This window comes from Actinacidiphila glaucinigra (assembly GCF_035918135.1).
GTDB classification, from domain to species: domain Bacteria; phylum Actinomycetota; class Actinomycetes; order Streptomycetales; family Streptomycetaceae; genus Actinacidiphila; species Actinacidiphila glaucinigra.
In genome coordinates this window covers 3,568,464-3,625,284 of sequence record NZ_CP109144.1, presented here as the reverse complement: position 1 = coordinate 3,625,284, position 56,821 = coordinate 3,568,464, and the positions used below count along the sequence as shown (strand labels likewise).

Annotated in this window: 52 protein-coding genes (2 of these 52 only partly in view); 32 read left to right on the top strand and 20 right to left on the bottom strand. The window is 73.6% G+C overall.

The genetic code is table 11. The features are described 5' to 3' along the window. From OIE69_RS15850 to OIE69_RS15840, 3 genes are all read left to right on the top strand, one after another. Positions 1 to 283, top strand: partial view of a DUF6758 family protein gene (locus tag OIE69_RS15850; RefSeq protein WP_026251441.1) — the final stretch only. Its footprint begins 356 nt before the window's first position; 283 of the gene's 639 nt are visible here — the last part of the coding sequence; the start codon falls outside the window, past its left edge; it ends in the stop codon at positions 281 to 283. An 82-nt stretch (positions 284 to 365) separates the two neighbouring features. After that, entirely contained in the window at positions 366 to 1,232 is an 867-nt protein-coding gene (locus OIE69_RS15845; RefSeq protein ID WP_326572577.1) for a PHP domain-containing protein, read from the top strand. A gap of 60 nt (positions 1,233 to 1,292) precedes the next feature. Continuing rightward, complete coding sequence (locus OIE69_RS15840; RefSeq protein WP_326572576.1) at positions 1,293 to 1,907, top strand: MarC family protein; 615 nt, start codon at positions 1,293 to 1,295, stop codon at positions 1,905 to 1,907. A 107-nt stretch (positions 1,908 to 2,014) separates the two neighbouring features. Here OIE69_RS15840 and OIE69_RS15835 read toward each other — a convergent pair whose 3' ends face one another. After that, positions 2,015 to 2,164 carry a hypothetical protein gene (locus OIE69_RS15835; RefSeq protein WP_158689826.1) on the bottom strand — a complete coding sequence of 50 codons (150 nt, stop codon included), beginning with the start codon at positions 2,162 to 2,164 and terminating at the stop codon, positions 2,015 to 2,017. Between the two features lie 224 nt (positions 2,165 to 2,388). Between OIE69_RS15835 and OIE69_RS15830 the strand changes: the two genes are divergently transcribed. Further along, positions 2,389 to 3,297, top strand: a complete 909-nt coding sequence (locus OIE69_RS15830; RefSeq protein ID WP_089224105.1) for an NYN domain-containing protein — start codon at positions 2,389 to 2,391, stop codon at positions 3,295 to 3,297. Positions 3,298 to 3,323: 26 nt separating this feature from the next. Here OIE69_RS15830 and OIE69_RS15825 read toward each other — a convergent pair whose 3' ends face one another. Continuing rightward, entirely contained in the window at positions 3,324 to 4,223 is a 900-nt protein-coding gene (locus OIE69_RS15825; RefSeq protein ID WP_326572575.1) for an alpha/beta fold hydrolase, read from the bottom strand. 131 nt (positions 4,224 to 4,354) lie between these two features. Next, positions 4,355 to 6,229, bottom strand: coding sequence for a DEAD/DEAH box helicase (locus OIE69_RS15820; RefSeq protein ID WP_392567516.1), 1,875 nt, complete (start codon positions 6,227 to 6,229; stop codon positions 4,355 to 4,357). A gap of 258 nt (positions 6,230 to 6,487) precedes the next feature. Here OIE69_RS15820 and OIE69_RS15815 point away from each other — a divergent pair, with 258 nt between their 5' ends. Next, a complete protein-coding gene (locus OIE69_RS15815) occupies positions 6,488 to 7,222 on the top strand; it encodes a ferritin-like fold-containing protein (RefSeq protein WP_326572574.1) in 735 nt (244 codons plus the stop codon). Positions 7,223 to 7,236: 14 nt separating this feature from the next. On the opposite strand, the gene OIE69_RS15810 is transcribed toward OIE69_RS15815, so the two are convergent. The 4 genes from OIE69_RS15810 to OIE69_RS15795 all read right to left on the bottom strand — a co-directional run bounded on the left by OIE69_RS15810 (position 7,237) and on the right by OIE69_RS15795 (position 8,976). Then, entirely contained in the window at positions 7,237 to 7,512 is a 276-nt protein-coding gene (locus OIE69_RS15810) for a hypothetical protein (RefSeq protein WP_089224100.1), read from the bottom strand. A gap of 144 nt (positions 7,513 to 7,656) precedes the next feature. After that, positions 7,657 to 7,887 (bottom strand): DUF3107 domain-containing protein, encoded by a 231-nt coding sequence (locus OIE69_RS15805; RefSeq protein ID WP_089224099.1) that lies wholly within the window; start codon positions 7,885 to 7,887, stop codon positions 7,657 to 7,659. Between the two features lie 133 nt (positions 7,888 to 8,020). Further along, positions 8,021 to 8,656, bottom strand: a complete 636-nt coding sequence (locus OIE69_RS15800; RefSeq protein ID WP_326572573.1) for a TetR/AcrR family transcriptional regulator — start codon at positions 8,654 to 8,656, stop codon at positions 8,021 to 8,023. A 101-nt stretch (positions 8,657 to 8,757) separates the two neighbouring features. Next, positions 8,758 to 8,976, bottom strand: a complete 219-nt coding sequence (locus tag OIE69_RS15795) for a hypothetical protein (protein WP_326572572.1) — start codon at positions 8,974 to 8,976, stop codon at positions 8,758 to 8,760. A gap of 191 nt (positions 8,977 to 9,167) precedes the next feature. On the opposite strand from OIE69_RS15795, the gene OIE69_RS15790 reads away from it, so the two are divergent. From OIE69_RS15790 to moeZ, 12 genes are all read left to right on the top strand, one after another. Beyond that, a complete protein-coding gene (locus OIE69_RS15790; RefSeq protein ID WP_326572571.1) occupies positions 9,168 to 10,136 on the top strand; it encodes an alpha/beta fold hydrolase in 969 nt (322 codons plus the stop codon). Positions 10,137 to 10,140: 4 nt separating this feature from the next. Continuing rightward, positions 10,141 to 11,547: a DUF3152 domain-containing protein gene (locus OIE69_RS15785; protein WP_326572570.1), complete on the top strand. Its 1,407-nt coding sequence runs from the start codon at positions 10,141 to 10,143 to the stop codon at positions 11,545 to 11,547. A gap of 40 nt (positions 11,548 to 11,587) precedes the next feature. Next, the gene (locus tag OIE69_RS15780; protein WP_018561500.1) at positions 11,588 to 11,704 is read left to right on the top strand and encodes an Ms4533A family Cys-rich leader peptide; all 117 of its coding nucleotides are present in this window, start codon (positions 11,588 to 11,590) and stop codon (positions 11,702 to 11,704) included. A 163-nt stretch (positions 11,705 to 11,867) separates the two neighbouring features. Beyond that, positions 11,868 to 13,580: an ABC transporter substrate-binding protein gene (locus OIE69_RS15775; RefSeq protein WP_326572569.1), complete on the top strand. Its 1,713-nt coding sequence runs from the start codon at positions 11,868 to 11,870 to the stop codon at positions 13,578 to 13,580. A gap of 79 nt (positions 13,581 to 13,659) precedes the next feature. Next, complete coding sequence (locus tag OIE69_RS15770) at positions 13,660 to 14,529, top strand: ABC transporter permease (protein WP_392567515.1); 870 nt, start codon at positions 13,660 to 13,662, stop codon at positions 14,527 to 14,529. Continuing rightward, positions 14,526 to 15,524 (top strand): ABC transporter permease, encoded by a 999-nt coding sequence (locus OIE69_RS15765; RefSeq protein WP_326572568.1) that lies wholly within the window; start codon positions 14,526 to 14,528, stop codon positions 15,522 to 15,524. Before OIE69_RS15770 ends, OIE69_RS15765 begins: the two co-directional genes overlap by 4 nt. Beyond that, the gene (locus OIE69_RS15760) at positions 15,521 to 17,140 is read left to right on the top strand and encodes an ABC transporter ATP-binding protein (protein ID WP_326572567.1); all 1,620 of its coding nucleotides are present in this window, start codon (positions 15,521 to 15,523) and stop codon (positions 17,138 to 17,140) included. The genes OIE69_RS15765 and OIE69_RS15760 overlap by 4 nt, the downstream gene beginning before the upstream one ends. Before the next feature lie 407 nt (positions 17,141 to 17,547). Then, positions 17,548 to 19,212, top strand: a complete 1,665-nt coding sequence (locus OIE69_RS15755; RefSeq protein ID WP_326572566.1) for a DUF3492 domain-containing protein — start codon at positions 17,548 to 17,550, stop codon at positions 19,210 to 19,212. Then, positions 19,209 to 20,252 carry a hypothetical protein gene (locus OIE69_RS15750; RefSeq protein WP_326572565.1) on the top strand — a complete coding sequence of 348 codons (1,044 nt, stop codon included), beginning with the start codon at positions 19,209 to 19,211 and terminating at the stop codon, positions 20,250 to 20,252. Before OIE69_RS15755 ends, OIE69_RS15750 begins: the two co-directional genes overlap by 4 nt. Before the next feature lie 118 nt (positions 20,253 to 20,370). Further along, positions 20,371 to 21,291, top strand: coding sequence for an NAD-dependent epimerase/dehydratase family protein (locus OIE69_RS15745; RefSeq protein WP_326572564.1), 921 nt, complete (start codon positions 20,371 to 20,373; stop codon positions 21,289 to 21,291). Beyond that, positions 21,279 to 22,040 (top strand): spherulation-specific family 4 protein, encoded by a 762-nt coding sequence (locus tag OIE69_RS15740; RefSeq protein WP_326572563.1) that lies wholly within the window; start codon positions 21,279 to 21,281, stop codon positions 22,038 to 22,040. The genes OIE69_RS15745 and OIE69_RS15740 overlap by 13 nt, the downstream gene beginning before the upstream one ends. Positions 22,041 to 22,145: 105 nt before the next feature. Further along, a complete protein-coding gene (moeZ, locus tag OIE69_RS15735) occupies positions 22,146 to 23,324 on the top strand; it encodes an adenylyltransferase/sulfurtransferase MoeZ (protein WP_326572562.1) in 1,179 nt (392 codons plus the stop codon). A 76-nt stretch (positions 23,325 to 23,400) separates the two neighbouring features. On the opposite strand, the gene OIE69_RS15730 is transcribed toward moeZ, so the two are convergent. The 5 genes from OIE69_RS15730 to ligD all read right to left on the bottom strand — a co-directional run bounded on the left by OIE69_RS15730 (position 23,401) and on the right by ligD (position 29,089). Continuing rightward, positions 23,401 to 24,588 carry an acyltransferase family protein gene (locus OIE69_RS15730; RefSeq protein WP_326572561.1) on the bottom strand — a complete coding sequence of 396 codons (1,188 nt, stop codon included), beginning with the start codon at positions 24,586 to 24,588 and terminating at the stop codon, positions 23,401 to 23,403. Positions 24,589 to 24,698: 110 nt separating this feature from the next. Then, a complete protein-coding gene (locus tag OIE69_RS15725; protein ID WP_326572560.1) occupies positions 24,699 to 25,568 on the bottom strand; it encodes a glycerophosphodiester phosphodiesterase in 870 nt (289 codons plus the stop codon). A gap of 268 nt (positions 25,569 to 25,836) precedes the next feature. Beyond that, on the bottom strand, positions 25,837 to 26,904 hold the full coding sequence (locus OIE69_RS15720; RefSeq protein ID WP_326572559.1) for a phosphotransferase family protein: 1,068 nt from the start codon (positions 26,902 to 26,904) through the stop codon (positions 25,837 to 25,839). Then, positions 26,901 to 27,992: a hypothetical protein gene (locus tag OIE69_RS15715; RefSeq protein ID WP_326572558.1), complete on the bottom strand. Its 1,092-nt coding sequence runs from the start codon at positions 27,990 to 27,992 to the stop codon at positions 26,901 to 26,903. Before OIE69_RS15715 ends, OIE69_RS15720 begins: the two co-directional genes overlap by 4 nt. Positions 27,993 to 28,057: 65 nt before the next feature. Continuing rightward, complete coding sequence (gene ligD, locus OIE69_RS15710; RefSeq protein WP_326572557.1) at positions 28,058 to 29,089, bottom strand: non-homologous end-joining DNA ligase; 1,032 nt, start codon at positions 29,087 to 29,089, stop codon at positions 28,058 to 28,060. Between the two features lie 76 nt (positions 29,090 to 29,165). Between ligD and OIE69_RS15705 the strand changes: the two genes are divergently transcribed. Beyond that, on the top strand, positions 29,166 to 30,218 hold the full coding sequence (locus OIE69_RS15705) for an ATP-dependent DNA ligase (protein WP_326572556.1): 1,053 nt from the start codon (positions 29,166 to 29,168) through the stop codon (positions 30,216 to 30,218). On the opposite strand, the gene OIE69_RS15700 is transcribed toward OIE69_RS15705, so the two are convergent. Next, positions 30,191 to 30,856, bottom strand: coding sequence for an NIPSNAP family protein (locus OIE69_RS15700; protein ID WP_326572555.1), 666 nt, complete (start codon positions 30,854 to 30,856; stop codon positions 30,191 to 30,193). The genes OIE69_RS15705 and OIE69_RS15700 overlap by 28 nt on opposite strands. 49 nt (positions 30,857 to 30,905) lie before the next feature. Then, positions 30,906 to 33,800: a lysylphosphatidylglycerol synthase domain-containing protein gene (locus OIE69_RS15695; RefSeq protein WP_392567514.1), complete on the bottom strand. Its 2,895-nt coding sequence runs from the start codon at positions 33,798 to 33,800 to the stop codon at positions 30,906 to 30,908. Between the two features lie 173 nt (positions 33,801 to 33,973). Between OIE69_RS15695 and OIE69_RS15690 the strand changes: the two genes are divergently transcribed. Both OIE69_RS15690 and OIE69_RS15685 read left to right on the top strand, forming a co-directional pair. Then, a complete protein-coding gene (locus OIE69_RS15690; RefSeq protein ID WP_326572554.1) occupies positions 33,974 to 34,372 on the top strand; it encodes an MGMT family protein in 399 nt (132 codons plus the stop codon). Positions 34,373 to 34,606: 234 nt separating this feature from the next. Then, complete coding sequence (locus OIE69_RS15685; protein ID WP_326572553.1) at positions 34,607 to 37,894, top strand: ATP-dependent helicase; 3,288 nt, start codon at positions 34,607 to 34,609, stop codon at positions 37,892 to 37,894. Positions 37,895 to 38,310: 416 nt separating this feature from the next. Here OIE69_RS15685 and OIE69_RS15680 read toward each other — a convergent pair whose 3' ends face one another. Continuing rightward, positions 38,311 to 38,502: a hypothetical protein gene (locus OIE69_RS15680; protein WP_326572552.1), complete on the bottom strand. Its 192-nt coding sequence runs from the start codon at positions 38,500 to 38,502 to the stop codon at positions 38,311 to 38,313. Between the two features lie 99 nt (positions 38,503 to 38,601). Between OIE69_RS15680 and OIE69_RS15675 the strand changes: the two genes are divergently transcribed. The 3 genes from OIE69_RS15675 (at position 38,602) to nudC (ending at position 44,447) form a co-directional block, all read left to right on the top strand. Further along, positions 38,602 to 42,051, top strand: coding sequence for an ATP-dependent helicase (locus OIE69_RS15675; RefSeq protein WP_326572551.1), 3,450 nt, complete (start codon positions 38,602 to 38,604; stop codon positions 42,049 to 42,051). Between the two features lie 10 nt (positions 42,052 to 42,061). Then, on the top strand, positions 42,062 to 43,450 hold the full coding sequence (locus OIE69_RS15670) for a dipeptidase (RefSeq protein ID WP_326572550.1): 1,389 nt from the start codon (positions 42,062 to 42,064) through the stop codon (positions 43,448 to 43,450). Between the two features lie 118 nt (positions 43,451 to 43,568). Next, entirely contained in the window at positions 43,569 to 44,447 is an 879-nt protein-coding gene (gene nudC / locus OIE69_RS15665) for an NAD(+) diphosphatase (protein WP_326581179.1), read from the top strand. Between the two features lie 61 nt (positions 44,448 to 44,508). On the opposite strand, the gene OIE69_RS15660 is transcribed toward nudC, so the two are convergent. Beyond that, entirely contained in the window at positions 44,509 to 44,766 is a 258-nt protein-coding gene (locus OIE69_RS15660) for a mycoredoxin (protein WP_326572549.1), read from the bottom strand. A 154-nt stretch (positions 44,767 to 44,920) separates the two neighbouring features. Here OIE69_RS15660 and OIE69_RS15655 point away from each other — a divergent pair, with 154 nt between their 5' ends. The 5 genes from OIE69_RS15655 (at position 44,921) to OIE69_RS15635 (ending at position 48,660) form a co-directional block, all read left to right on the top strand. Further along, positions 44,921 to 47,155, top strand: a complete 2,235-nt coding sequence (locus OIE69_RS15655; RefSeq protein ID WP_326572548.1) for an ATP-dependent DNA helicase UvrD2 — start codon at positions 44,921 to 44,923, stop codon at positions 47,153 to 47,155. Between the two features lie 164 nt (positions 47,156 to 47,319). Next, positions 47,320 to 47,598 carry a hypothetical protein gene (locus tag OIE69_RS15650; RefSeq protein WP_089224436.1) on the top strand — a complete coding sequence of 93 codons (279 nt, stop codon included), beginning with the start codon at positions 47,320 to 47,322 and terminating at the stop codon, positions 47,596 to 47,598. 105 nt (positions 47,599 to 47,703) lie between these two features. Next, complete coding sequence (locus OIE69_RS15645) at positions 47,704 to 48,078, top strand: WhiB family transcriptional regulator (protein WP_326572547.1); 375 nt, start codon at positions 47,704 to 47,706, stop codon at positions 48,076 to 48,078. Beyond that, entirely contained in the window at positions 48,075 to 48,386 is a 312-nt protein-coding gene (locus tag OIE69_RS15640; RefSeq protein ID WP_089224072.1) for a hypothetical protein, read from the top strand. Before OIE69_RS15645 ends, OIE69_RS15640 begins: the two co-directional genes overlap by 4 nt. Before the next feature lie 73 nt (positions 48,387 to 48,459). Next, positions 48,460 to 48,660: a hypothetical protein gene (locus tag OIE69_RS15635; protein WP_326572546.1), complete on the top strand. Its 201-nt coding sequence runs from the start codon at positions 48,460 to 48,462 to the stop codon at positions 48,658 to 48,660. Positions 48,661 to 48,681: 21 nt separating this feature from the next. On the opposite strand, the gene OIE69_RS15630 is transcribed toward OIE69_RS15635, so the two are convergent. Together OIE69_RS15630 and OIE69_RS15625 are read right to left on the bottom strand one after the other, a co-directional pair. Then, entirely contained in the window at positions 48,682 to 50,052 is a 1,371-nt protein-coding gene (locus OIE69_RS15630; RefSeq protein WP_326572545.1) for an ABC1 kinase family protein, read from the bottom strand. Positions 50,053 to 50,122: 70 nt separating this feature from the next. After that, the gene (locus tag OIE69_RS15625) at positions 50,123 to 51,244 is read right to left on the bottom strand and encodes a TOMM precursor leader peptide-binding protein (RefSeq protein WP_326572544.1); all 1,122 of its coding nucleotides are present in this window, start codon (positions 51,242 to 51,244) and stop codon (positions 50,123 to 50,125) included. Between the two features lie 216 nt (positions 51,245 to 51,460). On the opposite strand from OIE69_RS15625, the gene OIE69_RS15620 reads away from it, so the two are divergent. The 4 genes from OIE69_RS15620 (at position 51,461) to OIE69_RS15605 (ending at position 55,260) form a co-directional block, all read left to right on the top strand. After that, positions 51,461 to 52,036 (top strand): M48 metallopeptidase family protein, encoded by a 576-nt coding sequence (locus tag OIE69_RS15620; protein WP_326572543.1) that lies wholly within the window; start codon positions 51,461 to 51,463, stop codon positions 52,034 to 52,036. 87 nt (positions 52,037 to 52,123) lie between these two features. Next, positions 52,124 to 53,785 carry a TerD family protein gene (locus OIE69_RS15615; RefSeq protein ID WP_326572542.1) on the top strand — a complete coding sequence of 554 codons (1,662 nt, stop codon included), beginning with the start codon at positions 52,124 to 52,126 and terminating at the stop codon, positions 53,783 to 53,785. Positions 53,786 to 53,798: 13 nt separating this feature from the next. Beyond that, positions 53,799 to 54,482: an AIM24 family protein gene (locus OIE69_RS15610; protein WP_326572541.1), complete on the top strand. Its 684-nt coding sequence runs from the start codon at positions 53,799 to 53,801 to the stop codon at positions 54,480 to 54,482. Positions 54,483 to 54,498: 16 nt separating this feature from the next. Further along, positions 54,499 to 55,260, top strand: coding sequence for an AIM24 family protein (locus OIE69_RS15605; RefSeq protein ID WP_326572540.1), 762 nt, complete (start codon positions 54,499 to 54,501; stop codon positions 55,258 to 55,260). A 33-nt stretch (positions 55,261 to 55,293) separates the two neighbouring features. Here the strand turns inward: OIE69_RS15605 and OIE69_RS15600 are convergent, their stop codons facing one another. Beyond that, on the bottom strand, positions 55,294 to 55,821 hold the full coding sequence (locus tag OIE69_RS15600) for an NUDIX hydrolase (RefSeq protein WP_326572539.1): 528 nt from the start codon (positions 55,819 to 55,821) through the stop codon (positions 55,294 to 55,296). Next, positions 55,818 to 56,821, bottom strand: partial view of a zinc-dependent metalloprotease gene (locus tag OIE69_RS15595; protein ID WP_326572538.1) — the 3' portion only. 445 nt of this gene lie beyond the right edge of the window; the window shows 1,004 of its 1,449 coding nt (coding positions 446-1,449); the start codon falls outside the window, past its right edge; it ends in the stop codon at positions 55,818 to 55,820. Before OIE69_RS15595 ends, OIE69_RS15600 begins: the two co-directional genes overlap by 4 nt.

Genomic DNA, 56,821 nt, shown 5'->3' with positions numbered 1-56,821 from the left:
CCCGGGGCCGGACCCCGGACCGGCGATGTGCCTCGGCAAGCCGCCGGCCGCCAAGGTGATCGCGGCCGGGAGGCCGACCGGCCTGTGGCACGTGAACGGGACACCACCGGACCGCGCGGTCTTCGCGGGGGAGTCGTTCGGGCTCTGGCTGTGGGCGATCGTGTGGCCGGAGGAGTCGGGCCTGCTCATGTACGACGAGCTGATACTGACCGATCTCCGCGAGGCCGGCGCCGAAGTCGATCTCGTACCGTGCGGGGCGCTCTCCCCTCGCTTGCTCTCCTGAGATTCAGAGGTTGGCCGGGCAGTTATCCTGGTAATCGCAACCCCTGAATCCGTCCGAGCACCGAGCGCCTGGAGTGACCTGAGTGCGAATCGACCTGCACGCCCACTCCACCGCCTCCGACGGCACGGACACCCCCGCGGAGCTGGTGCGCGCCGCGGGCGCGGCCGGGCTGGACGTCGTCGCCCTCACCGACCACGACACGGTCGGCGGCTACGCCGAGGCCGAGAAGGCGCTGGCCGAACTGCGTGCCGCGGGCGCCGCGGCCCCCGTCCTGGTCACCGGCGCCGAACTCTCCTGCCGCATCGACGGGGTGAGCCTGCACATGCTCGCCTACCTCTTCGACCCGCAGGAACCGGAGCTCCACCGGGAGCGCGAGCTCGTACGCGACGACCGGCTGCCCCGCGCGCGGGCCATGGTCGCCCGGCTCCGCGAGAGCGGTGTGCCGGTGACCTGGGACCGCGTGGCCGAGATCGCCGGCGACGGTGCCGTGGGCCGGCCGCACATCGCCCAGGCGCTGATCGAGGCGGGGCTGGTGGACAGCATCGCCGAGGCGTTCACACCCGAGTGGATCGGGCCGGGCGGCCGCGCCTACGTCGGGAAGCACGAACTCGACCCCTTCGAGGCGGTCCGGCTCGTGAGGAACGCGGGCGGGGTGACGGTCTTCGCCCATCCCGCCGCCGTCAAGCGCGGCACCTGCGTGCCCGAGAGCGTCATCCACGACCTGGCCGCGGCCGGGCTGGACGGCATCGAGGTGGACCACATGGACCACGACGAGCCCACCCGCGCCCATCTGCGCGCCCTCGCCGCGGAGCTGGGACTGCTCACCACCGGGTCCAGCGACTACCACGGCACCCGCAAGACCGTCCGGCTCGGCGAGTACACCACCGACCCCGAGGTCTACCGGGAGATCGTCCGCCGGGCCACCGGCGCGGCGCCCATCACCCCGTGATCCCCTGACGTTACGACCTTCTGCCCCCCTGCCCCTGTCACCCGCACCACCGCTAGGCCCATGGATCTCTTCTCCCTCACCCTGTTCGGCTCGGTCTTCGTCACACTCTTCGTGATCATGGACCCGCCCGGGATCACCCCGATCTTCCTCGCCCTCACCTCCGGCCGCGCGGCCAAGGTCCAGCGCCGCATGGCCTGGCAGGCCGCCACCGTCGCGCTGGGCGTCATCACCGTCTTCGGCATCTGCGGCCAGCAGATCCTCGACTACCTGCACGTCTCGGTGCCGGCCCTGATGATCGCCGGAGGTCTGCTGCTGCTGCTCATCGCCCTCGACCTGCTCACCGGCAAGGCGGACGAGCCCACCCAGACCAAGGACGTCAACGTCGCGCTGGTGCCGCTGGGCATGCCCCTGCTCGCCGGACCGGGCGCGATCGTCACGGTGATCCTCGCGGTGCAGCGCGCGCACGGGCTCGGGCAGCAGCTGTCGGTGTGGATCGCCATCGCCGCGATGCACGTGGTGCTCTGGCTGACGATGCGTTACTCGCTGGTGATCATCCGTCTGATCAAGGACGGCGGTGTGGTGCTGGTCACCCGGCTCTCCGGCATGCTGCTCTCGGCGATCGCGGTGCAGCAGGTCGCCAACGGGGTCTTCGGCTTCATCCGCGGCGAGGGCTGACGGACCGTCGGCGGAATCCGGACGCGACAAGGGCCCCGTACCGTGGTGTACGGGGCCCTTCGCGTTCATGGCGTACGGCCGTGCGGCCGCGCCGGGGTGACGGAGCCTTACTGAGCGGGGCGGATGTAGATGCGCTGGCCGATCGCGGCGGCCTGCTGGACGATCTGGTCGACGGAGGCGGCGTCCACGACCGTGCAGTCGACGGCGCGGCCGTCCTGGTCGTTGAGGCGCATGATCTCGAAGCGCATGGTGTTCACGGCTTCTCCCTTCGCGTCCGGGCACTCCTCCATTGGAGTACGGGGCTGCTTCGCAGCCGTTACCTGCCGGGGTCATTCATGTATCAACAACAGTTGCCCCTGCGAAAACCTTCCCTGTCCTAAAGAAAATTTTTCCCACGCATCTACCGGCGGGTAGCCACCGGTACCGGCGGTCCTGGTTCCGGTTGTGTGTGCGGACGGAAGCGCCGGACAATGTGATCTCTATGAACGACGACGCCCTTTCCGCCATCGCCGCCGGCATCGAGCGCACGAACGAGCTCCTGCAGCGGGTGCTCGCCGAGGTCGCCACGACCCCGGCGACCCACGCCGTGTTCGTGGACGCCGGATACGTGTACGCCGCGGCCGGTCGGCTCGTCGCGGGCACCGAGGACCGAAGGGCCTTCGAACTCGACGCCGAGGGCATCATCGAGGCCTTCATCGACCGGGCCCGCACCCTCTTCGCCGACAGCCGCCTGCTGCGGGTCTACTGGTACGACGGGGCCCGCCGCCGCATCCACACCGCAGAACAGGAACGCATCGCCGAGCTCCCCGACGTCAAGGTCCGGCTCGGCAACCTCAACGCCAGCCGCCAGCAGAAGGGCGTCGACTCCCTGATCCGCAGCGACCTGGAGTCACTGGCCCGGCACCGCGCCATCAGCGACGCCGTCCTCATCGGCGGCGACGAGGACCTGGTGTCCGCGGTCGAGGCCGCCCAGGGCTACGGCGCCCGCGTCCACCTGTGGGGCATCGAGGCCGCCGACGGCCGCAACCAGGCCGACCCACTGCTGTGGGAGGTCGACAGCCTGCGCACCCTCGACCTGGACTTCTGCAAGTCGTACATCACCCGGCGCACCACCCCCGTCTACGGCGACGCACCGATCCCCACCGGGCCCATCCCGAGCCGCGAGGACGTGCACTTCGTCGGGGCCCGGGTCGCCTCGCAGTGGCTGGCGACCCGAGGCCGCGACTCCCTGGCCGAGCTGCTGCCCGGCCACCCGTACCTGCCGCCCGCCTTCGACCAGGAGCTCCTCGTCGAGGCCGAGGGCATGCTCAACATCTCGCTGCGCGGCCACGCCGATCTGCGGCGCGTGCTGCGCGACGGCTTCTGGGAGCACCTGCAGGCGCGCCTGTAGGTCCCGCAGGGCCCCTTCGGGCGCTCTCAGGCCCCGGGACCGGCACCGCCCCAGAAGCCGGCGAGGGCCCGCGCGGTGGGGGCCGGCCGCTCGGCGTTGGGGGAGTGCTCGGCCCCCTCGACGACCACCCGGCGCGCCCCGAGGCGCTCGGCCATCGCGTCCAGCCACGGGACGGGCCACGCGTAGTCCACCGCGCCCGAGAGCACCAGCTTCGGCAGCGGCACCGGCGCCAGCTCCGCCACCCGGTCCGGCTCGTCGATCAGCTGCCGGCCGGTGACGATCAGCTGCTCGGGCACCGTCGCCAGCCAGCGGCGGTGCAGGAACTCCTCGACCGCGCCCGCGGCGTTCGCCGTGCCCTCGAGGTCCTCGGCGTCCAGCTCGCGCATCGCGTGCCACACGCTCTCCATGTCCATCGCCGACAGGGCCTCCACCAGCAGCTTCGTACGGGCCTGCTGCGCGGCTTCGATGGCGGCCGGGCCGGAGCTCATGAGGGTGAGGGACGCCCAGGGCAGGGCGGCGCCCTCGTCGTGCGCGGCCAGGACGGCGGCGCGGACGACCAGGCCGCCCATCGAGTGCCCCAGCAGGTGCACCGGCTCGCCGGCCGCGGTGGCCAGCGCGGCGGTCTGAGCGACCACGTCGGCGGCCAGCTCGGCCTGTGCGTACGCCGCCTCGTCCCGCGGGCCGGGCGACTGGTGCTGGCCCCGGCCGTCCACGGCGACCGTGCGGTAGCCGGCGGCGGCGAGCGGTTCCAGCAGCGCGAGGAAGTCCTCCTTGCTACCGGTGAACCCGGGCACCAGCAGCGCGGTGCCGCGCCGCGGCGTGCCGGCCGGCGGGACGGCGTCCAGCACGGCGAAGACGCCGCGGGCCGTCTCCAGGGGGTACGCGGTGGCGTTCTCGGGCAGCGTCAGGAAGGGCGGTCGGCTCATGGGGCGAGGCTAGCCGGGCCGGGTTGCCCCCACACGACGCGATCCCCAACCCCGGGCGCCGCGCGGACGGAACGCCGACGGCCGGGCACCCCCGTCAGGGGCGCCCGGCCGTCGGCGGTACGGCTACGGCGTCAGCCGGTGGCCTCGTCGGCGGGCTTGGCCGCCCGCGTGCGGCGACGGCGGCGGACGGTCTTGGCCGCGCCCTCGCCCTCCGCGGGTGCGGCTTCCGGGGCCGCGGCCTCGGCAGCGGCCGGAGCCTCGGCGCCGGTGCCGGCGGACCGGGTGCGGCGACGGCGCGGGGCCGGGACCTCCTCGGTCACCGGGGCGTCCGCCACGGTCTCGGTGCCGGCGGCGCCCGTGGTGCCCGCGGCCGCCGCACGGGTGCGACGCCGACGGCGCGGGGCCGGAGCCTCCGTGGCCGGAGCCTCGGCGGTCTCCACGGCCGCCTCCGCCCCGGCGGGTGCCTCGCCGACCGACTGCCCGCCGCGGGTGCGGCGGCGCTGGCGCGGCGTACGGGTACGCGCCGGACGCTCCTCCGTCTCGGTGGAGGCGGCGGGGCCGGACTTGCGGCCGCCACGGCCACGGCCACGGCCGCCGGTCTCGCCGAGGTCCTCGATCTCCTCCGCGTCGAGCCCGGCACGGGTGCGCTCCGCACGCGGCAGCACGCCCTTGGTGCCCTCGGGGATGCCGAGCAGCTCGTAGAGGTGGGCCGAGGTGGAGTAGGTCTCCTCCGGCTCGTTGAACGGCAGGTCCAGCGCCTTGTTGATCAGCTGCCAGCGCGGGATGTCGTCCCAGTCGACCAGCGTGATCGCCGTGCCGGACGCACCCGCGCGGCCGGTGCGGCCGATGCGGTGGAGGTAGGTCTTCTCGTCCTCCGGCGTCTGGTAGTTGATCACGTGCGTGACGCCCTCGACATCGATGCCGCGGGCGGCGACGTCGGTGCAGACCAGGACGTCGACCTTGCCGTTGCGGAAGGCGCGCAGCGCCTGCTCGCGGGCACCCTGGCCGAGGTCGCCGTGGACGGCGCCGGAGGCGAAGCCGCGCTGCTCCAGTTGCTCCGCGAGGTCGGCGGCCGTGCGCTTGGTACGGCAGAAGATCATCGCCAGGCCGCGGCCGTCGGCCTGCAGCACCCGGGAGACGAGCTCCGGCTTGTCCAGCGAGTGGGCGCGGAAGATGTGCTGGGTGATGTTGGCGACGGTCGCGCCCTCGTCGTCCGGCGAGGTGGCCCGGATGTGCGTGGGCTGCGACATGTAGCGGCGGGCGAGGCCGATGACGGCGCCCGGCATCGTCGCGGAGAACAGCATCGTCTGCCGCTTGGCCGGCAGCATCTCGATGATCTTCTCGACGTCGGGCAGGAAGCCCAGGTCGAGCATCTCGTCGGCCTCGTCGAGGACGAGCGCGCGGACGTTGCGGAGGTTGAGCTTCTTCTGGCCCGCGAGGTCGAGCAGCCGGCCCGGGGTGCCGACGACCACGTCGACGCCCTTCTTCAGGGCCTCGACCTGCGGCTCGTACGCGCGGCCGCCGTAGATCGCCAGAACGCGGACGTTGCGCACCTTGCCCGCGGTCAGCAGGTCGTTGCTGACCTGCGTGCACAGCTCACGGGTGGGGACGATGATCAGGGCCTGCGGCCCGTCGACGAGGTCCTCGGGCCTGGCACGCCCGGCCTCGACGTCGACCGGGACGACGACCCGCTCCAGGAGCGGGAGGCCGAAGCCCAGGGTCTTGCCGGTACCGGTCTTGGCCTGGCCGATGACGTCGTTGCCCGCGAGGGCGACGGGAAGCGTCATCTCCTGGATCGGGAAGGGAGTGATGATGCCGACGGCCTCGAGGGCCTCGGCGGTCTCGGGGAGGATCCCCAGATCGCGGAAAGTCGTGGTGGTGGTCAGGATGCTGCCTCTTCTATTGGGACGCGGCGCCGAGCGGTTTCCGGGGAGGGTCGGGCGCAAGGAACTGCGCTGACCGCGGAGTGTCGTCCGGCCGTAGTTGGCCGAGGTGCGCGGGACCACTGCCCTCGTGCGCGCCGCGAAGCTGTCCCCTCCCCACGTGAGGAGGGCGGTCGGTAGGAGCCGATCGGGCCACCGACCGGGCATCCATTCATGCGCGACCCGCCGGGTCACCTGGCGGGTCCATATCACTGTACCCCGGAATCACGCACCCGCGGAGGATGGATTTTCCGGTACGTGGGACAGGTCACCCCGCGGCTCCCGCGCGGCGGGCCGCACGGGATGGTTGCCGCACCGGTGGGGTTGGCTATTGTGCGCAGCATGGAGACGCCTGACACCCCCGCCGACACCCCCGCCGAGACGACCATCGCCGCCAAGGACTGGGCCGCGGCCTCCGCGGAGCCGCAGTACCGCGCGGCGGTCGTGGACCTGCTCGGGGCCCTCGCGTACGGCGAACTGGCCGCCTTCGAGCGGCTCGCGGAGGACGCGAAGCTCGCGCCGTCCCTGGAGGACAAGGCGGAGCTCGCGGCGATGGCGTCCGCCGAGTTCCACCACTTCGAGCAGCTCCGCGCGCGGCTCACCACCATCGAGGCGGACCCGACCGCGGCGATGGAGCCCTTCGCCGCCGCACTCGACGAGTTCCACCGCCAGACCGCCCCGTCGGACTGGCTGGAGGGCCTGGTCAAGGCGTACGTCGGCGACTCCATCGCGTCGGACTTCTACCGCGAGGTCGCCGCCCGGCTCGACACCGACACCCGCGAACTGGTGCTGGGGGTGCTGGACGACACCGGCCACGCCTCCTTCGCGGTGGAGAAGGTGCGCTCCGCCATCGAGGCCGAGCCCCGGGTCGGCGGGCGGCTCGCGCTGTGGGCGCGGCGGCTGATGGGCGAGGCGCTGTCGCAGGCGCAGCGGGTCGTGGCGGACCGGGACGCGCTCAGCACGATGCTCGTCGGCGGGGTCGCCGACGGCTTCGACCTCGCGGAGGTCGGCCGGATGTTCACCCGGATCACCGAGGCCCACACCAAGCGGATGGCGGCGCTGGGCCTGTCCGCCTGAGCGGACCGCGCGGCTCAGGCCGTGCGCGGCGAGGACCGGCGGGTGCTCCGCGGCGGGCGCACCAGCAGCGAGAGCAGGACGGCGGCCACCCCCACCGACACGGCGAGGTTGATCAGGAACCGGTCGGAACCGAGGACGGTACGGGTGATGAGGCCGCCGAGCACGGCGGCGACGGCTCCCGTGGCGAGCACGAGCGTCGCCGCGGGAAGGCGCCGGCGGGGGAGCAACCGTGTGGCGGCATACGCGACGGACAGTCCGACGGCGGCGAACGCGAGCGCTTCCCACATCATCGTGCGGCCCCTCCCGGAGACTTCGGTCGCACGGGTCCTACCCCGCGGGTCCGGCCGGCGAAACGGCGGGTCACCCCATTCGGGGGTGACCCGCCGTACGCCCTCCCGACACGGGAGCAGCCAGGCTGTGTCTGTGGCTGTGGCCTAGAGCTGGGCGCCGAAGCCGACCCGGCGCGTCGCCGGCTCGCCGATCTCCACGTAGGCCAGCCGGTCGGCCGGCACGAGCACGCGCTTGCCGTGCTCGTCGGTGAGGCTGAGCAGCTTGCCGGTGCCCGTCAGCGCCTCGGAGACGGCCTTCTCGACCTCCTCGGCCGTCTGCGCGCTCTCGATGATGATCTCGCGCGGCGCGTGCTGCACGCCGATCTTGACCTCCACGGCTTTTGTCCCTCCGAACGGTCTGCGGTGTGCGCGGTTGAAAATCGCGCCGTACGCAGGACACATTAGCCGCGCCCGGCACCGGGACACCGGCGGACGGGCACGCCCAGAGCGAACACCCGACGGGACGTCGTCAGTGCTCGGAGCCGTGCAGCGGGAAGCCCGCGATGCCGCGCCAGGCCAGGGAGGTCAGCAACTGCACCGCGGTGTCGCGGGGCATGGAGCTGCCGCTGGAGAGCCAGTAGCGGGCCACGACCTGCGAGACGCCGCCGAGGCCGACGGCGAGCAGCATGGACTGCTCGGTGGTCAGCCCCGTGTCCTCGGCGATGACCTCGCTGATCGCCTCGGCGCACTGCAGCGCGACCTTGTCGACGCGCTCGCGGACCGCCGGCTCGTTGGTGAGGTCGGACTCGAAGACCAGGCGGAAGGCGCCGCCCTCGTCCTCCACGTACGCGAAGTACGCGTCCATGGTCGCCGCCACCCGCTGCTTGTTGTCGGTGGTGGAGGCCAGCGCGGTGCGCACCGCGTCCAGCAGTGCCTCGCAGTGCTGGTCCAGCAGGGCCAGGTAGAGCTCGAGCTTGCCGGGGAAGTGCTGGTAGAGCACGGGCTTGCTGACGCCCGCACGCTCCGCGATGTCGTCCATCGCGGCGGCGTGGTAACCCTGGGCGACGAACACCTCCTGAGCCGCGCCCAGCAGCTGGTTCCTCCGGGCCCGGCGCGGCAGGCGTGTGCCGCGAGGGCGCGCCTCAGTGTGCTCGATGGCTGTCACGCCGCCTCCCAAGTGATGTTCGTTCTGCGCTGCGGGTGCCATCGTACTTTTCGGTAGCGGGGGCATGCGCTGTGCGAACGCACATTCTCACCAAGTGGAACTCAGCGATAGTCGTCCTCGTCGAGTTCCACCACCCTGTGCTGCTCGGCCACGTCCGCCGGATCGGCGTCGTCAGGGCGTTCGGTGATCGGGACATCGCGGTGCTGCAGCAGTTCGAGGTGCTGTTCGGCGATGTCCGCCTCGGGGGCCTCGATATCGGCCTCGGCGTCCTCCAGGTCGTCGATGACGTCGTCGTCGAAGGCATCGATGTCGTCGGACACGGGCACCTCCCGATTCCTCTGGTCGTGCGCTGCCGTCCCCCGCTGCTACCCACTGTCCCCCTCTTTCCCCTTTTGCGAGCGTAGGAGACAGGGACGGGGTGTGCAGAGTGACGGGAGAGGCGGAAAATCCCCACGACGCGTGTGAGTGCGAACACACGAGCCCACGCGTGATCACCTCGTAACATTGCCCCATGTCCTCGACGGAGTCTTCCGAAGCCGCACTCGCCGCCGTGCCCGTACCGCCTTCGGGAGCCGGGGCCGGGGACGGGGAGACGGTGCGGACCGTGGCCCTGCCAGGGCGGACGCTGACCGTACGATCGCGGGCGGAGCAGGCCGGAGGGCTGCCGCCCGCGCTCTTCGTTCACGGCCTGGGCGGGTCCTCCTCCAACTGGTCGGCGCTGATGCGGCTGCTGGCGGACCGGGTGACCTGCGAGGCCCTGGACCTGCCCGGTTTCGGGTATTCGCCGCCGCCGGACGACGGCAACTACTCGATCGGGGGGCACGCGCGCGCCGTCGTGCGCCTGCTGGAGGCTTCCGGGCGCGGGCCCGTGCACCTCTTCGGCAACTCGCTGGGTGGAGCCGTCGTCACCAAGGTCGCCGCGGCCCGGCCCGACCTGGTCCGCACCCTGACGCTGATCTCGCCGGCGCTGCCGGAGGTGCCGCCCCGGCGCGGCGCGTGGCCGACCGCACTCCTCGGGGTGCCGGGCGCCACCGCGGTGGTGACCCGTGCGACCCGCGACTGGTCCGCGGAGCGGCGCACCAAGCAGTTGCTGGACCTCTGCTACGGCGACCCGTCGCTGGTCAGCGAGGCGTCCTTCGCCGAGCACGCCACGGAGTACGAGCGCCGGCTGAAACTGCCGTACTTCTGGGACGCGCTGACCCGCTCGGCGCGCGGCATCGTCGACGCCTACACGCTCGGCGGCCAGCACAACCTGTGGCGGCAGGCCGAGCGGGTGCTCGCGCCGACGCTGCTGGTGTACGGCGGCCGGGACAAGCTGATCTCCCCCCGGATGGCGTACCGTGCCGCCCGGACGTTCCGTGACGCGCGGCTGCTGACGCTCCCCGACAGCGGGCACGTCGCGATGATGGAGCACCCCGATGCGGTGGAGCGGGCCTTCCGCGAACTGCTGGACGCCACGGACGCGCGGACGGATCACTGACTTCATGGGCAGGCACAGCGCACCGGGCGGCCGTGACGGCCGCCGCGACGACGTACCGGGCATATCCGGCGGCACCTCGGGCAGCGGCCGCCGCCGGCGTTCCGGCCCGGCGCCGACCCCGCCCCGTACGGGCGGTCCGGGCCCGGCGCCCGGTGGTTCCGCGCCGGGCGGCCGGGACGGCTTCCGGCCCGGCGACCCCGGGCACGGCCACCAGGACGCCCCGGGCCGCGCACACCCCGAGCACCAGGAGCACTCCGCCTGGGGCCGGGCCGGTTCCTGGGCCCCGCCGCGCACGCCGCGCGGCACCCGGCCCGCGGAGCTGGCGGACACCGCGCTCGGCACCGAGTACCCGGAGGACGACGACCCCCTCGACGGGCGCGTCCGCACCGCGCCCCGAATATCCGGCTTCCCGCGCCAGCGCCGGGCGCCCGGCGCGGGGGCCCGGAACATCCCCGGCCCGCGGCAGGACTTCGTCGAGGCCTTCGACGCTCCCTCCGCCTCCGCCCCTTCCGCCGCCACCGGACCCGGGGCACACGTCGAGGGCGCCGGGGAGGGCGGGGAGGGCGGGGAACAACCCGAACAGCCCAAGAAGACCGTCAGGACTCGCGCCCTCAGCGGCGCCGCGGCCGCGGCGGTCGTGACCGTGCTGGCCGTCGTCGTGGCGGGCCAGATGGCCGCCGGGGGTGAGAAGCGTCACTCGTCCGCCGCCGCCGCGGCGCCGGGCGGCAGCCGGGGTGCCGACGACGCCGCGTCCCGCTCCAAGGGCCGGGCGACCCCCTCGCCCTCACCCTCCGCGGTCGCCGCTCCGCTCACCTACGGCCAGGCGATGACCAAGGCCTACCCGCTCGACCAGGACCTGAGCCTGGCCGGGAAGTTCCAGACCGTGGGCGGCGGCGAGAAGGCCCCCGGCAGGGGCACGCTGCTGCGGGTCCGGGTGGACGTCGAGAAGGGCCTGCCGCTGAATGCCCGGCTCTTCGCGGACGCGGTCTACAAGACGCTGAACGACAAGCGGAGTTGGGCCCACGCCGGAGCCCGCACCTTCGAGCGGGTCTCAACGGGCCCGGCCGACATCGTGATCACCCTGGCCAGTCCGGGAACCACGGCCACCTGGTGCGCAAAGTCCGGTCTGGACACGACGGTTGACAACGTGTCATGCGACGCGGCGTCGACTCCGCGGACGATGATCAACGCGTACCGCTGGGCCCAGGGATCGGAGACCTACGGCCAGGACCGGATGCTCGCCTACCGCGAGATGCTGATCAACCACGAGGTCGGGCACCGGCTCGGCTACGGGCATGTGCTCTGTCCCAAGCAGGGCGCCCTCGCCCCGGTCATGATGCAGCAGACCAAGTTCCTCAACTACGGAGGCCTGACCTGCAAGCCCAACGCCTGGCCCTACCCCCGGGGCTAGCTTTTTGACATCGGGCGATTAATCGTTCAATGTTTTCGGCATGCCGCACAGCCCTGCCACAGACGCCGACGCCAGCATCGAGCTGGCGCTCATCGGCGTGGCCGGGCACTGCGTCGCCGACATCCTGTGTCGCCGTTCCACGGTGCCGGGCGCGTAGAGGGCGCATCTCCCCTCGCCCCGGTCCTCTCCGACCCGTGGGCGCGCGTCTCGACGTTTGATCGATCCTTCACGGTCCCCTTCGCGGGGTCCGTCGCCGCTGCCTGCGGGTCTTCATCAGCCCCGCCTTCTTCTCCATCTCGCAGCCGCGAAAGGGATCTTCGATGTCTCACCTGTCCGTCACACCCCGCCGCCTCGCAGCGGCCGCCGTCGTCCTGGCGATCACCGGCGGCGCCGCCGCGTGCGGCCCGGAGGACAGCGGGGCCAAGGCGGCCGGCGGCAAGCCCGCCAAGGGCGGCACGCTCTACGTCCTCAACCAGGCCCCGCAGGAGGACTTCGACCCGGCGCGGCTCTACACCTCCGGCGGCGGCAACGTCCCCGGCCTGGTCTTCCGCACGCTGACGACCCGCAACCGCGAGAACGGCGCGGACGGCGCGAAGGTCGTCCCCGACCTGGCCACCGACACCGGTACGCCCAACAAGGACGCCACCGTCTGGACGTACCACCTCAAGGACGGCCTGAAGTACGAGGACGGCAGCGCGATCACCACGGCCGACATCAAGTACGGCATCGAGCGCTCCTTCGCCGCCGAACTGTCCGGCGGCGCCCCCTACCTGCGCGACTGGCTGGTCGGCGGCAAGGAGTACCAGGGCCCGTACAAGGACAAGGGCGGCCTGGCCTCCATCGAGACCCCGGACGCGAAGACCATCGTCTTCCACCTGAACAAGCCCGAGGGCGACTTCCCGTTCCTGGCCACCCAGACCTCCTTCGCCCCCGTGCCGAAGGCGAAGGACACCGGCACCAAGTACGAGAACCACCCGGTCTCCTCCGGCCCCTACAAGGTCGTCGCCAACGAGAACGACGGCGAGCACCTCGTCCTGGAGCGCAACACCCACTGGGACGCGAAGACCGACGAGGAGCGCAAGGCCTACCCGGACCGCATCGACGTCCGCTCCGGCCTCGACGCCGCCGTGATCAACCAGCGCCTGTCCTCCGGCTCCGGCAAGGACGCGGCCGCCGTCACCACCGACACCAACCTCACCGCCGCCGAACTCGCCAAGATCACCGGCGACAAGGAGCTCGCGGGCCGCGTCGGCACCGGCCACTTCGGCTACACCGACTACATCTCCTTCAACCCCAAGGTGAAGCCCTTCGACGACCCCAAGGTGCGCCAGGCCATCTCCTACGCGGTCGACCGCAGCACCGTCGTCAACGCCCTCGGCGGCTCCTCCCTCGCCGAGCCCGCCACCACCTTCCTGCCCGCGCAGGAGTCCTTCGGCTACACCCCGTACGACGCGTTCCCGGCCGGCAAGAGCGGCGACGCCGCCAAGGCGAAGGAGCTGCTGAAGGAGGCCGGTCACCCGAAGGGTCTGACCGTCACGCTGACCCACGACAGCAGCGGCGGCGACGAGCAGGGCCCCGAGGTCGCCACCGCCCTGCAGGACGCCCTGAAGAAGGCCGGCATCACCGTCAAGCTGCAGGGCCTTGAGTCCAGCGCTTACAGCGAGAAGATCCACGGCGTCAAGACCGAGCCGGGCTTCTTCCTCGCCGGCTGGGGCGCCGACTGGCCGTCCGGCGGGCCCTTCCTGGCACCGATCTTCGACGGCCGGCAGATCGTCGAGGACGGCTACAACTTCAACAACGCGCAGCTCGACGACCCGGCGGTGAACCAGGAGATCGACGAGATCAACAAGCTCACCGACCTCAAGGCCGCCGCCGTCCGCTGGGGCGCCCTCGACAAGAAGATCGGCGAGCAGGCGCTGACCGTGCCGCTGGTCCACCCCGTCTACAAGCGCCTGTACGGCAAGGACGTCAAGAACGTCGTCATCAGCGACTGGACCGGCGTCCTCGACGTCTCGCAGGTCTCGGTCAAGTGACCACGACCGACGTGCTCGCCGCGCCCGGCAGCTCTGGCGGCGGCTGCGCGCCCAGCGCGCCGCCCTCGCCGGCGTCGCCGTGATCGTCCTGCTCGTCCTGGTGGCCCTCGCCGCCCCGCTGCTCGCGGCCCTGGAGGGCCAGGACCCGGACGCGTACCACGCCTCCGCCGTCGACTCCGCCCTCGGCGGCGTCCCGACCGGCTCCTTCGGCGGTGTGAGCGCCGACCACTGGCTCGGCGTCGAACCCGGCACCGGGCGCGACCTGTTCGCCCGCCTCGTGTACGGCGCGCGGATCTCGCTCGGCATCGGCCTCGCCGCCACCGTCGTGCAGGTCGTCCTCGGGGTCGCCGTCGGCCTGGCCGCCGGACTCGGCAACCGCTTCCTGGACAACCTGCTCAGCCGGACCACCGACGTCATGCTGGCGCTGCCCTCCCTGGTCTTCGCCATCGCGCTGCTGGCGATCGTCCCCGCCGGCTTCCCGCGGCCGGTGCTGCTGGTCCTCGTCCTCGGCCTGCTCGGCTGGGGCGGCACCTCGCGCATCGTCCGGGCCCAGACCCTGAGCCTGAAGTCCCTCGACTACGTGGCCGCCGCCCGGCTCGGCGGCGCCGGACGGTGGCGGATCGCCCGCCGCGAACTGCTGCCGTCGCTGGCCGCGCCCGTGGTGACCTACAGTGCGCTGCTGGTGCCCTCCAACATCGCCTCCGAGGCGGGACTGTCCTTCCTCGGCATCGGCGTCAAGCCGCCCACGCCCTCCTGGGGACAGATGCTCTCCTCCGCGACCACCTGGTACCAGGCCGATCCGACGTACGTGCTGCTGCCCGCCGGCCTGATCTTCGTCACCGTCCTCGCCTTCACCGCGCTCGGCGACGGTGTGCGCACCGCCCTCGACCCGCGGGCGGGCAGCCGCCTGCGGGCCGTGTCCCGCAGGCGGAAGGAGGCGCGGCCATGACGCTCCTCACCCGCTTCGCACTCCGCCGCCTGCTGGCCGCCCTGCTGGTGCTCCTCGTGCTGAGCATCGCGGTCTACGCGCTCTTCTACGTCCTTCCCGGCGACCCGGCCCGGCTGGCCTGCGGGCCCAAGTGCACCGCCGACCAGGTCGCCCAGGTCCGCACCCAGCTCGGCCTCGACGACCCGGCCCTCGCGCAGTACGCCCACTTCCTGCACGGCCTGTTCGCCGGTACCGACATCAGCACCGGCGTCGGCACCGAGCACTGCGGCGCCCCGTGCCTGGGCTTCTCGTACCAGAACGGCGAGCAGGTCACCTCCCTGCTCGCGCAGCGGCTGCCGGCCACCGCCTCGCTCTCGCTGGGCGCGATGGTGCTGTGGCTGGTCATCGGGGTCGGCACCGGTGTGCTCTCGGCGCTGCGCCACGGCGGGCTCACCGAGCGGCTGCTGACCGCGGTCACCCTCGCGGGCAACGCCGTGCCCGTCTTCATCATCGGCATCCTGCTGATGCTGCTGTTCGTCTCGGTGCTGGGCTGGCTGCCCTTCCCCTCCTACGTCCCGCTGACCGAGGACCCCGAGCAGTGGGCCTGGAACCTGGTGCTGCCCTGGCTCTCCCTGGCCATCCTGGAGAGCGCCAAGTACGCCCGGCTGACCCGCAGTTCGATGCTCGACACGCTCTCCGAGGACCATGTGCGCACCTTCCGCGCCTACGGCGTCCGCGAGCGCTCCGTCATCGGACGGCACGCCCTGCGCGGCGCCCTGCCGCCGGTCATCGCGCTGACGGCACTGGACCTCGGGACGATGTTCGGCGGCGCGGTGCTCACCGAGTCGCTCTTCGGCATCCCCGGGCTCGGCAAGAGCCTGGTGGACTCGGTGAAGACCGAGGACCTGCCGGTCGTCGTCGGGCTCGTGCTGGTCACCGGGTTCTTCGTGGTCCTCGCCAACGCCGTCGCGGACGTCCTGTACGCGGTGGCCGACCGACGGGTGGTGCTGGCATGACGTCACCGCTGATCGAGGTCGAGGACCTCACGATCGACTTCCCCACCGGCACGGGCACCGTCCGCGCCGTGGACGGGCTCTCCTTCTCCGTGGAGCAGGGCGGCGCCCTGGGCGTCGTCGGCGAGTCCGGCAGCGGCAAGAGCGCCACCGCCTTCACCCTGCTGGGACTGCACCGCGGCAGCGGCGCGCGGATCGGCGGATCGGTGCGGGTGGCCGGCGTCGACGTCCTCAGCGCGGGGGAGAGGGAACTGCGCGGGCTGCGCGGCGGACTGGCGGCGATGGTCTTCCAGGACCCGCTGTCCTCGCTCGACCCGTACTTCGCGATCGGCGACCAGATCGCCGAGGTCTACCGGGTCCACCACCCGAAGGCCTCCCGGCGGGCGGCCCGTGAGCGGGCGGTCGAGGTGCTCGACCGGGTCGGCATCGCCGACGCACCGAGGCGGGCCCGCTTCCGGCCGCACGAGTTCAGCGGCGGCATGCGCCAGCGGGCGCTCATCGCCATGGCGCTCGCCTGCGAGCCGCGGCTGCTCGTCGCCGACGAACCGACGACGGCCCTCGACGTCACCGTGCAGGCGCAGATCCTCGACCTGCTCGGCGAACTGCGGCAGGAGACCGGGATGGGGCTGCTGCTGGTCACCCACGACCTGGGCGTGGTGGCCGGGAGCGTCGACGAGGTGCTGGTGATGAAGGACGGCCGCGCCGTGGAGCGCGGACCGGTCGGCACCGTGCTGGGCGCGCCGCGACAGCCGTACACCCGTGACCTGGTGGCCGCGGTCCCGCGGGTGGGGACGGCGAAGCCGCGCGGCGCCGCCGTGGGCGAGGTCCTCCTCGAAGCCGTCGGCGTACGGCGGGAGTTCGGCCGGCGCGGCTCCCGGGTCGCGGCGGTCGACGGCGTCTCGCTGACCGTGCGCGCGGGCGAGACGCTCGGCGTCGTCGGGGAGAGCGGCAGCGGCAAGACCACGCTGGGGCGGATGCTCGTCGGGCTCCTGGAGCCCACCGGAGGCGAACTGCGGCGCCCGGGCGCGCGCCCCGTCGCGGGCACGCCGGGACTGCAGATGGTCTTCCAGGACCCGGTGTCCTCGCTCAACCCGCGACGCAGCATCGGGGAGTCCATCGCGGACCCGCTGCGCACGGCGGGCGTGCTCGGTGACGCCGCGATCACCGCCCGCGTGCGGGAGCTGCTGGAGCGGGTCGGGCTCGACCCCGACTGGTACCACCGCTATCCGCACGAGTTCAGCGGCGGGCAGCGGCAGCGGGTCGGCATCGCCCGGGCGCTGGCGCCCGAGCCGCGGCTGATCGTCTGCGACGAGCCGGTCTCGGCGCTCGACGTCACGACGCAGGCCCAGGTCATCCGGCTGCTGGGCGAACTGCAGCGCGAGCTGGGACTCGCGCTGGTCTTCATCGCCCACGACCTGGCCGTGGTGCGCCAGGTCAGCGACAACGTCGCGGTGATGCGGGCGGGGCGGATCGTGGAGTACGGGCCCGCCGGCCGGGTCTACGAGGCGCCGGAGCACGAGTACACCAAGGGGCTGCTGGCGGCGGTCCCGGTGCTCGACCCGGACGAGTCCGCCGCCCGCCGCGCCGCCCGCCGGCGCGCCCTGGCGACCACCGGCTGACCCGCCGGGCGCGCCCGGGCCGGTCGGCCGGGCGCGCCCCGGCGTGTCGCTCCGCGCCGCGGCCGCCGCGGAGCCGGATCCCGCGGCGCGTGCCGGACGGCGGGCGATCGGCCGCAAGCCGAAGCCCCGGGGCACTCGCCCCGGGGCTTCCTCGTGACACGGGCCCGCGCGCTTCATGCCGGTCACGGTGACGGGCACCCGCGGTGTCCCCGCGCGAGTGGAACGCGCTCCGCCCGGCCCAGGGCACTGCCCCGGCGAACGTCTACCCGGTCACAACGCACAACGGTGGGGAAAGTTACGTCTCTTCACCCCTTTCGGTGGCACGGCGGACAACCGTCCGCCGTGCCCCCACTTCACCGGAATACGGTCATCGCGCCCGAACAGACCGGTGCCGAGAGGGGGCAGACGTGCGTATCGCATTACTCGCGGAGGGTGGTTATCCGTACGCCCGGGGTGAGGGGGGTGCCTGGGTCGACCGGCTCGTACGCGGGCTCACCGGGCACGAGTTCGCGGTGTACGCGCTCGGCAGGAGCGAACGGGCCGAGGCCGCGGGGATGGTGGCGCTGCCGCCGCAGGTGCGGGACGTGCGCGCGCTGCCGCTGTGGGGGCCCGCGCCGGGGCCCGGGGCCGTGTCCGGCAAGGCGCGCCGCAGGCGGGCGCAGGCGCTGGAGCAGTACCGCGACCTGGTCGGGGTGCTGGCCGGGGACGCCGGGGCCAATGGTGTGGCGGACCGTTTCGCCTCCGCGCTCTACGGCCTCGCCGAACTCGCCCGCGAGGACGGCGGCATCCCGGCGCTGCTCCGCTCCGAGCACGCGGTGCGCGTACTGGAGGAGGTGTGCCGGGCGCCCGGCGCGCGACCCCTCGTCGCGCAGGCCGGGGTGGGGGACCTCCTGCTCGCCGCCGACCAGGTGGAGCGCGTGCTGCGGCCGCTCTCCGCGCCCTGGTACGACGAGTTCGGCGACGCCCTCGCCACCGCCGACCTCTGCCACGCCGTGACGGGCGGCACCGCGCTGCTGCCCGCGCTGCTGGCCAAACGGTTCTTCGGCACGCCGCTGCTGGTGACCGAGTACGGCGTGCGGCTGCGCGAGACCCTGCTGCTGCACCGCGCCGCGGGCCTGTCCGCCCCCGTACGCGCCCTGCTCGCCGCCTTCCACCGCCACCTGGCGGGCGAGGCCTACCGCGGGGCCGCCCTGGTCACCCCCGGCAACGCCCACGCGCGCCGCTGGCAGGAGCACTGCGGCGCCGACCGGGAACGCGTCCGCACGGTCTACCCCGGCTACCAGGGGCCCCTGCCCGAGCCGGCCGCCGAGGCCGAGGGCGGCGACCCCACGCTGGTGTGGGTCGGCCGGGCCGACCCCGGCAAGGACCTGATCGGGCTGCTGCACGCCTTCGGGGAGGTGCGCAAGGAGGAGCCCGGGGCGCGGCTGCGCGTCGTCCGCGCCGGCGAGGGCGACCCCGCGTACCTGGAGCAGTGCCGCTCCCTGGCGGCGCAGCTCTTCCCGGACGAGGCGGCCGACGCCGTCACCGCGGGGGAGAACCCGGTCACCTTCGAGGAGCTCGGCTCGCCGGGCGCCCCGGCGCTGCCCGACGCGTACGCGGCAGGCGACGTGGTCGTCCTCTCCAGCGTCGTCGAGGGATTCCCGGTCACCCTGGTCGAGGCCATGCTCTGCGGCCGGGCCACCGTGTCGACGGAGGCCGGTGCCGTACGGGAGGTCATCGGCGGGACCGGCCTGGTCGTGCCGCCGCGCAACCCGAAGGCGCTCGCCGAGGCCTGCGTCGCCCTGCTGCGCGACCCCGAGCGCCGGCAGCGGCTCGGCGCCGCCGCCCGCGAACGCGCCCTGGAGCTCTTCACCGTCGAGCGGAACCTGGCGGCGTTCCGCGAGATCTACCTCGACCTGGTCGCCCACGCGCCCGGGCGCCACGCCCCGCTGCGCGACCCGGACGGCACCCCCGTCCCCTTCGGCAGGCCCGCCGAGTCCCGTGTCCCCGGCCGCTGGACGGCCGCGCCCGCCTGGGCGCTCGCCGCCCGCGAGCCCGCGTACGCCGGAGCCGAGAGGCGGGAGCGCGCATGAGCCACGTACAGGAGAGCGGCACCGGCGCCCGCAGGGGCGCCCCCCGCAAACGCGGCCCCGCCGACCCCGTCCGCGCCCTGATGCACCGTCACCAGCGGTTGTGCGCCGAGGCCGTGGACCCGCTGGAGATCGTGGCGGGGCTGGAGGCGCAGGGCGTCACCGACCGTGTCGCGGCGGGCTTCCGGCACCGCGACGTCTTCACCCTCGCCGAGGAGCTGTACGCCCGGGTGCCCCGCGCCGGCGCCCCGCCCGCCGCGGGCCGGACCGCGGACCGCCCCGCCCTGCTGCTCACCCTCGCCCCGGGCGCCGTCTGCGCCGCCGCGAGCGGGGCGCTGCGCGTGCTGCCGCCGGTCACGGTGGTCGCCGTGGCCGTGCCGCTGCTGCTGCTCTCGCTCCTCGCCGCCCTGCGCCGCGGACCGCTGAGGGCGCCCTACGGCACGGGCCCGGGCGGCGCGGTGTGGAGCTGCTGGCTGGTGGTCTTCGGGCTGTACGGGCCGCGCGCCGTCGACGGCCTCGCCGGGGGTGCGCTGCCCGCCGCGGACGCCGCCGAGCTCACCGCGCTCGCGCTCTCCCTCGCACCGGCCGCCTGGTGCGCCCACCGCTTCGATGTGCGCTCCAGGGGCCATCTGCTGCGCAGCCGCACCCTGGAGGAGTTCGGCGGCGCGGTACGGCCGCTGCTGGCGGGCACGCTCGCGCTCTTCCTCGCCTGTGCGCTCGCGCTGCTGTGCGCCGCCCGCGCGGTGGCCGGCGCCCCGCTCACGCCCGCCGCGCTGGCCGGTCCCGCCGCGCTCGCCCTGTTGCTGTTCACCGCCCGGCTGCTCGCGGTGCACGGCCACCCGGACCCCGCCGCCATCGGCACCGGGCTCGCCTGCGCCACCGAGGCCGTGGCCCTCGCCGCCGCCCTGCTGGACCGGTTCCCCCTTCCAGCGGGCGCCGTCCCCGCCCTGGCCTGCGGGGGCGCCGCCCTGGCGCTCGCGGCCCACGCCCTGACCACGCTCTCGCGCGCCTCGGCGTACACGGCCGCGGCGGCGCCGCGATGAGCGGGCGGCGGCCGGGCCGGCCCGGCACACCCCACAGTTCCGAAGAAGAAGCCAAGGAGCCACCCACGATGACCCACCCGCATCCCAGGCCACGGCACGCGCAGCGGAGGCGCACGCGATGAGAGTCCTCCTCCTGGGCGCCAACGGATTCGTCGGCCGCCACGTGGCCGAGCGGCTGCTGGCCGACCCCGCCGTGCAGCTGACCGCGCTCGGCCGCAGCGACGACGCCGACGTGCGCTTCGACCTGTCGTCCGGCAGCCCCGGCGCGCTGGCGCGCTTCATGGACGCCGTCCACCCCGGGGTCGTCGTCAACTGCGCGGGCGCCACACGCGGCGGGGCACGCGAACTCACCCGGCACAACACGATCGCCGTCGCCTCCGTGTGCGAGGCGATGCGCCGCAGCGCCACCTCGGCCCGGCTGGTCCAGGTGGGCTGCGCCGCGGAGTACGGGCCCTCGCCCACCGGTTCCTCGACGGCCGAGGACGCCGTGCCCCGGCCGGGCGGCCCGTACGGGGTCAGCAAGCTGGCCGGGACGGAACTCGTCCTGGGCTCGGGGCTCGACGCCGTCGTGCTGAGGGTCTTCACCCCGGTCGGGCCGGGGACGTCCACCGCCTCGCCGATCGGGCGGCTCGCGGAGGCGATGCGCCGGGCGATGCAGACCGGCGACGGCGACCTGAAGCTGACCGGCCTCGGCGTGCAGCGGGACTTCGTGGACGTGCGCGACGTGGCCCGAGCCGTGCACGCGGCCTCGCTCTCCGCCGCCCAGGGCCTGGTCAACATCGGCACGGGTCGCGCCGTTCCGCTGCGCGAGGTCGCCGCGGCCCTGGCCAACGCCGCGGGCTACACGGGCGCCCTCCACGAGGTGGAGGACCCGCACCTGATGGCGAACGGCAGCGGCCACGCCCACTACCCGGACGGCTGCGGGGTCTGGCAGCAGGCCGACATCCGCACCGCCCGCGACCGCCTCGGGTGGCGTCCGCGCATCGCCCTCGAGGAATCCCTCGCCGACGTCTGGATGGAGGCGGCATGCCGCGTGTGAATCCGAGCGGCCTGCGCAGGCCGGTCGACCGCTGTGACGGACTGGGCTTCGGGGTCCCCGCGTACGCGCACCCGCTGGTGGCCCCGGGCGAATGGGCCGAACTGGCCCGCCCGGAGGCCCCGATGCACTGGGTGGTGCTCAACGTGGCGCGCGGCCCCGGCGCCCGGATCGACCCGCTCTACACCGAGGCGTGCGCCCGGCTGCGCGACGCGGCGGTGCCCGTGCTCGGCTACCTGGACACCCGGCACGGGGCGCGCCCCTTCGGGCAGCTGGTCGCCGACGCGCACCGCTTCCTCGACTGGTACCGGGTCGACGGCTTCTACCTCGACCGTGCCCCGACCACGAGTTCGGAGCTGTCCGACTGCCGACGGGTGATCACCACCGTGCGCGCGCTGCTGAGCGTGGAGGGCGGCAGCACCGGCCACGTCGTGCTGGGCCACGGCTGCCATCCGTACGAGGGCTACGCCGAGGCGGCCGACCAACTGGTGACCTTCGCCGGGCCGTGGACGCAGTACCGCTGGTCGGAGGCCCCGGAATGGACGGCCGCGTACCCGCCGGAGCGCTTCTGCCACCTGGTGCACGGCGTCCCCGCACCGCACCTGGAGAACGCCATGCGGATCGCCCGCTGGCAGGGCGCGGCGACGGTCTACTTCACCGACCGCACCGACCACGCTGCCTGGGACGGCCTGCCGGGTTACTGGGACGAGGCCTCGCGCATGCTGCGCCGTCAGCCGCCGCCCAGCATGTGACCAAAATCCGTCTCGGCCTTCGGAACGGCAGTCTCGGAATGAAGAAGGGCGTGGCAGTGTTACGGGGAGAACATCCGTAGTGATCGATCGACAAACGGAGTCCCCGTGTCGCTGCCACCCCTGGTCGAGCCGGCCGCCGAGCTCACCGTCGACGAGGTCCGCAGGTACTCCCGCCACCTGATCATCCCCGATGTGGGGATGGACGGGCAGAAGCGGCTGAAGAACGCGAAGGTGCTCTGTGTGGGCGCCGGCGGTCTCGGTTCGCCCGCCCTGATGTACCTGGCCGCCGCCGGTGTGGGCACGCTCGGCATCGTGGAGTTCGACGAGGTCGACGAGTCCAACCTGCAGCGCCAGATCATCCACAGCCAGGCGGACATCGGCCGCTCCAAGGCGGAGTCCGCCCGCGACAGCGTCAAGGGCATCAACCCCTACGTCGACGTGGTCCTTCACGAGGAGCGGCTCGAGGCCGACAACGTGATGGACATCTTCAGCCAGTACGACCTGATCGTCGACGGCACGGACAACTTCGCGACCCGCTACCTGGTCAACGACGCGTGCGTGCTGCTGAACAAGCCGTACGTCTGGGGCTCCATCTACCGCTTCGACGGCCAGGCGTCCGTCTTCTGGTCCGAGCACGGTCCCTGCTACCGCTGCCTCTACCCCGAGCCTCCGCCGCCGGGCATGGTCCCCTCCTGCGCCGAGGGCGGCGTCCTGGGCGTGCTGTGCGCGTCCATCGGCTCCATCCAGGTCACCGAGGCGATCAAGGTCCTCACCGGCACCGGCGAGCCGCTGGTCGGCCGGCTGATGATCTACGACGCCCTGGAGATGCAGTACCGCCAGGTCAAGGTCCGCAAGGACCCGGACTGCGCGGTCTGCGGCGAGAACCCGACCGTCACCGAGCTCATCGACTACGAGGCCTTCTGCGGTGTCGTCTCCGAGGAGGCGCAGGAGGCGGCGATGGGGTCGACGATCACTCCGAAGCAGCTCAAGGAGTGGATCGACGACGGCGAGAACATCGACATCATCGACGTCCGCGAGCCCAACGAGTACGAGATCGTCTCCATCCCGGGCGCCCGTCTGATCCCCAAGAACGAGTTCCTCATGGGCAGCGCCCTCCAGGACCTCCCGCAGGACAAGAAGATCGTCCTGCACTGCAAGACCGGTGTGCGTTCCGCCGAGGTCCTCGCCGTGCTGAAGTCCGCGGGCTTCGCCGACGCGGTCCACGTCGGCGGCGGCGTCATCGGCTGGGTCAACACGATCGAGCCGGACAAGCCGGTCTACTGACCGACGGGACAGCGAAGGCCCGCGGCGTCCGACCGGTTCGGACGCCGCGGGCCTTTCCGTTCCCATGGGCCGGACGTCACGGACCTGCCGTCGTGGCCCCGGCCGGTTCGCGCCGTGCCGGGGCGGCGGCGACGGAACGGCGCGGCACCGGCAGGGACTTCCAGGAGCGGTGCCGTTTGAAGGGCAGCTCGAAGGCCCGGGCGAACAGCCACGCCCCCAGCAGCGAGACGGGCAACGCCACCAGGAGCGTGAACCAGAACGTGGGAAGTCCCGCGGCGACGAACCGCGGGGCGACGCGCCGGATGACGGCCATGACGACCGGCAGATGGATCAGATAGAGGCTGTACGACACGTTGCCCAGGCCCCGGACGGGACGCGAGGTCAGCAGTCGCAGCAGGAGGGCCGGTCGCCCCGTGGCGACCGCGGCGATCAGCATCGTCATGGCGGGCGCGACGGCGAGATCCACCCAGAAGTAGTGGTCCACCGTCCAGACCGGGCCCCTGACGGCGGCGAGCGCCGCGACCGGCGCGGCGGCCGCCACGGCGAACCAGTGCCACGGCAGGCGCCGGACCCGGGCCGAGGCGGCGACGATCCCCGCGCCCACCAGTCCGGCGACGAACACCGGGGCCAGGTGCGGGGTGAGCCAGTTGTCGCCCTCCACCGGGGACGCGCCCGGGGCCATCAGGCCGCGGGCGACGACCGGGAGCGTCACGCCCGCGACCAGCACCACGGCGCCCAGCCGCCGCCGCACGAGCAGGAGCAGCGGGAAGAGCAGGTAGAGCTCCGCCTCCACGGCGATCGACCAGAACGTGCCGTTCGGTGTCGGCGCGGTGAACACGTCCTGCGCGACGAGGCCGTACACCAGGACCGTCGCGCCCGTGGGCGGCCCGAAGTGCGAGGCCGGCACCACGAACCAGGCGATGACCAGGCTCATCGCGAGCGCCGCCCAGTACGGGGGAAGGATGCGCCAGGCCCGGCGGCGCAGGAAACGGGCGGCACCGCCCAGCCGCCAGCCGTCGCGCGCCGGGGAGATGGCCAGGGAGAACCCGGACAGCATCAGGAAGAAGACGACGGCGAGGCGGCCGTACATGAGCCCGTCCAGCCACCAGGGGGCCGAACTGTCGGGATACCCGGGGAACGTGTAGAGCCAGCAGTGGAACAGGAGTACGTACAGGGCGGCCAGGCCGCGGAGCCCCTCGAGGCCCGGCACCTCGGGCCGGACGTGGCTCTCGCGGGTGTCGCTGACGGGACGGCTCGCATCCACGGGGATCGTCGGGCCCTTTCTCCGCTGTCGGCGACCCTGTGCCACCCACGGTGACTGGTACGTCGCCGCGGGCCGGGCGGTTCAACGGGCCCCGCACTCTCCTGTCCGGGTCACTGCACGCCGTTGCGGATGACGTCCGGGCGGTTGGTGATGATGCCGTCGGCGCCGAGGGCCGCCATGCGGACAGCGGTGGTCAGGTCGTCGACCGTCCACGCGTTCACGCGCAGCGGCTTGCCGTCGGGGCCGTCGACGCTGTGGACGGCCCGCACGTAGGCGTAGGTGACGTCCTTCTCGTCCGGGTTGATCTGGTCGGCGAAGGCTGCGTACTCCTTCAGCTGCGAGACCGGCGGGCTGCCCAGGAAGCCGGTCACGACGGCCGGGCGCAGTTCGTGGGTGCGGCGCAGGGCGTCGGCGCTGAAGCTCTGGACGACCAGGCGGCCGGTGAGGTGGGCCTGGTCGAGCCAGCCGGCCTTCTCGAGGGCGTCGACGGTCTGCTTCTCGACGCCCGGGTAGAGCTCGGGCTGCTTGAGTTCCAGCAGCAGGCCCTGCTGGTCGCGGTCGAGGAGGGTCAGATACTCCTGCAGCGTCGGGACGCGCTCGCCGCGGAAGCGGGGGGCGAACCAGCTGCCGGCGTCGAGCCGGCGGATCTCGGCGAGGGTGAAGTCGGCGACGCGCCAGGGGGAGCGGTCGGGGAAGACCTGCTCGACGTCGGTCGTACGGCTCAGCGTCGCGTCGTGGATCACGACCAGGGCCCCGTCCTTGGTGCGCTGGACGTCGTTCTCGATCCACTTGATGTGCTGCTCGTGGGCCCGGCGCACGGCCGCCAGGGTGTTCTCGGGGGCCTCGGTGGAGGCACCGCGGTGGGCGAAGACCGTGGGGGAGGAGGGGTCCGCGGGCGCGGCCTGGGCCGGCATGGTGACGAACGCGGAGGCTCCGAGGAGGACGGCGGCCGTGACGGTGCGGGCGAGGTGTTGGTGCATGCGTACTCCTCACGACGGCGCGAGCCCCTCCCGACCGAGGGTCGCAGCCCGTACCGGGACACGGCGGTGCACGACATGACAAACGGGTGAATAACAACATCCCGTTCCCCCGTCAGGGTGGCACGGATGACGTCCGGCTGCAGTTCGTGGGACGCCCGGGCCCGTCGGGCGGCGCCGGAACAGGCCGCGGGGCCGCCGGGAGCGCCGCTGCGGGCACCCCGGGCGACCCCGTGGTCACGGATCGTGAGGTTCCGGCCGGTCGTGGGGGTCAGCGGTGGCGGCCCTCCAGCATCGCCTCCAGCGTGTCCCGGTGCAGGATCAGCGCGTCGGGGTCGGCCGGCATCTCGCGCTCCCCGAAGTGGACCTGGCGGTGTCCGATCCGCAGCATCACGACCGCGTGCCGCAGCGCGGCGTACAGGAGGTGGAAGTCCAGGTCGCGCGGGGTGTGCCCGGTGAGTTCCGCGTAGATCGCGGCGATGCGGTCGCGGTCGAGGAATTCCGGCATGCCGGGGAAGCCGGCGGTGACGGTGAGGTCCTGGAAGAAGCGGTGCAGGTACACCAGCCAGGCGAGGTCGAGTTCGCGGGGGCCGGAGGAGGCCATCTCCCAGTCGAGGACGGCGGCCGGGGAGAAGTCCGCGTCGTAGACGATGTTGCCGATCCGGGCGTCGCCCCAGCTGAGCACGGACGGCCCGGGGTCGGCGGGCCAGTGCTTCTCCAGCCAGGCGAAGGACCGCTCGATCAGGGGGGAGCGGGCCGGTCCGTCGACGACCCATTCGTAGTAGGCGCGTTGGGCGTCGACGTGCGCGCGCAGCGTCCCCTCGCCGGGGACGGTGTGGAGTTCGGCGAGGACCCGCACCGTCGAACGCTCCAGCCGGGCCCGGTCCTCCTCGGAGGCGTCGAAGAGCCAGTTGCCGCCGTAGGTGTAGGGCATGACGTCCGGCGGGACGCGCCCGGGGACGCGCTCCATGACGAAGAACGGCGCGCCGAGCGGCCCCGCGTCGGGTTCCAGCCACAGCAGTTCGGGCACGGGGACGCGGGTGCGGGCGGCGACCGTGCGGATGACGCGGTACTGCTCGGCCATGTCGTACGTCGGGAAGACGGCGTAGGCGTCGGGGTCGCCGGCCAGCCGGAGCACGCAGGGGCGGATGCGCTGGCGCGCGGTGCCCTCCGGGTGGGGGACGGCCAGGTCGAACAGGACGGTCTCGCTGGACAGGCCGTTGGCGGCGGGGAGGTGCACGCCGCGGCTGTGGGCGCCGGGGTGCTTCGCGGCCAGCCACTCGTCGAGGCGGCTGCGCAGCAGTCGGGGATCGCGGGTGGTGGTGCGCACCGTTGTCACATGGCCTCCTGACCGGTGAAGCCGCTGGGGGTGTGGCGGCCGAAGCTGCCGTGCTCAAAGATGCCGTAGCCGACCCGGCCGTCCCAGGCGAAACGCGCGGCGTGGTCGGTGACTCCGTACGCGGCGGGCGCCATGACCGCCGGATCCGTCAGGTCGTACGCACGGCGGTCGAGCCATCCGCGGCCCTTCCACTCGCCGTGCTGCCAGTCGCGGGCGGGCGGGTAGCCGGCACCGACGGCGAGCGGGCTGGAGACCATCACCTCGGCCTCGATCTTCCCTCTGTCGAGGTGGACGACGGCCGAGACCGGCACCCGGGTGCCCTCCCGGTAGGTGATGTCGACCGCGGCCCGGCCCAGTTGCCGGTCCGGGCCGTGCTCGGTGATCTGCAGGGCCTCGTCCAGGGAGCGGTAGCCGTCGGCGTCCTCCTGGGCGATCACCATGACGAAGCGGTCGTCGAACCGGATCGGTATCCACAACCAGTGGAAACCGGGCGGGCGGTGCTCCTCCTCGGCCCGCCCCGGGGCCTCGCCGGGCACCGGGCGCACACCCCAGCTGCGGTCCCGCGTGGCCGTCCAGCGGCCGCGTTCCACGCGGATCTCCTCGCCGTCGCCGGTGCGGACCACGCCGTGGCAGGTGCCGGCCTGGACGAAGCGGCTGGCCTCCAGGAAGAGCCGGCCGCCGCGGTACTGGGCGTGGTGCGGCTCCTCGACGGCCGGGAAGGCGGCCTCCCATTCCAGGTCGTAGGAGAGGAACTCGTCGTCGCAGGTCAACCGGAGTCTGCGCAGCGGTTCCAGGACGTCCACGCGCAGCGGCCCGACATGCTGCCGCATGCGGTCCTCGCCGAGCGCGTCGGAGGCGCGCACGGCGAGCATGCCGGAGCCGCGGGTCAGGGTCGCGTAGGCGTCGGTGACGCCGAGGTTGGGGTAGACGCCGAGGCCCGTGACGAGCAGGGCGCGGCCCTCGTGGTCGAAGAAGTGGAAGATCGAGCGGTCGTAGGCGTTGCGGTCACCGGTCGCGACATGGCGCATGGAACGGGCGATCTGATGGACCGGGTACTCGTCCAGGGGCACGGGTCGAGGCGCGGGCATGCGCCTGATGATGCGTCAGTGCGGTCGCGGTGGGAAGGGGTCGTGCCGCGCCCCGTGCCGCGCGGTCAGTCCCCGCCGGCCTCGCCGCCCGGCGTGCGCCTGGCCCGGCTCGGCTGCACCCGCATCGGCTCCCCGGGCATCTTGGGGTGGTCCGGCGGGTACGGCAGGTCGCCCAGCCCGCGGTCGTGTTCGTCGCGCTCGGCCAGTTCCAGGACGGCGTCCAGCCGGTAGGCGTGCTCCTCCATGCCGGCGTGCACGTCGCCCAGCTCCGCGTACCGCGCGGGCATCGTGACCAGGTCGAAGTCCCGCGGGTGCACCTGCGGCACCTCCTCCCAGCGCAGCGGCGCGGAGACCGGGGCGTGCGGCTTGGGCCGTACGGAGTAGGCGGAGGCGATGGTGCGGTCGCGCGCGGTCTGGTTGTAGTCGACGAAGATCTTCTCGCCGCGCTGCTCCTTCCACCACGCGCTGGTGACCTGTCCGGGCATCCGCCGTTCCATCTCGCGGGCGATGGCGATGGCGGCCCGCCGCACCCCCGTGAACGTCCACTCCGGCTCGATGGGGACGAAGACGTGCAGGCCCCGCCCGCCGGAGGTCTTGGGCCAGCCGCGCAGGCCCAGTTCCTCCAGCAGCCCGCGCAGTTCGCCGGCGACGCGCACCGCGTCGGAGAAGTCGGTGCCGGGCTGCGGGTCGAGGTCGATGCGCAGCTCGTCCGGGTGGTCGAGGTCGCCGCGCCGGACCGGCCAGGGGTGGAAGGTGAGGCAGCCGAGGTTGGCGCCCCAGACGACGGCGGCCGCCTCGGTCGGGCAGATCTCGTCGGCGTGGCGGCCCGAGGGGAAGCGGATGCGGCCGGTGGGGATCCAGTCCGGGGTGTTCTTCGGCGCGCGCTTCTGGAAGAACGACTCGCCCTCGACCCCGTCCGGGTAACGTTCCATCGTCGTCGGCCGGTCGCGCAGCGCCCGCAGGACGCCGTCGCCGACCGCGAGGTAGTAGCGGGCCACGTCCAGCTTGGTGAAGCCCGGTTCCGGGAAGTACACCTTCCCCGGGTTCGAGATCCGGACCGTCCGCTCGCCGACGGTCAGCTCGACCGCCTCTGCCATGCCGTCACCGCCTCTCCCGTCCCCGACACGGTAGGCCCGACGGGCGGGCGGCGCCTGTCGGGCGGAGAATCGCGGCATGGACCTCCCGGTGATGCCGCCCGTGAAGCCGATGCTCGCCAAGTCCGCCGCCGCGATCCCGCCCGGCATGCTGTACGAGGGCAAATGGGACGGCTTCCGCGCCATCGTCTTCCGGGACGGCGACGAGGTGGAGATCGGCAGCCGCACGGGCAAGTCCCTGACCCGCTACTTCCCGGAGGTCGTCGAGGCGGTCCGCGCCGAACTCCCGCCGCGCGCCGTCGTCGACGGGGAGATCGTCATCGCCCGCGAGGGCCGGCTGGACTTCGACGCGCTGCTGGAGCGCATCCACCCCGCCGACTCCCGGGTGCGCCAGCTCGCCGAACGCACCCCCGCCTCCCTCGTCGCCTTCGACCTGCTGGCGCTCGGCGACCGCTCCCTGATGGCCGACCCGCAGACCTGGCGCCGCCAGGCCCTCGTCGACGCGCTCGGCCCGGCACGGGCGCCGGTCCACGTCGCCCCCGCCACCACCGACATCGAGCTCGCGCGGCGGTGGTTCGAGCAGTACGAGGGCGCCGGACTGGACGGCGTCGTCGCCAAGCCCACCGACGTCGGCTACCGCCCCGACGAACGCGTGATGATCAAGGTGAAGCACGAGCGCACCGCCGACTGCGTGCTCGCCGGCTTCCGCTGGCACAAGTCCGGTCCTGTCGTCGGCTCCCTCCTGCTCGGCCTGCACGACGCCGCCGGCCGGCTCCAGCACGTCGGCGTCTGCGCCGCCTTCGCCATGCGGCGCCGCGAGGAACTCGTCGCCGAACTGGAGCCGCTGCGCATGGAGTCCGCCGAGGGCCACCCCTGGGCCGACTGGGCCGACGCAGAGCCCGGCGGGCGGATGCCGGGGGCCCAGAGCCGCTGGAGCGCCGGGAAGAACCTGTCGTGGATCCCGCTGCGGCCCGAGCGCGTCCTGGAGGTCGCCTACGACCACATGCAGGGCGACCGCTTCCGGCACACCGCCCAGTTCCGCCGCTGGCGGCCCGACCGCGACCCGGCCGGCTGCACCTACGCGCAGCTGGAGGAACCCGTCGGCTACGACCTCGGCGACGTCCTGCGCTGAGGCCGCGGGCCCCCGGGCCCCGGTACACGTACCGGGGCCAGCCGCAGCCGCTGCGGGGGCCGCAGCAGCGTGAGCCGTGCCACTGCGGCGGGCAGCACGGGCCCTCCGGGCCGCTCCCGGGCGTCGGCGAAGGCGGTGAACCAGAGGACGACGTCCTCGCCGGTACGGACGGGCAGCGCCGGGAAGTCGTTCACCGCGTGCTCGCTGCGGTGCACCGCGGCGTCCGCAGGCAGCCCGCCGGGCCCCGCGAGGGCCTCGGCGAAGACCGCCGGGTCGGCTGGGTGGCAGACGGTCACGACGACCTGACCCGCGTCCGGCGGCACGCGGTAGCCGGGACCGCACAGCAGCAGGACGTCGTCGGAGTCGGTCATGGTGGCGTTGGCGGCGTCCCGGTGCGCCCGCCACACCGGGCCCCCGTAGAAGGCGCACAGCGAGCGGAGCCGCGCGGGCATGCCGGGGAAGTCGCGCATCCACACGAAGCGGTCCGGGTCGTCCAGGTCGGCGAAACGGCCGCCGACCCGGATGCCGGCGGCCTCCTGGCCGGTGACGAACTCGCGCTCGAACAGTTCGGTCAGGGTGTCCCGGGCGCCGGGGCGCAGGGTGTACTGCCGCAGTTCGACGATGTGCGTGGTCTCCATGCGGGGACCGTAGGGGCGGCCCACTGACATCTCCTGTCAGTGGGCAGTTTCACAGAGCCTGCCGCCTGGTGAGCGTGGTGAACGCCAGCCAGCCTGGCAGTACCGGCAGCCAGAAGGTCAGCACCCGGAACAGCAGCACCGCGGAGGTGGCCGTCGCCGAGTCCAGGTGGCCGATGGTGGTCAGACCGGCGATCAGCGCGCCCTCGACCGCGCCCAGACCACCCGGGGTCGGGGCGGCGGAGCCCAGTGCGTTGCCCGCCAGGAAGATCACCGCGATCGCCGCGAAGTTCACCTCGCCGTGGAAGGTGCGGATGCTCGCGTCCAGGCACAGCACGAAGGCGAGGGTCAGCAGCAGTGTGCCGCCGATGCCCGTGGTGAGCTTCATCGGCTGCTGCAGCACGTCCAGCATGCGCGGCACCACCCCGGCGAACAGCGCCCGCACCCGGGTGGAGACGAAGCGCCGCAGCGGCGGGACGGCGGTGACGACCAGGAAGAGCACGCCGGCCGTCAGCAGCCCCGCCATCACCGTCCGGGACGGCGACAGCGAGGGCGTCTTCTCGGTGCCGGTGATGTAGCCGAACACCAGCAGCAGGCTGATGTGCGAGCCGAGGCCGACCAGCTGCGAGGCGCCCACGCTCGCCACCGCGAGGCCGGGGCGCACACCCGACTTCTGCAGATAGCGCGTGTTGAGCGCCACACCGCCGATGGCGGCCGGGGCCACCAGCTTCACGAAGGAGCCGGCGATCTGCGCCAGCGTGGTGCGGAGGAAGGACAGCTTCTCCGGCACGAATCCGGACAGCGCCATCGCCGCCGCGACGTAACTGAGCGCGGAGGCCAGCACGGCCACGATCACCCAGATCCAGTTCGCCTCGCCCAGCAGCGTCGCCGGGTCGATGCTGCTGATCTGGGAGAGCAGGAAGTACGCGGCGAAGGCACCCGCGATGATGCTGATCAGCGTGCGCGGCCGCACCCGCTCCAGCCGCACCGGCTCCACCGGGGCCTGCGGACGGATGAGCAGCACCTGGTGGCGGATCCGGGTGAGCAGGTCCTCCTCGCGGACCCCCTCCAGCGCGTCCTCCATCGCCTTCTTCTCGGCCCGCCGCTCGGCCTTGGTCTCCTTGCCCGCGTCCTTGGCGCCGGTGTCCCCGGTCGCCCCGTCCGCCCGCCGGGCCCGGGACGCGGCCAGCACGGCGTCGCGCTCGCGCTGCGCCCGCTCCCTGGCGAGCTGCTTCAGCGTGGCCCGGGTGGTGCGGCTCAGCGCGATCGGCTGCAGCAGCGGCAGGGAGTCGGCGACGGCGTCCGGGCCCAGCACGGCGACGGCCGAGGCCACCGACCGCTCCGGGCCGACGCGCAGCGCCAGGGTGGTGAGCAGCTGCGCCACGTCCATGCGCAGCACGATGTCGCCCGCGGCGATCTCCCCGCCGCGCAGGTCGGTCAGGAAGACGCTGCCGGAACGATCCATCTTCAGGGCCTCGCCGACCAGCCTGCGGTGCGCGATCCGCCGCGACTGCAGCGCCCGCACCTGCTCCCAGGCGCCGTGCAGGACGTCGTCGGTGATCTCCTCGTCCGGCAGCGCGTCCAGCGAGCGTCCGCCCATGTGCTCGTAGACCAGCATCACGGCGTCCGGGCCCAGCTCCGAGGTGGCGATCAGCCGCGGGGCGTTGGCGCCGGCGGCGATGGCCGCGTAGGCGAGCAGCGCCTCCTGCTCCAGTGCCTGGCGCAGCGACTGCAGGCTGCGCCGCTGGGTGATCCCGCGCAGCTGGAGTCGGCGCCACATCCGGTAGAAGAAGCCGTGTGCCTGCTGCTCGCGGTCCACCACCGTGACGTCGAGCAGCGGGCCCTCCTCCAGGGTCACCAGGTAGCGGCGGCCGCGGTCGGAGTCGGGCGCGTCGGGGAACTCGTCCTCGGCGCGGACCGCCGTCAGCGGGGCGAAGCCCACCCGGCGCAGGCCCGCGAGCAGGTTCTGGCCGGTCGGCCGGACGTTCGGCGAGCCGACCCCGTAGAGGGTGCCGTAGGCCACGGTCCAGCCGATGAGCACGGTGACGATGATCGAGAACGGAGTGGTGTACCCGCCCACCAGCACCGCGAAGGAGTCCACGACCAGCACGAACCACAGCGCCACCCGCCAGCGCGGGCGGCGGGCCATGCCGACCGCGGTCATGTAGGCGATCACCGGGGCCAGATAGCCGTGGACGGGGTCGGTGATCCCGCCGCCGGGCGCGTCCCGGGTCAGCGCGTCCCGGATCGCCACCGGCGCCGCGTCCGACACCCACAGGTCGGTCGCGAGCGACACCCCGTGGGCCAGGACCGCGGCCAGCACGCCGTCCGCGATGCGCAGCCCGTCCCGCTTGATCAGCCGCTCCACGGCGAACGCCACGGGCACGATCAGCACCGCCACGGTCGCCAGCAGCCCCGCGATCGTGATCAGCGGCTCGGGCGCGTGCGTCGCGCCCTCGGCGATGTCCTGCTCCACGCCGGAGGTCGTCGCGTGCGCGAAGCCCGCGATCATCAGCACGATCGCGATGCCGAGCAGCCCGAAGAGGAAGCGCACGAGGTCGACGGGCCGGTGCACGCGCGCGGGCAGCAGCGGTTCGTCCCGCGCCACCGGGTCGGTGTGCGGGGAGGTGCCGGTGGCGGGCTCCTCGGCGTCGGGGCCGTCGGTGCCGTCCGGCTCGTCGGTGCCCGGGTCCCCGGTGCGGCCGGTGGGGCCGCCGCCGGGGGTTCCGGTGGCGCCGGGTCCGTCCGGGGTGTCGTCCCCGGACCGCGCGGGCGTCGCCGCCGGCTCCCCGGACGGGGCCGCGGATGTGCCGCGGCTCTCACCGCGCGGGGCGTCACCGGACGCGGACACGGCCTGCTCGGCGCCCTCGTGCGGGGCCGCAGGAGCGGCGTCCCCCCGGCCCTCGGAGGCAGCGGGGACCGCGCGAGCGGCTCCGTTCCCACTCACGTCGTGATCTCCGGCTGTCTCTTTTTGATCTCGTATCACCAGTCACCGCCCGGATGATGGTGGCACGAGCAGCCCGCGCATGGGCGCAGGAGGGGGCAATTCGCCGTTCCGGGCGCCCCCGCGCGCGCTCGCTGCGCCCGCCACTGTCGGTGCCGTGGGGCACCATGTGACGGATGAGCAAGGACACCGCGCACGACCCGGACGACGCTCCGGACGACGTCCCGGAGCTCCCCGCGTACGCGGAGCGCGTGCTGGACGTCGCCGAGCGGATCCCGCCCGGACGGGTCATGACGTACGGCGACGTCGCCGAGTGGCTGGGGGAGGGCGGCCCCCGGCAGGTGGGCCACGTCATGGCGCTGTACGGCGGGGCCGTGCCGTGGTGGCGCGTGGTGCGCGCGGACGGCGGGCTGCTGCCGGGCCACGAGCTGCGCGCCCTGGAGCACTACCGCGCCGAGGGCACCCCCCTGCGCCCGGCCCCGCGGGCGGCGAAGGGCCACATACCCCGTCTCGACATGCGCGGGGCCCGCTGGGACGGCACGGACCCCGTGCCCGGCCCCGGCGGGGACGACTGACGACCGGACGCTCACACCATCCAGCTTCCGCCATCCGGGACCGGTTGATGCGATCGGCCGTCCGGACGGAGTACGGCAGTCCGCGCCCGGCCGCTCCCGCATCCGTACGGGAAGGACGGGACGTGCGGTGCCCCCGGTGACCGGTGGCGTACCGTCGGCACCCGGCCTCCCCCGGCCACCGGCGGCACAGGCCACCGCACAAGCACCCGCACGCACACGGAACCGGCGAACCACGTGACCTCCTCCTCCACACGCCAGACGGACGCCGCCGCACGGCGCTCCGGGGGGACGGTCGGGCCTTCCGGCGGCTACCGGCTGCTACGGACCGCTCCGGAACCGGTGACGCCCCCTGAACTGGACGCCGCACAGCGCGCGGTGGTTGAGCACCCCGGCGGTCCGCTGCTCGTCCTCGCCGGACCGGGCACCGGGAAGACCACCACCCTGGTCGAGGCCGTCGCCGAACACGTGCGGCGCGGCACCGACCCGGAACGGATCCTCGTCCTCACCTTCAGCCGCAAGGCCGCGGGTGAACTGCGGGACCGCATGGCCGCCCGGATGGGCGGCGCGGCCGCACCGCAGGCCACCACCTTCCACTCCTTCTGCTACGCCCTGGTCCGCGCCCACCAGGACCCCGAGCTGTTCGCCGACCCGCTGCGGCTGATGTCCGGCCCCGAGCAGGACCTGGCGGTGCGCGAGCTCCTGGCGGGCGAGGCCGAACTGGAACGGCGGGGGCGGACCGGGGTGCGCTGGCCGGACGAGCTGCGCGCGGCGCTGACGACCCGCGGCTTCGCCGACGAGGTGCGGGCGGTGCTGGCCCGTACCCGCGAGTTGGGCCTCGGCCCGCGCGCCCTGGCCGCGTTCGCCGGCCGCACCGGCCGCCCCGACTGGTCGGCGGCGGCCGGCTTCCTCGCCGAGTACCTGGACGTCCTCGACCTCCAGGGCGTCATCGACTACGCGGAACTGGTGCACCGCGCGGTGCTGCTGGCCGGGCGTCCCGAGGTGGCCCGCCACCTCGCCGGCGCCTACGAGGCCGTCTACGTCGACGAGTACCAGGACACCGACCCGGCGCAGGTGCGGCTGCTGCAGGCGCTCGCCGGCGGCGGCCGCCACCTGGTGGCCTTCGGCGACCCCGACCAGTCCATCTACGCCTTCCGCGGCGCCGACGTGAACGGCATCCTCGGCTTCCCCGACGCCTTCCGGCACGCCGACGGCCGCCCCGCCGGCGTCCGCGTCCTCACCACGTCCCGCCGCTCCGGCGCCGGCCTGCTGGCCGCGACCCGGCTCCTCACGCGGCGGATGCCGCTGACCCGGCTCCCGGCCGCCGCCGTCCGCGCCCACCGCGAACTCACGCCGGTCCGCGACGGGGGCTCGGTCGCCGTCCGCACCTACCCCACGCCCGGCGCCGAACTCGACGGCATCGCCGACGTCCTGCGCCGCGCCCACCTGGAGGACGGCGTCCCCTGGTCCGACATGGCCGTCCTGGTCCGCGCCGGCTCCCGCTCGCTGCCCGTACTGCGGCGGGCCCTGACCTCCGCCGGGGTGCCCGTCGACATCGACGGCGACGACCTCCCGCTGCGCGACGAGCCCGCCGTCGCCCCGCTGCTGCTCGCCCTGCGGGTCTGCGCCCACGCCGCCCTGCCCGACGCCCCCGAGCCGGGCCTGCGCGTCGAGGACGCCCTCACCCTGCTGGGCTCCCCGCTCGGCGGCATGGACGCCGCCGACCTGCGCCGCCTGGGCCGTGCCCTGCGCGAGGAGGAGCGGGCCGCCGGGGCCGCCGTGCCGCGGCCGTCGGACGAGCTGATCGCCGAGGCGCTGGCGGAGCCCGAGCGGCTGGTGGCGCACGACCCCTCGTACGCGCGGGGCGCCCAGCGGCTCGGCGGGCTGCTGCGCAAGGGACGCGAGCTGCTGGCCGGCGGCGGCACCGCCGAGGAGGCGCTGTGGGGGTTGTGGGACGGCACCCCCTGGCCCGGCCGGCTGGAGCGGGCCGCGGCGCGCGGCGGCGCGGCCGGACGCAACGCCGACCGGGACCTGGACGCGATGTGCGTGCTCTTCGACGCCGCCGCCCGCGCCGAGGAGCGCACCGGCGGCCGCGGCGCGCTGAACTTCCTGGAGGAGCTGTCCGCCCAGGACATCGCCGCCGACGTGCTGACCCGCCGCGCCGTACGCCCCGACGCCGTACGGTTGATGACCGCGCACCGCTCCAAGGGCCTGGAGTGGGGGCTCGTCGTCGTCGCCGGCGTGCAGGAGGGGCTCTGGCCCGACCTGCGGCGCCGCGGCTCGCTGCTGGAGGCCGACCGCATCGGGCGCGACGGCCTCGCCGAGCCGCTCACCCCGGGCGCGCTGCTCGCCGAGGAGCGCCGGCTCTTCTACGTCGCGGCCACCCGGGCCCGCGAGCGGCTCGTCGTGACCGCCGTGAAGGCCGCCGCCGACGACGGCGACCAGCCCTCCCGCTTCGTCACCGAACTCGGCGTCGAGCCCGCCGACGTCACCCACCGGGCGCGCCGCCCGCTGTCCGTCGCAGCCCTCGTCGCCGAGCTGCGCGCCACAACCGTCGACCCGGCCGTCTCCCCGTCCCTGCGCGAGGCCGCCGCCCGCCGCCTGGCGCGGCTCGCGGCCCTGGAGGACGCCGGCCAGCCCCTGGTGCCCGCCGCTCACCCGGAACGCTGGTGGGGCCTGTACGAGCAGACCCGCTCCGAGGTGCCGCTGCGGGACCGGGACAAGCCGGTCACCCTCTCCGGCAGCGCGCTGGACCAGCTGGCCAACACCTGCGCCCTGCAGTGGTTCCTCGGCCGCGAGGTGAAGGCCGAGCCGCCCTCCACGGCGGCCCAGGGCTTCGGCAACGTCCTGCACGTCCTCGCCGACGAGGTCGCCTCCGGCAGCACCCCGGCCGATCTGGACGTGCTCATGGAGCGGCTGGACTCGGTGTGGAACGCGCTGGCCTTCGACGCGCCCTGGAAGTCCCGACAGGAGAAGGAGAACGCCCGCGCGGCCCTGGAGCGCTTCCTGCGCTGGCACGTCATGGAACGCGGCCGCCAGGCCGTCGCCTCCGAGCACGGCTTCGACGTCACCCTGGAGGCCGGGGAGGTGGCCGTCCGCATCCGCGGCAGCATGGACCGCGTCGAGACCGACGCGGACGGCAACGCCTACGTCGTCGACTTCAAGACCGGCAAGGCCAAGCCCACCGCCGCCGAGGTCGAGGGCCACCCGCAGCTCGCCGTCTACCAGCTGGCCGTCCGCGAGGGCGCCGTCGACGAGCTCTTCCACGGCACCCGGCCCGCCCCCGGCGGCGCCGAGCTCGTCCAGCTCCGCATCGGCGCCGCCCGCCGCGACGGCGGCGAGACCCAGCCCACCGTCCAGCACCAGGAGGCGCTGAGCGGCGACTGGGCCGACACCCTGCTCGCCGGCGCGGCCGCCCGCGTCCTCGACGAGCGCTTCACCCCCTCCACCGGCCAGCACTGCGAGAACTGCGCCTTCCGCGCCTCCTGCAGCGCCCGCGCGGAGGGACGGCACGTCGTGGAGTGAGGCGGCGGTCTCAGCCGCCGGGGGCCTCGGCCCTCAGCCCGAGATCCTGTGCGGCCTTCAGCAGGCGCTGGTCGTAGGTGACGAACACGAGCGGATCCGCGCCCGCCTGGCCGGCGAGGAGCTGCGCCGTCGCCAGGTGGAACGAGTCGAGCGAGCGGAGCAGCGGATCGCCGTAAGCGGAAGCCGTGGCACGGACGGTCGCGTCGATCCCGAACCGGTAGAGAGCCGGGTGATCACACCGGGGACGCCGGCGAGTGCCTGCGGGGCCGACCGGCGCAGGGCACGTGGGACCTCCACCTCGACGAGCGACGACGACACCAAAGGCTCGTCAGGGCGGTCGTTCAGCCAGGTGACCAACTCCCGTGTGCCCTGCTCCCGGCGGACCAGCTTCACGATCGCCGCCGAGTCCAGGTAGATCACCAGCGCTCCCCCTCGCGCATGTCGACGAGCGCGGCCGCCGTGTCGATCCCCGGATCGCCGAGCACAGGCGGCACCGGGAGCGGCCCTGAGGCCGCGGGTGGGGTGGCGCGTCCCTCGGCGACCATGCGGTCCAGTACGGACTGGCTGCCCGAGACGGGCACGAGACGGGCCACCGGGGTTCCGCTCACGGTCACCTCCAATGTTTCGCCGTGCTGGACGCGCGCGAGGTGTCCGGCGGGAACGGGCGGCGGCGTCGGCTGTCGGTGGCGCCCGATAACCTCCCCTTCGTGTCCTCCCGCATCACCGGTCCCGAGCAGCTGAAGGAGCTGCTGGGCATCCCGTTCACCCCGGAGCAGACGGCGTGCATCACCGCGCCGCTCGCCCCGCAGGTGATCGTGGCCGGTGCCGGTTCCGGGAAGACGACCGTCATGGCGGCCCGCGTGGTGTGGCTGGTCGGCACCGGGCAGGTCGCGCCCGAGCAGGTGCTGGGGCTGACGTTCACGAACAAGGCCGCCGGGGAGTTGTCGGAGCGCGTGCGCAAGGCCCTCGTCCGGGCCGGCGTCGGCGATCCCGACCCGGCGGACCCCGACCACGCGCCGGGCGAGCCGCAGATCTCCACCTACCACGCCTTCGCCGGACAGCTGCTCAAGGAGCACGGGCTGCGCATCGGGCTGGAGCCGACCGCGCGGCTGCTCGCCGACGCGACGCGCTACCAGCTCGCGGCGCGCGTCCTGCGGGCCGCGCCCGGCCCCTTCCCGGCGCTCACCAAGGGCATCCCGAACCTGGTCAGCGACCTGCTGGCGCTGGAGGGCGAGCTGTCGGAGCACCTGGTGCCGCCCGAGCGGCTGCTCGCCCACGACCGGGAGTGGCTCGCCGCCCTCGACGGCGTCCGGCTCACCAACGCGGATCTGCGCAGGCTCCCCGAGACGGCCCGCGCCCGCGTCGACCTGACCGGGCTCGCCGCCGCGTACCGCGCCGAGAAGAAGCAGCGCGACCTGCTCGACTTCGGCGACCAGATCGCCCTGTCGGCGACCCTGGCCCGCACCCGCCCCGAGGTCGGCCGCATCCTGCGCGAGCAGTACGCCGTGGTGCTGCTCGACGAGTACCAGGACACCTCCGTCGCCCAGGGCCTGCTGCTCTCCGCCCTCTTCGGCGACGGCACGGGCCATCCGGTGACCGCGGTCGGCGACCCCTGCCAGGCCATCTACGGCTGGCGCGGCGCCTCGGTGGCCAACCTCGACGACTTCCCGCTCCACTTCGCGCACACCGACGGGACACCCGCCCGCCGCCAGTCCCTGTCGGAGAACCGGCGCAGCGGCGGCCGGCTGCTCGACCTCGCCAACGACCTCGCCGTCGAGCTGCGCGAGCGCCACGAGGGCGTCGAGGCCCTGCGGCCCGCTCCCGGCGCCGAACGGGACGGCGTGGTGCGCTGCGCGCTGCTGCCCACCCAGGAGGAGGAGATCGCCTGGATCGCCGACTCCATCGCGCACCTGGTCCGCACGGGCACCGCGCCCGGCGAGATCGCCGTGCTGTGCCGGGCCGCGGCTCACTTCGCCGACATCCACGCGGCCCTCGTCGCCCGCGACGTGCCGGTGGAGGTGGTCGGCCTGTCCGGGCTGCTGCACCTGCCGGAGGTCGCCGACCTGGTCTCCGTCTGCGAGGTGCTGCAGGACCCGACGGCCAACGCCGCCCTCGTCCGGCTGCTCACCGGGCCGCGCTGGCGGATCGGGGCGCGCGACCTGGCCCTGCTCGGGCGGCGCGCGCGGCTGCTGGTGCCGGGCCGCGGCGACACCGCGGACCGGCTGGCCGCCGCGGTGGAGGGCGTCGATCCGGCCGAGGTGATCTCGCTCGCCGACGCCCTGGAGACCTTCGTCGACGGCGAGCCCGAGGACCGCCTGCCCTTCTCGGCCGAGGCGCGGGTGCGCTTCGCGCGCCTGGCCACCGAGATACGCGAGCTGCGCCGCTCCCTCGCCGACCCGCTCATGGACGTCCTGCACCGGGTGCTCGCCGTCACCGGCCTGGAGGTCGAGCTCTCCGCGTCCCCGCACGCGCTGGCCGCCCGCCGTCGGGAGACCCTGCACGCCTTCCTGGACATCGCGGCCGGCTTCGCCTCCCTGGACGGCGAGGCCACGCTGCTGGCCTTCCTCGGCTTCCTGCGCACCGCCGCGCAGTACGAGAAGGGCCTGGACAGCTCGCTGCCCGGCGGCGAGAACACGGTGAAGGTGCTCACGGCGCACAAGTCCAAGGGCCTGGAGTGGGACGTCGTGGCCGTCCCGGGGCTGGTCCGCAAGGGCTTCCCGAGCGAGCGGGGCCGCGAGCTGTGGCACTTCAACGCAAAGGTGCTGCCGCACGCGCTGCGCGGTGACGCCGCCACCCTCCCCGATGTCGAGGAGTGGTCCCGGGCGGGCCTGGCCGGCTTCAAGGCGGCCATGGCCGAGCACAACCGGGTCGAGGAGCTGCGGCTCGGCTACGTCACCTTCACCCGGCCGCGCTCCCTGCTGCTCGGCTCCGGTCACTGGTGGGGGCCCAGCCAGAAGCGGCCCTTCGGCCCGTCCGCCTTCCTCGAGGCGCTGCGTGCGCACTGCGAGGCCGGCCACGGCGAGGTCGAGCACTGGGCCGAGGAGCCCGCACCCGACGCCGGCAACCCGGCTCTGGCCCGTACCGGCGAGACACCGTGGCCGCTGCCCCTGGACCAGGCCGCCATGGCCCGTCGCCGCGAGGCCGCGCGCAACGTGCTGGCCCACTTGCAGGCCCCGGCCGCGCACCCCGTGGCCGCGCCGTCCGACCCCGAGTGGCCGCCGCCCCCCGAGGACGAGGAGGAACCGCCGCCGTACGACGACGACGCGTACGACGACTACGACGCTTACGGCGACCCGTACGAAGCTCCGTACGGCGAGGACGACGCCGGCGACCAAGAGGACCGGCCCGCCGACCGGCCCGCCATCCCCGGGCAGCCCGGTCCGCCCGGGTACGGAGGCGGGGACAGGGCCCTGCTCCCCGAGGAGGCCCGCGCCGTCGCGTCCTGGGACCGGGACCTCGACGCCCTCACCGAGGAGCTGCTCCGCTCCCGGGCGGCCGTCCGCGACGTCCTGCTGCCCACCACGCTCAGCGCCTCCGCGCTGCTGCGGGTGGCCGCCGACCCCGACGGCTTCGCCCGCGAGCTGGCCCGCCCCATGCCCCGTCCGCCGCGGCCCGCGGCCCGGCGCGGCACCCGCTTCCACGCCTGGGTCGAGTCCCGCTTCGAGGAGTTGCCGCTGATCGCCCCCGAGGAGCTGCCCGGCATCGAGGGCGACGACGAGATCGCCGACGAACGCGACCTCGCCGCGCTCAAGGAGGCCTTCCTGCGGACCCCGTACGCCGAGCGCACCCCCTACCGCGTCGAGGCGCCGTTCCAGCTCGGCCTCGCCGGGAGGGTGATCCGAGGACGGATCGACGCGGTGTACCGGGAGGGTGACGGCTACGAGATCGTCGACTGGAAGACCGGGCGGGCCGGCACCGCCGACCCGCTGCAGCTGGCCGTCTACCGGCTCGCCTGGGCCGAGCAGCGCGGAGTGCCGTTGTCACAGGTCACGGCCGCTTTCCTGCACGTTCGTACAGGGGAGCTGACCCGACCCGGGCCGCTGCCCGACCGGGCCGCGCTGGAACGCCTGCTGCTGGGCGGCCCGGCACCCGGACGGGAAGCCGGGCCGGGGGCCGCGCCCGGTGCCGACGCCGGGGGTCCCGGCGTGGCCCGATAGGCTCAAGGCCATGAGCACCACCCCGGACAGCGTCGTCCGTACGTACGTCGAAGCCCATCGCGAGGCCTTCCTCGGCGACCTCGCCGAGTGGCTGCGCATCCCCTCGGTCTCGGCCGATCCGGAGCGCGCACCCGACGTACGGCGCAGCGCCGAGTGGCTGGCGGCGAAGCTGAAGGAGACCGGCTTCCCGGTGGCCGAGGTGTGGGAGACCCCCGGTGCCCCCGCGGTCTTCGCCGAGTGGCCCTCCGACGCCGCGGACGCGCCGACGGTGCTCGTCTACGGCCACCACGACGTGCAGCCCGCCGCCCTCGGGGACGGCTGGGACGGCGAGCCCTTCGAGCCGCGGATCCGCGACGGCCGGATGTACGGACGGGGCGCCGCGGACGACAAGGGCCAGGTGTTCTTCCACACACTCGGCGTCCGCGCGCACCTGGCCGCCACCGGCCGCACCGCCCCCGCGGTGAATCTGAAGCTGCTGATCGAGGGCGAGGAGGAGTCCGGCTCCCCGCACTTCACCGAGCTCGTGCGCGCCCACGCCGGGCGGCTGGCCTGCGACACCGTGATCGTCTCGGACACCGGCATGTGGGACGAGGACACCCCCACCGTCTGCACCGGCATGCGCGGCCTGGCCGACTGCCAGATCGATCTCCGCGGCCCCGACCAGGACATCCACTCCGGGTCCTTCGGCGGCGCCGTCCCCAACCCGGCGACCGAGGCGGCCCGGCTCGCCGCGGCGCTGCACGACGCGGACGGCCGGGTGGCGATCCCCGGCTTCTACGACGGCGTCCTCGAGCTCACCGACCACGAGCGCGAACTGTTCGCCCGGCTGCCCTTCGACGAGGAGCGCTGGCTGCGCACCGCCAGGTCGCACGCGACGAGCGGCGAGGCCGGCTACTCCACCCTGGAGCGGGTCTGGGCCCGGCCGACCGCCGAGGTCAACGGCATCGGCGGCGGCTACCAGGGTCCCGGCGGCAAGACGATCGTGCCGTCCTCGGCGCAGCTGAAGCTGTCCTTCCGCCTGGTGGCCGGGCAGGACACCGACCGGGTGCAGCGGCTGGTCGCCGACTGGGTCGCCGCCCGCGTCCCGGCCGGGATCCGGCACGAGATCACCTTCTGGGGGGCCACCCGCCCCTGCCTGACCCCGCTGGACCACCCCGCGCTGCGTGCGGTGACCCGGGCGATGGGCCGGGCCTTCGGCAAGGAGGTCCTGTTCACCCGCGAGGGCGGCTCGGGCCCGGCGGCCGACCTGCAGGACGTTCTCGATGTCCCCGTCCTGTTCCTGGGAATTTCCGTGCCGTCCGACGGTTGGCACTCGGTGAACGAGAAGGTGGAACTGGACCTTCTGCTCAAGGGCGTGGAGACGTCCGCGTACCTCTGGAGCGAGTTCACGACTCTGTGAGCATCCGCACCCATCCGCGCGCTACGGGGAGTTGACAGGAATCTTGTCCGATACGTCCGGAACCGGCCCCACCTTCGACACGACGGCCTTCCCGCCGCCCCTCGCCCGCCCGTCGGGCGTGGACCGCGCCGCCGAGCACCGGCTCGACGAGGCCTGGCTGGCCGCCGCCTGGAGCCACCCCAAGACGCAGGTGTTCGTGGTCTCCGGGGGTCAGGTCCTGGTCGAGGACACGCCGGACGGCCGCACCGAGCTGGTCATGATGCCGAGCTTCGAGGCGCCGGAGAGCGAGGTGCACCGCTACTTCCTCGGCGTCGACGACGAGGGGGTCCGCTACTTCGCGCTGCAGAAGGACTCGCTGCCCGGACGCCTGGACGAGGCGGCCCGCCCGGCCGGGCTCCGGGAGGTCGGGGCCCTGCTGTCGGACCGCGACGCCGGCCTGATGGTGCACGCGGTCGCGCTGGAGAACTGGCAGCGCATGCACCGCTTCTGCTCGCGCTGCGGGGAGCGCACCGTGGTGGCGGCCGCGGGCCACATCCGCCGCTGCCCTGCCTGCGGCGCGGAGCACTACCCGCGCACCGACCCCGCGGTGATCATGCTGGTCACCGACGAGGAGGACCGGGCGCTGCTGGGCCGCCAGGTGCACTGGCCGGAGGGGCGCTTCTCGACGCTCGCGGGCTTCGTGGAGCCGGGGGAGTCCCTGGAGCAGGCCGTGGTGCGCGAGGTCGCCGAGGAGGCCGGGGTGACCGTCGGCGAGGTGAGCTACGTCTCCAGCCAGCCCTGGCCGTTCCCCTCCAGCCTGATGCTGGGCTTCATGGCGCGCGCCACGTCCTCGGAGATCACCGTGGACGGCGAGGAACTGCACGAGGCGCGCTGGTTCTCCCGCGAGGAGTACCGCAAGGCGATGGAGACCGGCGAGGTGCTGCCGCCCTACGGGATCTCCATCGCGGCGAGGCTGATCGAGCGCTGGTACGGGATGCCGCTGCCGGCCCGCCGCTGAGGACGGGCGACGGCCCCGTCCGGCCCGGCCGCGCCTGCCGCGCGGCCGGGCCGGACCGTCATCAGCCCGCGAGGGCCTGCTTGACCTGGGCCAGGCTGGGGTTGCTCAGCGCGACGGCCTCGGCGCCGCTCTTGGGGGACACCAGGAGCGTCGGGACGAGCTGGTTGCCGCCGTTGACGCTCTCGACGAACTTCGCCGAGTCCGAGTCGTGCTCGATGTTGACCTCCGTGTAGGCGATGCCCTCACGGTCCAGCTGACCCTTCAGGCGGCGGCAGTATCCGCACCACGTGGTGCTGTACATCGTCACAGTGCCGGACATCGGTGTTCGCTCCTTCAAGGCTGGGGATGACGTCGATCCCGAGAACGCTAACCCCTTGCCGCGGCATTCCTTGCAATCGTTCGCGGTACGACCATCCCACCTCAGCTGTGGATAACTTTCCCGGCCGTCTCCCGGGACCTGGCAGCATGGCGGGGTGACTGCACCAACCCACACCCCGCTCTTCCCGGACTTCCCCGCCGTACCGGACTCGGCGGACGCCGTGCTCGCCGGGCTCGACCCCGAGCAGCGCGCCGTCGCCACCGCCCTGCACGGCCCGGTCTGCGTGCTGGCGGGAGCCGGCACGGGCAAGACGCGCGCGATCACCCACCGGATCGCGTACGGGGTGCGGGCCGGGATACTGCAGCCGTCCAGTGTGCTCGCCGTCACCTTCACCGCCCGTGCGGCAGGGGAGATGCGCGGGCGGCTGCGGCAGCTCGGCGCGGGCGGTGTGCAGGCGCGCACCTTCCACTCCGCGGCGCTGCGTCAGCTGCAGTACTTCTGGCCGCGGGCCGTCGGCGGCGAGATGCCGCGGCTGGCCGAGCGCAAGATCCAGCTCGTCGCGGAGGCCGGGGCCCGTTCCCGCATCCGGCTCGACCGCAACGAACTGCGCGACGTCACCGGCGAGATCGAGTGGGCCAAGGTCACCCAGACCGCTCCCGAGGACTATCCGGCGGCCGCCGCCAAGGCCGCCCGGGACGTGCCGCGCGACCCCGCCGAGATCGCCCGGATCTACACCACCTACGAGCAGCTCAAGCGCGACCGCGGGGTCATCGACTTCGAGGACGTGCTGCTGCTCACCGTCGGCGTCCTGGAGGACCGGACGGACGTCGCCGACGCCGTCCGCTCCCAGTACCAGCACTTCGTCGTCGACGAGTACCAGGACGTCAGCCCGCTGCAGCAGCGCCTGCTGGACCTGTGGCTCGGCGGGCGGGACAGCGTCTGCGTCGTCGGCGACGCCTCGCAGACCATCTACTCCTTCACCGGCGCCACCCCGGAGTTCCTGCTCGGGTTCCGCGGCCGGCACCCGCAGGCCACGGTGGTGAAGCTGGTCCGCGACTACCGCTCCACCCCCCAGGTGGTGCACCTCGCCAACGGGCTGCTGTCCCAGGCCCGCGGCCAGGCCGCCCAGCACCGCCTGGAGCTGGTCTCGCAGCGCGAGGCCGGCCCCGAGCCGGTCTACACCGAGTACCCGGACGAGCCCGCCGAGGCCGAGGGCACCGCCCGGCGGATCCGCGAGCTGATGGACGAGGGCGTGCGCCCCAGCGAGATCGCCGTGCTGTACCGGGTGAACGCGCAGTCCGAGGTCTACGAGCAGGCGCTCGCCGACGCCGGCGTGCCCTACCAGCTGCGCGGCGCCGAGCGCTTCTTCGAGCGTCCCGAGGTCCGCGAGGCCGGGATGCTGCTGCGCGGTGCCGCGCGGGCGGGCGGCGGCTCCGACCCGGGCCTGGACGACGAGGATCTGCCCGCACACGTGCGGGCGGTGCTCAGCACCCGCGGCTGGTCCACCGAACCCCCGGCCGGGTCGGGCGCGGTCCGCGACCGCTGGGAGTCGCTGGCGGCCCTGGTGCGGCTGGCCGAGGACTTCCACCGGGCCCGGCCGCAGGCCACGCTCGCGGACTTCGTCGCCGAGCTCGACGAACGTGCCGGCGCCCAGCACGCCCCGACCGTCGAGGGCGTCACCCTGGCCTCGCTGCACGCCGCCAAGGGCCTGGAGTGGGACGCGGTGTTCCTGGTCGGCCTGACCGAGGGGACGATGCCGATCACCTACGCCAAGACCGACGAGCAGGTCGAGGAGGAGCGCCGGCTGCTCTACGTCGGCGTCACCCGCGCCCGGTTCCACCTCTCCCTGTCATGGGCGCTGTCCCGCTCGCCGGGCGGACGCGGCGGCAGGCGGCCCTCGCGCTTCCTGGACGGGCTGCGGCCGGGCTCGGCGGCCCGAGGCAGGGCGGGCGGCCGTTCGGCCGCCACGGGCGGCGTGGAGCGCGGCTCGGGCGGCAGGAAGCGGCGCGGGCCGGTGCAGTGCCGCGTGTGCGGCCGCACCCTGTCCGACGCGGGCGAGATCAAGCTGATGCGCTGTGAGGACTGCCCCTCCGACATGGACGAGGCGCTGTACGAGCGGCTGCGCGAGTGGCGGGTGGAGCAGGCGAAGGCGCTGGGCCAGCCGGCCTACTGCGTCTTCACCGACAAGACGCTGCTGGCGATCGCCGAGGTGCGGCCCACCACGGAGGGGGAATTGTCCGTCATCTCCGGGGTCGGGGCCCGCAAACTGGACAAGTTCGGTGCCGACGTCCTCGCCCTGTGCACGGGTGGCGAGCCCGGCGGTGCGGCTGGTGACGAGGCCGTTGAGGAAGCTGTTGGGGAAGTTGTCGAAGAAGAGCCCGGAAAATAGTTTGCGCGCCCCGAGGAAATCCCCATAGCCTGCGTGAGCGCGGACGACGCGGCTCTGTGAAGGACCTTCCCGGAGCGGTGGAATCCGTGATGTACTGACCCAGCACCACCTGCCAGACCAGCCCTACGAGACGCCGAGAGGAGGCGAGACCAGTGACCAGCTTCATGACGAAAATGACCGATCGTCCGGTCGCCGCCGCCTGCTCTCTTGGTGTCTCACTCCGTGGCACCGGTCTGTCCAGCCGCCTGTCCGTCGAACTGCCCACCACCGTTCTCTCCATCCGGGAGCGCGGCGGCGAGCGACCGACGCAGGCGCCGGCGGTGGCAGTGATGGCTGAGGCCCAGGCCTATGCCTTCGCGGCGACCAATGGTGCCGGAACCCAGAAGCAGCAGCACCCGAAGTGGGCCTTCCGCGGGCTCGAACCCTGGAGTGATCCAGTCTGATCGACGATCAGGCCGGCGCCTTCAGGGCCGCGGAATCCCAGACCGGGATCCGCGGCCCTTCTGTTTTCCCCACCCCCCGACAAACAGATGAGGAACGAAGCGATCGTGCATCTCACCCCGCACGCACCGTCCGTACCCGCCCCCGTACACCCGCCCGCGCTCCGCGCCGCTCCGCCCGACCCTGACCCGGAGGTCCCCTTGCTGCCCCTCACCGAGCTCGACGACGAGATCGACCGCCTCGGCGTCCCCGTCCCCTGCCGGACCTTCGACCCGGAGGTCTTCTTCGCCGAGTCCCCGGCCGACGTCGAGTACGCCAAGTCGCTCTGCCAGACCTGCCCGGTCCGCGAGGCCTGCCTCGCCGGTGCGAAGGACCGCCGTGAGCCCTGGGGTGTCTGGGGTGGCGAGCTCTTCGTCCAGGGTGTCGTGGTGCCGCGCAAGCGTCCCCGTGGCCGTCCGCGCAAGAACGCTGTTGTGGCATGAAGCGTCCCGCCGTCGGAACGATCGACCGTCCCCTCACGCACGACCCCAAGAAGCAGGCCCCGATGAACCCGTCCGTCACCGAACGCCCCGCCCCGCCGTCCGACGCTCCCACTGAGCGCCAGAACAGGAACCTCGAAATGCAACTCATGCCAGAAGCCCTGGCTCGTGCCCATATGCAAGAGCGCCTCTACGAGGCCGAGCACGAACGGATGGCCCTCCGCGTGCTCAACGCCCGGCGTCTGCAGCGCCGTGCCGAACGCGCCTCGCTCCGCGCCCGCCGCGCGCTGGCGATGGCCGTGATGCAGTAGCGCTCACACATCGGCAACGACACACAACCGCGGGGCCGGTCGATTTCGACCGGCCCCGCGATATCGTCATAAAGTGGACCAGAAGACTCAATTCGAACGGGTCGGGACTGCTCCCACGACGACGACATGCGCCCGGTGCGGGGCCGTCGCCGAGGGACTTCCCCTCACCTGGACCTGCTCCGTCGAGAACGGCAGTCGCGTGTACTTCTGCGACGACTGCGCCCGCACCAACATCCGCAGCATCGAGGGCCGGCTGGACTCCTCCTGGTGGTAGGGCCCGCCGGGCTCGCTGCGCCTAGGCCGAGGCGTCCTCGGTCTCGGGCAGCGGGGCCAGGTCCTCCCCGGAGAAGCCCGGCAGCCATTCGAGCAGCTCGTCCCGCAGCCTGACCGTGGCCGCCAGCTGGCACAGCACCCCGATGGTGCTGAGCGTCACCCGGTGGATGAGCAGGTACGAGGGCGGCAGGTTGAGCTGCTTGCCCAGCTGGTGCGCGGGTGAGCGCGGGTCGGCGATCCGCGCCGCCTGCGCGCGCATCCAGCCGCGCGCGAAGGTGAACTCCTCCACCGCCGCGGGCTCGATGATCGGCCGCAGGTAGTCGAGCACGGCGTCGGGGTCGAGCTCGACCGTCGGCCTGACGAAGCCCTCCTGGCGGAGCATCGCGTGCACCGATTCCGCGTCGTCGGCCAGCGCCAGGCGCAGCGCCGACCCTATGGGCAGCGGCAGGCCCTCGGGGAGGCGGTCCACCGTGCCGAAGTCCAGCACGCCCAGCCGCCAGCCCCGCGCGGGGCCGTCGTCGACGAGCAGCCGGAAGTTGCCCGGGTGCGGATCGGCGTGGAGCAGCCCGGTCCGGGCCGGACCGGCGAAGAGGAAGCGCGCCAGCAACTGGCCCGCGCGGTCGCGCATCTCCGCGGTGCCCCCCGAGATCACCTCCGCCAGCGGCACCCCGTCCATCCACTCCGTGACCAGCACCTGGTCCGTGCGGTGCACCACGTCGGGCACCACCACGTCGGGGTCGTCGGCGAACTCGACCGCGTGGGCGTGCTGGGCCTGCGCCTCCAGCTCGTAGTCCAGCTCCTCCGCGACCCGGTCGCGCAGCTCCGAGATCAGCGGCTTGATGTCCATGCCGGGGATGAGCGGTCCGAACAGCCGTGCCACCCGGCCGAGTTGGTTGAGGTCCGACAGCAGGGCGTCCCCCGCGCCCGGGTACTGGACCTTCACCGCGACCTTGCGGCCGTCGTGCCACACGGCCCGGTGCACCTGCCCGATCGAGGCGGCCGCCGCCGGCCGGTCGTCGAACTCGGTGAAGAACTCGCGCCAGTTTTCGCCGAGGCGCTCGGCCAGCACGGCGTGCACGGTGCGGGCGGGCATCGGTGGCGCCGCGTCCTGAAGTTTGGTGAGGGCGGCACGGTAGGGGCCCGCGACCTCCTCGGGCAGGGCGGCCTCGAAGACCGACAGGGCCTGCCCGAACTTCATGGCGCCGCCCTTCAGCTCGCCGAGGACCTTGAAGAGCTGTTCGGCCGTCCGCTCCTGCAGCTCGGTGGCGACCTCTTCCGCGGGGCGCCCGCCGAGCCGCTTGCCCAGCCCCAGCGTCGCCCGCCCGGCGAATCCCAGTGGGAGCGCCGCCAACTTGGCGGTACGGGTCACCGCTTTGCGCGGAAGATCAGACATGCGCCCCCTCTTTCCGATCGGTCACGTCGTCATTGTCCCCCGCCCCTCCCGGACCATGGCACCGGCGGTGTCACAAACCTCCTGCGTCGTCGGTCACCCCGGCATCCGCGGTGTGCGCACCGCACCCGCACCTGCGGTCCCCCGGCACCGGCCGCACCTCCGTCGTCAGCCGGGCGAGGCCCATCTCGACGCGTCCGCCGCAGCTCGGCGGCCGCCCGCCGTCGACGAAGGCCAGGGCGTGCGCCGCGGCGAGCCCCGCGACCGTGGTGGCCAGCGCGATGTCGCACGCGGGGACCCCGCCCCGGCCGGACCGCAACTGCGCCAGCACCCTCGGCCAGGCCGCGTCGGCGTCGGCCATCCGCAGTCCCAGGCATCCCGCGCAGCCCGTGCTCCCCGGCACCACCAGGGGACCCACCACTCCCCGGCCTTCCAGCACCCCCGTGTAGAGGTGGGGGATCCCGGCGGCCATCAGCGGCTCGGCCTCCCGCGCGTCGGGGGCGTAGGCCGCCAGTCCGTCCCGCGGCGCGACCACCACCAGCGACAGTCCGGGCTCCGGCACCGCGGACGGCCCCCGGCGGCCCACCGCCGCCGCCCGCGGATCGGGCGCCGCCCTGCGCACCAGACCGCGCGCCGCCGCGTCCCGGCGCTCGCCGATGTGCTCGGCGGGGATGCCGCCCGGCGCGGTGTCCCAGGGCTCGACCCGGCCGCCGTCGCGCACGTCGACCCGGCCGACTCCCGCCGCGGAGAGGACCGCCGCGACCGTCGCGCCGACCCGGCCGGCCCCGGCCACCCGTACGCGGGCGGCCCGCCGCCGGCCCATCCGGTCCGCCGCGCCGCCGGGGTCGGAGTGGACCACGGACAGCGCCGCGAGGTCGGGGCGGAGCCGGTCCAGCGCGGCCGAGTGGTGCCGTATGGTCTCGGACAGCTCGGTGTGCGCCGTTGCGTCGTCGAGCACACCGCCCTCGGCCAGCAGCCCGAGCAGCCGCTGGGCCTGCGGGGGCCGCAGCCCCAGCGACTCGGCCTCGCGGGCGAGCGGGCCGAGCCCGCGCGTGCCGTCGAGCAGGTCGAGGAAGGCGGCGGCCGCGCCGTCCACCGGGTCCAGGACCACCGCGTGCGCCGGGTCGACGCCGAACTGCAGACTTTCCCGGCTGCGCCAACTGCGGCGCATCGCCGGCTTGAGCATGGGACGCATCGCCACCCCCGTGGGCAGAGTTCCCGATCGAGAGATCGTTCCGATTCCGTACCGGACCAGCATGCCCGGAATCCGCGGACAGACCGCAAAAGTTATCCACAGGCGCTGCAAATGATCATTCGATATGACCGACACCCGGCAACTTCCCGCCCGCCTTTTTCACCGGGCACCACCGGGGGCGGGACTTCCCGGACCCGGTGCGGGTAACGTCGGGGCGTGTCCGCCGACCCCGCCCAGAGCCTTTCCGGCCAGCCCCCGCGCGCCCCCAGGACCAGCGCGGTGGAAGTGCGCCGAAGCGCCCGACGACGCCGGACGGTCTCGGCGTACCGCGAGGGCGACGTCACCGTGGTCCTCATCCCCGCCCGGATGTCCGCCGCCGAGGAGAAGCGCTGGGTGACGGTCATGCTCGACAAGCTCGCCGCCCAGGAGAGCCGCCGCCGGCTCGGCGACGACGAGCTGTCCGCCCGCGCTGCGCAGCTGTCCGCGCAGTACCTCGGCGGCCGCGCGATACCGCGGACCGTGCGCTGGGTCACCAACCAGAACTCCCGCTGGGGCTCGTGCACACCGGCCGAGGGCAGCATCCGTCTGTCCCACCGGCTCCAGGGCATGCCCGAGTACGTCGTCGACTACGTCCTCCTCCACGAACTGGCCCACCTCCTGGTGCCCGGTCACGGGCCGGACTTCTGGAAGCTGCTGGAGTCCTACCCGCGCACCGAACGCGCCCGCGGGTACCTGGAGGGCGTCGTCGCCGCGGCCCGGCTGCCGCACCCGCCCACGGCACGCGAGGAATAGCGGGGGAATAGCCCCGGTCACGGCCAGCGGTTAGCCTGGCGCAACGCACCAAGTACGTACGTACGGATGGGGGGACGGTCCTTAGCAATGGCCAGGGAATTCCAGCGCGGCCACAAGGCCAAGATCAGTGACCTGACCGCGGGGACGGATCTGTACATCGGCGTGCAGATCAGCGGACCCGGTCTCGGCTTCGACATCAGCTGTTTCGGGCTCGACGCCGGGGAACAGCTCTCCGACGACCGCTACTTCATCTTCTACAACCAGCCCAAGTCGCCCGAGGAGGCGATCCAGCAGCTGGGGACGCAGGCCGGGGACACCGAGTCCTTCCGGGTCACCCTGGACCGGATTCCCGCGCAGATCCAGAAGCTGAGCTTCACCGCGACGATCGACGGCGCCGGGCAGATGTCGCAGATCGGCCCGGGCTACGTCAGGATCGTCGCCGGGGGCGAGGAGGTCGCCCGCTACGCCTTCACCGGCGCCGAGTTCAGCACCGAGCGCGCGGTCATGCTCGCCGACTTCTACCTCAAGGACGTCTGGCGCTTCGCCGCCGTGGGCCAGGGCTTCGACGGCGGACTGGACGCCCTGCTCAAGAACTTCGGCGGCGAGGTCGCCGAGGAGCAGCAGGCCGCCCCCGAGCAGCCCGCCGCGGCACCGGGCTTCGCGCCCCCCGCGGGCCCCGCGCCCGGCTTCGCACCCCCGGTGGCCACCGGGCCGCCCGCCCCGCCCCAGCCCGCACCGGCCTTCGGCGCTCCGCCCGCTCCGGCCCCGGCGCCCGTGCACGCCGCCCCCACCATGGTGGCGCCGATGACCACGCCGCCGCCCCAGGCCCCGCCGCAGGCACCCCCGGGCCAGCCGCCGTTCGGCCAGGTCCCGCCGCCGCAGGCGCCTCCGGGCCAGGTTCCGGGCCCGATGCCGGGTCAGCCGCCCTTCGGCCAGGCCCCGTACGGCCAGCCCGTCCCCGGTCAGCCGATGCCCGGTCAGGGCATGCCGGGTCAGCCCGCCTTCGGTCAGCCCGCCTTCGGTCAGCCCGCCTTCGGTCAGCCGCCGCAGGCCCCGCACGCCGGACAGGTCCCGCAGACCCCCGGCGCCGGTCTGGCGGCCGCCATGCAGAAGTACCGCGAGCTGCCCACCGGCCAGCGCTGGACCCAGCAGAACCCGAAGCTGATGCGCGCCGACCTCGCGCAGGCCGGCGGCCAGCCCGTGCTCGCCCGCCAGGGCAGCATGGTGCTCTACCAGGGCAAGGTCGAATTCGGCTACAAGGGCGCCGGGTTCACCGGCCGCGTCGTCGGCAACATGACCGGCCAGGAGATGCAGTTGATGCGCTGCACCGGCCGCGGCCAGGTCTTCTTCGCCGAGGAAGCGTCCTACCTGCACCCCATCGAGCTCCAGGGCGACGCCATCTGCGTCTCCGCCGAGAACGTGCTCGCCTTCGACGAGTCCCTGCAGCACGAGGTCCGCCGCATCGAGGGCCACGGCATCCCCGGCGGCGCCCTGTTCACCATGCAGTTCCAGGGCACGGGCACGGTCGTGGTCAAGACCCACGGCACCCCGGTGGTGCTGCCGGTCACCCCGACCACCTACGCCGACAGCAACGCGATCGTCGCCTGGTCGGCGGCCTCGCAGGTGGTGCTCTCCAGCCAGGTGCGGCTGCGCAGGAACGCCTTCCCAGGACACAGCGGGGAGACCGTGAACCTGCAGTTCCGGGGCGCTCCAGGCAACTTCGTCATCGTCCAGCCGTACGAGGTCTGAGGGGGAGCCCGTCATGGACCAGTCATTGATCTCCGGGTACGCCCCGGCACCGGTCACCGCCCGCATGGAGAACCACGGCAGCAGCATGCTGAAGGTCGCCATGCAGAGCGGCCAGGACCTCTTCGCGCGCACCGGTTCGATGGTCGCCTACGAGGGCTTCGTCCAGTACGAGCCCAACCCGCCCGCCGTCCGCCAGATGGCCTCGCAGTGGCTCACCGGCGAGGGCGCACCGATCATGAAGTGCTCCGGCGACGGCTTGCTGTACCTCGCGGACTACGGCGCCGACGTCGTGTGCGTCTACCTCAACAACGAGGCCCTGTCGGTCAACGGCAGCAATCTGCTCGCCTTCGACGCCCACCTGCAGTGGGGCGTGGAGCGGGTGAAGGGCCTGGCCAAGTTCGCCGGCCAGGGTCTGTTCAACGTCGGGATCTCGGGCACCGGCTGGGTGGCCATCACCTCGCGCGGCACCCCGGTGGTGGTCGACTGCGGCCGCGGCGAGGACGAGACCTACGTCGACCCGGACGCGCTCGTGGCCTGGTCGAGCGGGCTGAAGACGAAGGCGAAGCGCAGCTTCAAGGCGTCCGCCCTCATCGGGCGCGGCAGCGGCGAGGCCTTCCAGATCGGCTTCTCCGGCCAGGGCTTCGTCGTCGTACAGCCCAGTGAGGACAGCACCGACCGCCTCCGAGTCCGGGGCTGAGGGGGAGCGAGACACCATGCAGAGCCCGCTTTTCGGTTACACCGAGGTCCAGACCGAGGACCAGTACGCACTCCAGAACCCGTACCTGCTGCGGGTCAAGCTCGACGGCCGCACCGACTGCCTGGCCCGCAAGGGCGCCATGGTCGCGTACCAGGGCCTGATCGAGTTCGACGGCGAGTACCAGAGCCACGCCCAGCGCTCCGCCCGCCACCGCACCGGTGAGGGCCTGGAGCTGATGCGCTGCTCCGGGCAGGGCACGGTCTACCTGGCCAACCTCGCCCAGCACGTCCACGTCGTCGACGTGGACCAGGAGGGCCTGACCGTGGACGGCGCCTATGTGCTGGCGCTCGACTCCGGGCTGCACTGGGAGGTCATCTCCGTCGACAGCCAGTTCGGCATCTCCGGCAGCGGCGCCTACAACCTCAACATCACGGGGCACGGCAAGGTCGCGCTGATGACCTCGGGCAAGCCGCTGCTGATGCCGGTCACCCCGGACAAGTACGTCTCCGCCGACTCCGACGCGGTCGTCGCCTGGTCGTCCTCGCTCCGGGTGCAGATGCAGGCCCAGACCAGCTCCTCGGGCGTCTGGCGGCGGCGCGGCAACACCGGTGAGGGCTGGGAGCTCAACTTCCTCGGCCAGGGCTACGTCCTGGTGCAGCCCAGCGAGCTGATGCCGCCGCAGAACGCCCAGCTCGGCGGAGGCGTCGCCGCGCAGTACGGCTTCGGCCAGCAGGGCGCGCACGGCATGAACCAGGGCAACATCTTCAGCAACCGCTGAGAGCCCGCCGCGGGTCCCGCCCCGCGCGCCGCCTCAGAGCAGCGCGCGGGTGCGGGCCAGCAGCGTCCGGACGGAACCGTCCGCGACGTCGGCGACCTCGTCGTAGGAGTACCACTTCAGGTCCAGCGACTCCTCGCTGATCTCCTCCACCGCGCCGGGCGGGGCCACCGCCGCGTACTGCACGTCCAGGTGCCAGGCGCACGGCGTCAGGTGACGGTCGAGGTTGACCGGCTCGGGGCGCAGCAGGGTGAGCCCGCGGATGCCCGACTCCTCGACACCCTCGCGCAGCGCGGCCGCGGCCAGCGAGGTGTCCTCCGGTTCGCAGTGACCACCCATCTGCAGCCACATCCCGAGCTTCTTGTGCAGGGTCAGCAGCACCCTTCCCCGCTCCGGGTCCACCACCAGGGCGCTGCCCGTGACGTGTCCCTCGGCGCAGGCCTTCCACATGCCGTCCGGGTGCTCCTGCAGGTGGGCCAGATAGGTCTCCCGGAGCCGTTCCTGGCCCGTGTCGGGCGCGGACCAGTCCTTCAGGACGCGCACCGCGTCGTCGTGCAGAGTCACTTCTCGTCGTCGCCCTTGCCCTCGTCGGTGTCGCCGCGTTCGTCCTCGTCCCGCCGGACGTCCTTCACATGACCGCCCGCGGCCTCGCCGAGGATCTTGTCGAGTTCGGAGAAGTCCAGCTGCTCGTGGTGGACGAAGCCGTCGGGGTCGTCCAGGTCCGCGGCGGTCGGCAGCATGTCCGGATGGGCCCACAGCCCGTCGCGCCCGTCGACGCCGCGCGCGTCGGTGAGCGATGCCCACAGCCGGGAGGCGTCCCGCAGCCGGCGGGGCCGCAGCTCCAGACCGATCAGCGTGGCGAAGGTCTGCTCCGCGGGGCCGCCGCTCGCCCGGCGGCGGCGCAGCGTCTCGCGCAGCGCCCCGGCCGACGGCAGGTGCGGTGCGGCGGCCGCGTGCACGACCGCGTCCACCCAGCCCTCGACGAGGGCGAGGGCCGTCTCCAGGCGGGCCAGCGCCGCCTTCTGCGCCGGGGTGTCCTCGGGCTGGAACATGCCCTGCTGCAGGGCGTCCTGGAGCGCCTCGGGGTTCGACGGGTCGAGGTGGCCGACCGCGTCCTCCAGCTTCGCGGTGTCCACCTTGATACCGCGGGCGTAACCCTCGACGGCGCCGAACAGGTGTGCCCGCAGCCACGGCACGTGGGCGAACAACCGCTGGTGCGCCGCCTCGCGCAGCGCCAGGTAGAGCCGGACCTCGTCCTGCGGCACGCTCAGGCCCAGGCCGAAGGCCTCCACGTTGGCGGGGAGCAGCGCGGCCTTGCCGGCCGGGCCGAGCGGCAGGCCGATGTCGGTCGAGCCCACGACCTCACCGGCGAGCGTGCCCAGCGCCTGCCCGATCTGGGTGCCGAACATGGCGCCGCCCATGGACCGCATCATGCCCAGCAGCGGGCCGGCCATGGCCTGCATCTCCTCGGGCAGCACGTCGCCCATCGCCGTGCCGACGCGCTCGGCGACCGGGTCGACCAGCTCCTTCCACACCGGAAGGGTCGCCTCGACCCACTCGGCGC

Coding starts and splice junctions, on each gene's coding strand:
- OIE69_RS15830 (WP_089224105.1), top strand. CDS start 2,389: ATGAACGACGACGCCCTTTCCGCCATCGCCGCCGGCATCGAGCGCACG.
- OIE69_RS15625 (WP_326572544.1), bottom strand. CDS start 51,244: ATGCGTCCCATGCTCAAGCCGGCGATGCGCCGCAGTTGGCGCAGCCGG.
- OIE69_RS15785 (WP_326572570.1), top strand. CDS start 10,141: ATGGGCAGGCACAGCGCACCGGGCGGCCGTGACGGCCGCCGCGACGAC.
- OIE69_RS15750 (WP_326572565.1), top strand. CDS start 19,209: ATGAGCCACGTACAGGAGAGCGGCACCGGCGCCCGCAGGGGCGCCCCC.
- OIE69_RS15650 (WP_089224436.1), top strand. CDS start 47,320: ATGACGAAAATGACCGATCGTCCGGTCGCCGCCGCCTGCTCTCTTGGT.
- OIE69_RS15815 (WP_326572574.1), top strand. CDS start 6,488: ATGGAGACGCCTGACACCCCCGCCGACACCCCCGCCGAGACGACCATC.
- OIE69_RS15725 (WP_326572560.1), bottom strand. CDS start 25,568: ATGCACCAACACCTCGCCCGCACCGTCACGGCCGCCGTCCTCCTCGGA.
- OIE69_RS15825 (WP_326572575.1), bottom strand. CDS start 4,223: ATGAGCCGACCGCCCTTCCTGACGCTGCCCGAGAACGCCACCGCGTAC.
- OIE69_RS15705 (WP_326572556.1), top strand. CDS start 29,166: ATGGACCTCCCGGTGATGCCGCCCGTGAAGCCGATGCTCGCCAAGTCC.
- OIE69_RS15775 (WP_326572569.1), top strand. CDS start 11,868: ATGTCTCACCTGTCCGTCACACCCCGCCGCCTCGCAGCGGCCGCCGTC.
- OIE69_RS15605 (WP_326572540.1), top strand. CDS start 54,499: ATGCAGAGCCCGCTTTTCGGTTACACCGAGGTCCAGACCGAGGACCAG.
- OIE69_RS15740 (WP_326572563.1), top strand. CDS start 21,279: ATGCCGCGTGTGAATCCGAGCGGCCTGCGCAGGCCGGTCGACCGCTGT.
- OIE69_RS15700 (WP_326572555.1), bottom strand. CDS start 30,856: ATGGAGACCACGCACATCGTCGAACTGCGGCAGTACACCCTGCGCCCC.
- OIE69_RS15610 (WP_326572541.1), top strand. CDS start 53,799: ATGGACCAGTCATTGATCTCCGGGTACGCCCCGGCACCGGTCACCGCC.
- OIE69_RS15810 (WP_089224100.1), bottom strand. CDS start 7,512: ATGATGTGGGAAGCGCTCGCGTTCGCCGCCGTCGGACTGTCCGTCGCG.
- OIE69_RS15660 (WP_326572549.1), bottom strand. CDS start 44,766: ATGTCCGGCACTGTGACGATGTACAGCACCACGTGGTGCGGATACTGC.
- OIE69_RS15615 (WP_326572542.1), top strand. CDS start 52,124: ATGGCCAGGGAATTCCAGCGCGGCCACAAGGCCAAGATCAGTGACCTG.
- OIE69_RS15670 (WP_326572550.1), top strand. CDS start 42,062: ATGAGCACCACCCCGGACAGCGTCGTCCGTACGTACGTCGAAGCCCAT.
- OIE69_RS15760 (WP_326572567.1), top strand. CDS start 15,521: ATGACGTCACCGCTGATCGAGGTCGAGGACCTCACGATCGACTTCCCC.
- OIE69_RS15780 (WP_018561500.1), top strand. CDS start 11,588: ATGCCGCACAGCCCTGCCACAGACGCCGACGCCAGCATCGAGCTGGCG.
- OIE69_RS15715 (WP_326572558.1), bottom strand. CDS start 27,992: ATGCCCGCGCCTCGACCCGTGCCCCTGGACGAGTACCCGGTCCATCAG.
- ligD (WP_326572557.1), bottom strand. CDS start 29,089: ATGGCAGAGGCGGTCGAGCTGACCGTCGGCGAGCGGACGGTCCGGATC.
- OIE69_RS15640 (WP_089224072.1), top strand. CDS start 48,075: ATGAAGCGTCCCGCCGTCGGAACGATCGACCGTCCCCTCACGCACGAC.
- OIE69_RS15745 (WP_326572564.1), top strand. CDS start 20,371: ATGAGAGTCCTCCTCCTGGGCGCCAACGGATTCGTCGGCCGCCACGTG.
- OIE69_RS15840 (WP_326572576.1), top strand. CDS start 1,293: ATGGATCTCTTCTCCCTCACCCTGTTCGGCTCGGTCTTCGTCACACTC.
- OIE69_RS15765 (WP_326572568.1), top strand. CDS start 14,526: ATGACGCTCCTCACCCGCTTCGCACTCCGCCGCCTGCTGGCCGCCCTG.
- OIE69_RS15630 (WP_326572545.1), bottom strand. CDS start 50,052: ATGTCTGATCTTCCGCGCAAAGCGGTGACCCGTACCGCCAAGTTGGCG.
- OIE69_RS15690 (WP_326572554.1), top strand. CDS start 33,974: ATGAGCAAGGACACCGCGCACGACCCGGACGACGCTCCGGACGACGTC.
- OIE69_RS15790 (WP_326572571.1), top strand. CDS start 9,168: ATGTCCTCGACGGAGTCTTCCGAAGCCGCACTCGCCGCCGTGCCCGTA.